20 protein-coding genes and 5 pseudogenes (2 of these 25 only partly in view) are annotated in these 57,671 nt (G+C 69.6%); 5 read left to right on the top strand and 20 right to left on the bottom strand.

The genetic code is table 11. From position 1 onward, the window contains the following. The 3 genes and pseudogenes from QEG98_RS41980 to QEG98_RS19865 all read right to left on the bottom strand — a co-directional run. Positions 1–20,636: pseudogene (locus tag QEG98_RS41980) on the bottom strand (non-ribosomal peptide synthase/polyketide synthase); its annotated part reaches 9,999 nt to the left of the window's first position; the annotation flags it as partial. Between the two features lie 70 nt (positions 20,637–20,706). Next, positions 20,707–30,332 (bottom strand): annotated as a pseudogene (locus QEG98_RS41975) (amino acid adenylation domain-containing protein); the annotation flags it as partial. A gap of 142 nt (positions 30,333–30,474) precedes the next feature. Then, positions 30,475–32,790 carry a TIGR02266 family protein gene (locus tag QEG98_RS19865; RefSeq protein ID WP_316567719.1) on the bottom strand — a complete coding sequence of 772 codons (2,316 nt, stop codon included), beginning with the start codon at positions 32,788–32,790 and terminating at the stop codon, positions 30,475–30,477. Positions 32,791–32,964: 174 nt separating this feature from the next. Here QEG98_RS19865 and guaB point away from each other — a divergent pair, with 174 nt between their 5' ends. Further along, entirely contained in the window at positions 32,965–34,422 is a 1,458-nt protein-coding gene (gene guaB, locus QEG98_RS19860) for an IMP dehydrogenase (RefSeq protein ID WP_141618079.1), read from the top strand. Positions 34,423–34,542: 120 nt separating this feature from the next. Here guaB and QEG98_RS19855 read toward each other — a convergent pair whose 3' ends face one another. Continuing rightward, the gene (locus tag QEG98_RS19855) at positions 34,543–35,190 is read right to left on the bottom strand and encodes a hypothetical protein (protein WP_141589745.1); all 648 of its coding nucleotides are present in this window, start codon (positions 35,188–35,190) and stop codon (positions 34,543–34,545) included. Positions 35,191–35,276: 86 nt separating this feature from the next. Between QEG98_RS19855 and guaA the strand changes: the two genes are divergently transcribed. After that, the gene (gene guaA, locus QEG98_RS19850; RefSeq protein ID WP_090492628.1) at positions 35,277–36,830 is read left to right on the top strand and encodes a glutamine-hydrolyzing GMP synthase; all 1,554 of its coding nucleotides are present in this window, start codon (positions 35,277–35,279) and stop codon (positions 36,828–36,830) included. A 122-nt stretch (positions 36,831–36,952) separates the two neighbouring features. Here guaA and QEG98_RS19845 read toward each other — a convergent pair whose 3' ends face one another. Together QEG98_RS19845 and QEG98_RS19840 are read right to left on the bottom strand one after the other, a co-directional pair. After that, positions 36,953–39,046, bottom strand: coding sequence for a S46 family peptidase (locus QEG98_RS19845; RefSeq protein ID WP_090492626.1), 2,094 nt, complete (start codon positions 39,044–39,046; stop codon positions 36,953–36,955). A gap of 304 nt (positions 39,047–39,350) precedes the next feature. Then, positions 39,351–41,771, bottom strand: coding sequence for an ABC transporter permease (locus QEG98_RS19840; RefSeq protein WP_316567718.1), 2,421 nt, complete (start codon positions 41,769–41,771; stop codon positions 39,351–39,353). A gap of 283 nt (positions 41,772–42,054) precedes the next feature. On the opposite strand from QEG98_RS19840, the gene QEG98_RS19835 reads away from it, so the two are divergent. Next, the gene (locus QEG98_RS19835) at positions 42,055–42,660 is read left to right on the top strand and encodes a hypothetical protein (protein ID WP_316567717.1); all 606 of its coding nucleotides are present in this window, start codon (positions 42,055–42,057) and stop codon (positions 42,658–42,660) included. 28 nt (positions 42,661–42,688) lie between these two features. Here the strand turns inward: QEG98_RS19835 and QEG98_RS19830 are convergent, their stop codons facing one another. From QEG98_RS19830 to QEG98_RS19770, 13 genes and pseudogenes are all read right to left on the bottom strand, one after another. Continuing rightward, positions 42,689–43,501 (bottom strand): DUF3014 domain-containing protein, encoded by an 813-nt coding sequence (locus tag QEG98_RS19830; RefSeq protein WP_316567716.1) that lies wholly within the window; start codon positions 43,499–43,501, stop codon positions 42,689–42,691. A gap of 156 nt (positions 43,502–43,657) precedes the next feature. Beyond that, positions 43,658–44,539, bottom strand: a complete 882-nt coding sequence (locus QEG98_RS19825) for a ribonuclease H-like domain-containing protein (RefSeq protein WP_090492618.1) — start codon at positions 44,537–44,539, stop codon at positions 43,658–43,660. Further along, positions 44,539–44,967, bottom strand: a complete 429-nt coding sequence (locus tag QEG98_RS19820; protein WP_316567715.1) for a (deoxy)nucleoside triphosphate pyrophosphohydrolase — start codon at positions 44,965–44,967, stop codon at positions 44,539–44,541. Before QEG98_RS19820 ends, QEG98_RS19825 begins: the two co-directional genes overlap by 1 nt. Further along, positions 44,964–46,126, bottom strand: a pseudogene (locus tag QEG98_RS19815) (PQQ-binding-like beta-propeller repeat protein). Before QEG98_RS19815 ends, QEG98_RS19820 begins: the two are co-directional and overlap by 4 nt. 11 nt (positions 46,127–46,137) lie before the next feature. Continuing rightward, complete coding sequence (locus QEG98_RS19810; protein ID WP_316567714.1) at positions 46,138–46,941, bottom strand: tetratricopeptide repeat protein; 804 nt, start codon at positions 46,939–46,941, stop codon at positions 46,138–46,140. 71 nt (positions 46,942–47,012) lie between these two features. Then, the gene (gene der, locus QEG98_RS19805; protein ID WP_011553779.1) at positions 47,013–48,392 is read right to left on the bottom strand and encodes a ribosome biogenesis GTPase Der; all 1,380 of its coding nucleotides are present in this window, start codon (positions 48,390–48,392) and stop codon (positions 47,013–47,015) included. A gap of 1 nt (position 48,393) precedes the next feature. Continuing rightward, positions 48,394–49,338: a GTPase Era gene (era, locus tag QEG98_RS19800; RefSeq protein WP_316567713.1), complete on the bottom strand. Its 945-nt coding sequence runs from the start codon at positions 49,336–49,338 to the stop codon at positions 48,394–48,396. Between the two features lie 121 nt (positions 49,339–49,459). Continuing rightward, complete coding sequence (locus QEG98_RS19795) at positions 49,460–50,056, bottom strand: peptidylprolyl isomerase (RefSeq protein ID WP_141589737.1); 597 nt, start codon at positions 50,054–50,056, stop codon at positions 49,460–49,462. A gap of 3 nt (positions 50,057–50,059) precedes the next feature. Beyond that, positions 50,060–50,767: a peptidylprolyl isomerase gene (locus QEG98_RS19790; RefSeq protein ID WP_316567712.1), complete on the bottom strand. Its 708-nt coding sequence runs from the start codon at positions 50,765–50,767 to the stop codon at positions 50,060–50,062. Positions 50,768–50,814: 47 nt separating this feature from the next. Beyond that, positions 50,815–51,597 (bottom strand): ribonuclease III, encoded by a 783-nt coding sequence (rnc, locus tag QEG98_RS19785; RefSeq protein ID WP_090492604.1) that lies wholly within the window; start codon positions 51,595–51,597, stop codon positions 50,815–50,817. Next, positions 51,594–52,455 (bottom strand): annotated as a pseudogene (locus QEG98_RS19780) (hypothetical protein). The gene rnc and the pseudogene QEG98_RS19780 overlap by 4 nt, the downstream one beginning before the upstream one ends. Continuing rightward, positions 52,455–53,600: an acyl-CoA dehydrogenase family protein gene (locus tag QEG98_RS19775; protein ID WP_090492602.1), complete on the bottom strand. Its 1,146-nt coding sequence runs from the start codon at positions 53,598–53,600 to the stop codon at positions 52,455–52,457. Before QEG98_RS19775 ends, QEG98_RS19780 begins: the two are co-directional and overlap by 1 nt. A gap of 71 nt (positions 53,601–53,671) precedes the next feature. Beyond that, a complete protein-coding gene (locus QEG98_RS19770; RefSeq protein ID WP_090492600.1) occupies positions 53,672–55,201 on the bottom strand; it encodes an acyl-CoA carboxylase subunit beta in 1,530 nt (509 codons plus the stop codon). A 203-nt stretch (positions 55,202–55,404) separates the two neighbouring features. Here QEG98_RS19770 and QEG98_RS19765 point away from each other — a divergent pair, with 203 nt between their 5' ends. Further along, positions 55,405–55,764: a YtxH domain-containing protein gene (locus QEG98_RS19765; protein WP_316567711.1), complete on the top strand. Its 360-nt coding sequence runs from the start codon at positions 55,405–55,407 to the stop codon at positions 55,762–55,764. Positions 55,765–55,864: 100 nt separating this feature from the next. Here the strand turns inward: QEG98_RS19765 and QEG98_RS19760 are convergent. Continuing rightward, positions 55,865–56,640, bottom strand: a pseudogene (locus tag QEG98_RS19760) (enoyl-CoA hydratase-related protein). Between the two features lie 104 nt (positions 56,641–56,744). On the opposite strand from QEG98_RS19760, the gene QEG98_RS19755 reads away from it, so the two are divergent. After that, on the top strand, positions 56,745–57,671 hold the 5' portion of the coding sequence (locus QEG98_RS19755; protein ID WP_316567710.1) for a TIM44-like domain-containing protein. Its footprint extends 699 nt past the window's final position; the window shows 927 of its 1,626 coding nt (coding positions 1–927); the start codon lies at positions 56,745–56,747; its stop codon lies beyond the right edge, outside the window.

Here is a 57,671-nt window from a genome sequence, read left to right as displayed (position 1 = left end):
TCACGAAGCAGCCCAGCAGCCCCTCCACCTCCGGACGGGAGCGGCCGGCCGTGGGAATGCCCACCGCGAAGTCCTCCTGCCCCGAAGTGCGTCCCAGCAGTGCCTGGAACAGCGCCATGAGCGCCATGAACGAAGTAGCGCCCTCGCGCCGCCCCAAGGCGAGCAGCGGTTGGGTGACCTCGGGGGGCAGCTCGAAACGGTAGCTGCCACCCGCGTAGGACTGCACCGCGGGCCGAGGCCGGTCCGTGGGCAGCTCGAGCGCCGGGACACCCGTCAGCTGCTCCTTCCACCACCGGACCTGCCCCTCCATCACCGCGCCTTCCAGCCACTTGCGCTGCCACACCGCGTAGTCCGCGTACTGCACCTCCAGCGGCGGAAGCGGAGAGGGGATTCCCGCGCTGAAGCAGGAGTAGAGCACCGACAGCTCGCGCCCCAGCACCAGGGTGCACCACGCGTCGGAGATGACGTGGTGCTGCATCAGGCTCAGGACGTGGTCTTCCGGTCCCATCCGGAGCAGCAACGCGCGCGCCACCGGGCCCTTCTCGAGATCGAAGGGAAGCGCCGCGAGCGCCGCGCACCGCCGCAGCATCTCCGCTTCGCGCGCTTCCGCCGAGTCGCCGGGGACGTCCTCCACCAGCGCCGGCAGCGAGCCCTCCGCGTGGATGATCTGCACCGCGCCGTCTTCGGTCAGTTGGTACGTGGTGCGGAGGACCTCGTGCCGCTTCACCACTTCATTGAGCGCGGCCTGGAGCGCCTCGACGTTCAGCGGGCCGGTGAGACGGAAGTTGGAGCCGTTGTTGTACGCCGTGCTGCCCGGGTCGAGCTGCTGGAGATACCAGAGCCGCTGCTGCGCGAAGGACAGGGGCAGTGGCCGCGTCCGGGGCACGCGGGGAATCGTTGAGGGCTCGGGCTGCTGCATCGGAGCGGGCGCGGGCGCCTTCGGCTGGGGCTTCGGCGCGGGGGCCTGCGCCTTGGGCGCGGCGGGGAGGGTGACGTGCTCCACGTGGCCGTCCACGCGGAGCCGCGCGTGCCGCCCGGTCCGGAAGAGACGGGCCTCACTGCTCGACGGGTGCTGCACGAAACGGCGGCGCTCCTGCTCATTGGCGCGCCACAGGTCCCAGGGAAGACCCGCGCCCTCCAGCGCCAGCTCACCGACGACACCGGGGGCACCGGCAATCCGGCCGGGTCCAGCACCCAGGACTGGAGCCCTTCGGGGACACGTTCCGTCGGAGGCCGTGGCAGCAGGCCTCCCTCGCCAGCGGCACCCGCGAGCAGGACCTCCGTTCCCAGGTTCCGGTGCAGCGACAGGGCCAGCTCCGTGGAGGCACCGTCCAGGACGAGCGCACCCACGGGCTCCAGTGCTTCGCGGGCCTGCGGCAGTTCCACCAGCGTGCGCGCCAGCCGCGCCGAGGCATGCAGGAGGACGGCGCCCGACTGCCGGGCCAGCGCCAGCAGCTCATCCACCGCCAACGTGCCCTCCGCCTGCCGCTGGACCTTCCGCTGCGAGGCGTCCTGCTCCAGGCGCTCGCGAATCACGGTCAACCGGCGCAGGCCCTCCAGCACCACCGGCGTGTCCAGGCCGAAGTCGATGAGGCAGGCCACCTCGTCCACGTCGGCTTCCCGGACGTGGAGCAGGCGCTGCACGCCGCTCTCCACCGTGCCGATGAGGCCGGTGCCCTTCGCGTGGTGCTCGAAGGTGTGTTCGAGCAGGGCATTCACGTCCTCTTCGGACACCTTGTCGATTTCGCCCTGGTACCCCTGCGCGGCCAGCAGCGTGGCGGTGATCTCCGCCGAGCTCCGGAAGTAGCTCAGCAGCGGCTTGCGGACCGTGCGCAGCACCTCCTGTTCGTCATCGCCGATGAACGCGTGCAGCATCAACGCGACGTGGCCACGGCCCGGATGCCCGTTGCGGCGCCAGGCTTCGCGGTAGAGCCCCACCTTCTGCTTCAGCTCCTCCAGTGACTGCGTGAGCAGACCGGTGAGCACGCCTGCGCCCACTTCGCCGGCCAGGCGGAACGTCTCCGGACTGCCAGCGGCCGTGAGCCACACGGGCAGGTCCTTCTGGACGGGCTTGGGCCGCAGGCCGACTTCCACCGTGACGCCGCCGCCACCCGGACGGCGGAGCTTCTCGCCTCGCCAGAGGGCGCGCACCGTCTCCAGGTTCCGCAGCAGCACGTTGCGGCGATCCTCGAAGTTCTGCGGGGCGAAGGTGAAGTCCGCCACGTGCCAGCCCGTCGCAATCGACAGACCCGCGCGGCCTCCGGAGAGGTTGTCCACCACGGACCACTGCTCGGCGACCAGCAGCGGGTCATGCAGCGGAAGGACGACGCTGCCCGAGCGCAGGCTCAGGTTGCGGGTGATGGTGGCCAGCGCGCCCGCCACCACCGCGGGCTGGGGATAGAGGCCGCCGAACGAGTGGAAGTGCCGCTCCGGCGTCCACACCGCGGAAAAGCCGTTGGCGTCCGCGTACTTCGCGCCCTCGACCAACAGCTCGTACTTCGGACCCACGAGCGAGTCTTCATCGTTGGCGAAGTAGATGAGGCTCAGGTCCATCGCGCCCTGGCGAGGACCGCCGCCCTGGAGGACTTCCCACTGGGCCGTCACCTGCTCGGAGGGGAACGTCACGGTCAGCCCGCGTGACAGGGCCCACAGGGCCTCCAGCTCCGGGCGCTCCGCCGAGGACTCCGCGGCGGCCACCCACGTGGTGCCTTCCGCGGGCCGCAGCCGCTTGTCGAGCGCGTCGAAGAGCTCGGTGAGCCCCTGATGCACCAGGGCCCACGGCGACTGGTTGGCGCCCACGGGCAGCAGCCACGCCAGCGCCTCCGGGGCCGGAGCCGGGTGCTCCGCCAGCGCACCGGAAGACTCCAGCGCGTCCTCCACATGGAGCACCCGCGCCGCATCCAGCCGCGCGGCGGTCATGATGCCTCGCCACGTGACGAGCACCGGCACCCGGGCTCCGGGTGCCGCGAAGTCCGACAGGCGCCCCAGGTCCGTGGGGCCCACGGCCACGACGGCGCCACCGGCCTCCAGGACACCCCAGAGGACGGCGAGCTTCGCGGGGGACGGCTTCAGGCAGACCGCGACCGGCTCACCGGGTTGCACGCCGAGCGATCGCAGCCGAGCGGCGACGTTGCGCGCACGCTGAGCGAGGTCGCTCCAGGTCCACGACGTCGAGCCTGAATGATGGCAGTGGCTCCCGGCTGACGGGCCGCGCGCTGGGACAGCCGCGAGGGAATCGGCGTGGAGACGGGCCGGGGAAGGGGGCGGGCCGGCGCGCCGGTCCTCCTCCGTGGCCAGGGGCAACCGGGAGATGCGCTCCGAGGGCCGGGCCAGCGCCGAGCCCAACAGCACCTGGAGGTGCTCCACGATGCGCCGGGCCGTGGCTTCGTCGAACAGCTCGGTGGCGTACTCCAGCGCGCCGCTGATGCGGCCGGCGTCATCGCCGAGCACGAGGGACAGGTCGGACAGCGTCGCGCCCCACTGCACCGGGGCGTCCGGCACTTCCACCATGGTTCCGCGGACACCGGTCAGCTCCAGCGCGGCGGCCGTGCCTCCCACGGTGGTGTGGAAGACGAAGATGGTGTCCGTCAGCCGTCCCCGGCCAATGTCCTTGCCGGGAACGAGGGCTTCCACGAGGTGCTCGAAGGGCACGTCCGGACGCAACTGGACGTCGTTGACCTCCTGCCGCACGCGGGCCAGGAGCTCGAGGAACGTCGGGTCATCCGCGAAGCTGGTGCGGAACGCGGCCGAGTGCGCCACGTACCCGATGAGCGGAAGCAGCTCCGGCCGGGTGCGGTTGCCAATGGGCGTGCCGACGATGATGTCCGTCTGCCCGCTGTAGCGGTGCAGCAGCGCCTGCCAGGCGGCGAGCACCATCATGTACGGGGTGTAGCTCTCACGCTTTCCGAACTCCGCCACCTCCCGGGACAGCGCGGCCGAGAAGGACACCGGCATGCGCACTGACGTCAGCGGACTCGTCTTGGGGCGCGGCCGGTCCGTGGCGATGTTCAGCTGCCGAGGCATGGCGGCCAGTTGATTGCGCCACCACTGATCCTGTTCGGGCAGACGCCCTTCGGCGATGACCTGCCGCTGCCATGCGCCGAAGTCCGCGTACTGCACGGGAAGCGGCGGCAGGGGCGCTGGACGGCCCTGCTGGAAGGCCGCGTAGCACTGGAACAGCTCGTGGATGAAGATGTTGACGGACAGCGTGTCGCTGACGATGTGGTGGATGTTGCCCAGCAGGATGTGCACGTGCTCGTCGAGTTGGAGCAGCGTGGTCCGGACGACGGGGCCCTTCACCAGATCGAACGGCTTCGCGGCGTCCTCGCGGGCCAGCTGCATCGCCTCGGCCTCGCGCTGTTCTGGGGTGCCGGTGAGCGTCAGGCGCACCAGCGGGACGTGCATCCGCGCGTGGAAGCGCTGGACCGGGCGGCCATCCACCACGTCGTAGGTCGTCCGCAGGGATTCGTGGCGCTGGATGATCGCCTGGACGGCGCGCTCCAGGATGACCGCGTCCACGACGCCTTCCAGCCGGAAGACGAACGGAATGTTGTACGCGGACAGGCCCGGCAGGTGCTGCTCCAGGCGCCAGACGCGCTCCTGGACGAAGGACAGCGGCAGGGGCCGGTCGCGAGGCAGCGGGACGATGGGCAGCTCGCGGGTGGCCTCCACGACCGGGGCCTGACGCAGCAGGGGCTCGATGCGCTGGGCGATGCCCGCCACGGTGGGGGCCTCGAACAGCGCGGCCAGGGGAGCTGGACCCCGAACGTGGACCGCACCTGGTTGAGGAGCTGGGCGGCCATCAGCGAGTTGCCGCCGATCTCCAGGAAGTTGTCGTCGCGGCCCACGAACGTCAGGCCGAGCCGCTCACGCCAGAGCGCCGCCAGCCGTTCCTCGATGTCGCCTCGCGGCGCGTCTTCACGTTCTGGGGTGGGAGCAGGCGCGGGCGTCCCCTGGGCCTGATGCGGCGACGTGGCCTGAGGGGCCGCGAGGCTGCCGTGGGTCTGGACTGGAGCCGAGGACCCATTCTGTCCTCCAGGCACATGGGCAGAGAGCTGCGGGGTGCCGGGCGTCGCGAAGCTCCCAGGTGCCGGGAACGCGGCCGCGGAACCGACCTGTACCCCTGACGCTGGCGCCGGGGACGCGTGGAGCCCCCATTCGCAGGGGATGACGGCGCCGCGACCGAGGCGAGCGCAGCCACGTGCCCCGCGCCATGGGTCGGCGCGGGAATGACCGCATGCGCCGGCCGCGCCGGAGCCTCCACCCAGCAGCGTTTCTCCTGGAACGGGTACGTGGGCAGGTGCAGGCGCAGCCGCTGTTCGTGGCCGTAGAAGACGTTCCAGTCCACCGAGACGCCCAGGGTCCACAGCTCGCCCACCGCGGTCATCAGGCTCGCGTGCTCCGGGGTCGTGCCGCCACGGCGCAGCGTCGCCACCGCCTTGACCCGCTCCTTGTCGCGTCCCAGGCACGCGCGCACCAGCGGCGTCAGGTCCTGCCCTGGGCCGACCTCCAGCAACAGGCTGCATCCCTCTTCGAGCAATGCCCCGACGGCATTCGTGAAGCGCACCGGCTGGCGCATCTGCGCCGCCCAGTAGTCCGGCTGGGCCAGCTCGTTCGCCTGTGCCCACCGTCCCGTGACGCTGGAGGCGTAACGGAGCGTCGGCGCATGCCGCTGGAGCGAGTTCACCACGTCTGCCAGCGCCGGCATCAGCGGCTCCACGTCCGCCGAATGGAACGCGTGCGGCGCGGGCATCCGCACGGTGCCCACTTCACGGCGGCGCAGCTCATCCTGAAGCCGCTCCACCTCCGCGATGGGTCCGGCGACGACGCAGCGATCCGGTGCGTTGATGGCCGCCAGCGACAGCCGGCCCGTCAGCAGCGGCAGCACCTGCGACTCCGGCATCGCCACCGCGAGCATCGCGCCCGGGGGCATGCGGTGCATCAGCTCGCCACGTGCCACGGCGAGCCGCATCGCGTCTTCGAGCGACAGCACGCCCGACAGGCACGCGGCGGCATACTCACCGAAGCTGTGCCCCAGCACGGCGTACGGCCGCAGGCCCCAGTCCATCCACATCCGGGCCAGCGAATACTCCACCGTGAACAGCGCGGGCAGGGCGGCACGGGTATCAGCCACCGCCGCCGCGTCCATTCCCGGCCCGGCGAACAGCACCTCGCGGACCCGCTCCCGGAGCGCGGGCTCCAGCAGCGCCAGGCACGCATCCGCGTGAGCGCGGAAGGCCGGCTCCGCTTCGTACAGCTCGCGGCCCATGCCCGCCTGCTGCGCGCCCTGGCCCGGGAAGATGAAGGCCACCCGGCGGCGGTTCACGTCGGCATCGGCCACCTTCACCGGCGTGTACGGCTTGCGCAGCCGCGCCGTCAGGTCCGCGGCGTCCCGGGCCACCACGGTGCGCCGGAACTCGAAGGCCTTGCGTCCCACGGCATGCGTGAAGGCCACGTCCGCCAGGGACAGGTCCGCGGCGTGGGCCTCGGCATGCCCGGCGAGTTGCCGCGCCGCCGCGTCCAGCGCTTCGGCGGAGCGAGCGGACAGCGTGACGACCTGATGTGAGCGCGTGGTGGAGCCACTGTGCGCCATGGGGGACTCCTCGAGCACTGCGTGGGCGTTGGTGCCGCCAATGCCGAAAGAGCTGACGGCCGCGCGTCGCGGCGTCTCGGTCCTCGGCCACGGCCGCAGGGTGGTGTTGACGAAGAAGGGGCTGGCGTCGAAGTCGATCTGCGGATTGGGCCGCTCGAAGTGCAGGCTGGGCGGCACCTCGCCATGGTGCAGGGACAGCGCGACCTTCATGAGGCCCGCCAGTCCGGCCACCGTGTCCATGTGCCCCATGTTGCTCTTGAGCGAGGCCAGGGCGATGGTGCCCCGGTGCTCGGCGCCCAGGCCGTAGGCGCGCTGGAGCGCGGCCACTTCAATGGGGTCGCCCAGCGGCGTCGCCGTGCCGTGGGCCTCCACGTAGCCGATGTCCTGGGCCCGCACGCCAGAGCGCGCGAGCGCCTGGGAGATGACCGCGGCCTGACCCTGGACGCTGGGGGCGGTGTAGCCGGACTTGTAGCGCCCGTCGTTGTTGGTCGCCGTGGCCCGGATGACGGCGTAGATGGAGTCGCCATCCCGCTGCGCGTCCTCCAGCCGCTTGAGGACCACGCACGCGACGCCGTTCCCGGACACCGTGCCCTGCGCGTTCGCGTCGAAGCTCCGGCAGTGTCCGTCCGGAGAGAGAATCATGCCCTCCTGGTAGACGTAGCCGGTGCGCTGCGGGACAGCGATGCGCGTGGCCCCCGCCAGCGCCACACCCGAACGACCCGCCAGCAGGGTCTGGCAGGCGAGGTGGACAGCGACGAGCCCCGTGGAGCACGCCGTGTAGACGAGGACGCTCTCACCGGTGAGCCCCAGCTTGAAAGACGCCTTGGTGGCGAGGCTCTCATGGGTGGCGGTGCCGTAGAGTTCGAACAGGGCCGCGCCATCCAGCGGCAGCGTGGCCCGGACCGCGTCCTTGTAGCCGGAGTCGACAGCGCCCGCGTACAGCGAGATGGCCTCGGGCGTGCGCTCCGGGTCGATGCCCGCGTCCTCCAGCGCGGACCATGCCGTCTGGAGGAAGAGCCGCTGCTGTGGGTCCATCCACTGCGCTTCGCGCAGCGACAGGTCGAAGAAGCCCGGGTCGAATCCGTCGATGCCGTCCAGGACACCGCCGGCCGGGACGAAGGCCGGGTGTTGTGACAGCTCCAAGCCTTCGGGCAGGCCGGGCATCCGCTCCAACTGCTCGGGCGTGAAGCGGGAGATGGACTCCACACCGTCGCGCAGGTTCCGCCAGAAGTCCTGGACGGAGCTGGCGCCCGGGAAGCGCCCCGACATGCCCACGATGGCGACCAGGCCGGAGCCCGTGGCGGGTTTCGCCTCGGCGCTCGGCTCGGAGACAGGCTCGGGCCGCGCGGGGGCGGCGGGGACCTCGTCCACCTTCGCGTCGCGCTCCAGGACAGCGGCCAGCGCGTCCACGGTGGGGTGCTCGAACAGCCACACCACTGGCACCTCCCGGTTCAACGTCTCCCGCATGCGCTTGGCGATGCGCACGACCGACAGGGATGTTCCGCCCAGGTCATCGAAGAGGTGGTCATGGAGGCCGATGCGCTCCGTGCCCAGCTCCTTCGCCCACAGCGCGGCGAGCTGCTGCGCCAGCGGGCTCGATGGCTCCAAGAACTGGCCATCACGGCCCGTGGACGCGCTGTCCGGCGCGGGGAGTGCCTTCCGGTCCACCTTGCCACTGGTGCTCAGCGGCAACGTGGGGAGGACCACGAAGACGGACGGCACCATGTACTCGGGGAGCTGTTGACGCATGCCCGCGCGGAGCGCCGCGACATCCAGCGGCGCGTCATCGCGTCCCATGGCGTAGGCCACCAGTCGCTTGTCACCGGGGATGTCCTCGCGGACCACGGCGGCGGCTTCCAGCACGCCGGGCTGGGTGCGCAGCGCGGCCTCGACGTCCGCCAGCTCGATGCGGAACCCGCGCACCTTCACCTGGTTGTCGATGCGGCCAATGAACTCCAGCGTGCCGTCCGGGCGCCACCGGACCAGGTCTCCCGTCCGGTAGAGGCGCGCACCGGGCTGGGTGGCGAAGGGGGCGGGGATGAAGCGCTCCGCCGTGAGGTCCGGTCGCGATACGTATCCGCGCCCGAGCCCTTCACCGCCCACGTACAGCTCGCCCGGCACCCCCACGGGGACCAGCTGGAGCTGCGAATCCAGCACGTAGGCCTGCGTGTTCGAGACAGGCCGGCCAATGGGCACGGAGGCCCCGACCTGCGAGGCCTCATAGGCCGTGTAACTGGTGGAGATGATGGAGTTCTCCGTCGGGCCATAGCCATTGGAGACGGGGACTCCGGTGGTGGTCAGCGTGCGGCGCGTGTGGGGGGCGGACAGGATGTCACCCACCACGTGAATGGCCCGCAGCTTCTTCAGCAGGTCGGTCCGGTGCTCCACGACCTGCGAGAACAGGCCCGCGGGGAAGTGGATGAGCGTGACGCCGTGGCGCTCCACCACGCGGGACAGCGTGTCCAGGTCGCTGGCTTGCGCCTCCGGCGGATACAGGACGACGCCGCTTCCGTTGAGCAGCGGAAGCCACAGCTCCATCACCGAGCCGTCGAACGAGGCGGGCGCCATGACGAGCCCTGTCTCCCGGACGCCGAAGCGGATGAAGGGCTCACTGCGCGTGAGGCGGAGCACGCCCCGGTGCGGGATGGCCACGCCCTTCGGGCGCCCCGTGCTCCCGGACGTGAACATCACGTAGGCCAGGTGATTCGGCCCCACGTCGGACACCGGGGACGTGGTGGGCCACTCCGACAGGTCCAGCTCCTCCAGGAGCAGGGTGGGAAGCCCGCCGTCGGGGAGCGGCAGCCTGGCGTGGTTGGCCCGCGACGTGAGCAGCAGGTGCGGTGGCGCGTCCTCCAGCATGATGGCCAGCCGCTGCGCGGGGTACGACGCGTCCAGCGGCACGAAGGCGCCTCCGGCCTTGAGCACCGCCAGCATCGCGATGACCCACGCCGTGCCCCGGTCCAGGCTCACGGCCACGAGCACTTCCGTGCTCACCCCGCGCGAACGGAGCAGGTTCGCGAGCTGGTTGGCCCGCGTGTCCAACTGCTCGAAGGTCAGCGTCTCGTCACCACACTCCAGCGCGACGGCGAAGGGGCGCAGGGAGGCGTGCCGCGCGATGACCTCCGCGATGGTGCCGCCAGCGCCGTCGTACCGGGCCGCGTTGTCATTCCACTCCCGGAGGAGCTGCTGACGCTCGCCCGGGGTGAGCATGTCCAGCGTGCCCAGCGGCTGGTCCGGCGCGGCGGTCACGGACGCCATGAGGACGCGCAGGTGCCCGGCGAGGCGGGCCACGGTGGCGGTCTCGAAGAGGTCGGTGCTGTGCTCGATGGCGCCGCGCAGGCCGTCGGCGTCATCCGTGAGGGCGAGCCCCAGGTCGAAGCGCGAGGTCCCGATGTCCACGTCCGCCGGCCTCAGCGTGAGGCCCGTGGCCCGCACCGGGCCCGTGGGGGTGTTCAGCAGAGAGAAGTAGGTCTGCACCAGCGGATTGCGGCCCAGGTCCCTGCGTGGCTGGAGCTCCTCGACCAGCTTCTCGAAGGGCAGGTCCTGGTGCTCGTACGCGGCCAGGGTGGTGTCACGGACCTGCGCGAGCAGGGCGCGGAACGAGTCGCGCGGACGCACCCGAGCCCGCAGCACCAGCGTGTTGACGAAGAACCCGACCAGGCCCTCGACCTCGCCGTGGCGGCGGCCCGCGATGGGCGAGCCCACCAGCAAGTCCTCCTGCCGGCTGTAACGCGAGAGCAGCACCTGCCACACGGCCAGCAGCGCCATGTACGGAGTGGCCCCCGCCTGCGCGCCAGCGCGAGGAACGGCGCCACCACGTCCTGGGGCAGGTGAATGGGGAAGAGCTCGCCGAACTGCGAGCGATGGGTGGGCCTCGGCTTGTCGGTGGGCAGGTCCAGCACCTGGGGCGCACCGGCGAGCTGATCCTTCCACCAATCGACCTGCGCGGTGAGCACCTCGCCCTGGAGCCACTGCCGCTGCCAGGAAGCGAAGTCCGCGTACTGGATGGGCAGCGGCGGCAGCGCCGGGCTTCGACCCTGAGCGAACGCATCGTAGGCGGCGGCGACCTCGCGCACGATGACGCCGAGCGACCAGCCGTCCGACACGATGTGGTGCATGGTCAGCACCAGCACGTGCAGCTCCGCGTCCAGCTTCAACAGCAGGGTGCGCAGGAGGGGACCCGCGCTCAAATCGAACGGCTGGCCCGCATCCGTGGCGGCCAACCGGCGCGCCTCGGCATCCCGGTCGCCTTCCGGCAGGCTCGTGAGGTCCGTCAGGGGGAGCGCCCAGTCCGCCGCGGGGTGGATGACCTGGATGGGGTCACCGTCACGCATCACGAAGCTGGTGCGCAGCGGCTCATGGCGTTTGACGAGGTACTCCAGCGCACGGCGCAGGGCCTCGGTGTCCAGCGCGCCTTCCAGCCTGAGCGCTCCCGGCAGGTTGTACTGGCTGCCACCGGGCTGGAGCTGATCGATGAGCCACAGTCGCTGCTGCGCGAAGGACGGCGGCAGGTTCCCATCGCGTGGCACGGGCCGGAGCGCCGGAATCTGGGGCGCGCTGACGCGCAGGAGCATGCCTTCCTCGACGAGCTCGGTGACTCGGGCCACGGAGGGCGCGTCAAAGAGCGCGTTGAGGGAGAGCTCCACGCCGAACGTCGTCCGCAGCCGAGAGATGAGCTGGGTGGCCAGGAGCGAGTGGCCTCCCAGTGCGAAGAAGTCGTCGTGCAGGCCCACTTGCTCCACGCGAAGGAGTTCACGGAAGAGGGCGGCGACGCGCTGTTGGAACGGAGTCATGCGCTCTTGCACGGGCGGGGCGGAGGCCCCGGGGACAGGGGTGGCAACGGGCAGAGGTAGAGCCTTGCGGTCCACCTTTCCGTTGGGAGACAGAGGTAGGGACGGCAGCGTCACGATGGCCGTGGGCACCATGTGGGCCGGCAGGTGCTCAGCCAGCCGTGCCCGCAGCGCCGACACGTCCGGCGCCGGATCTCCCGTGACGTAGGCCACGAGGCGCTGATCGCCCGGGGCGTCTTCACGGACCACGGCGACGGCGTCACGCACGCCGGGATGCGTGCGCAGCGCGGTCTCGATTTCACCCAGCTCGATGCGGAAGCCGCGCAGCTTCACCTGGAAGTCGGCCCGGCCCAGGTACTCCAGCGTGCCGTCCGCCAGCCACCGCGCCACGTCTCCGGTGCGGTACAGGCGCGCGCCCGGAATGCCGCTGAAGGCATCCGGAATGAATCGCTCCGCCGTCAACTGCGGTCGCTGCCAGTACCCGCGTCCCACCTGCACGCCGCCAATGTGCAGCTCGCCCGGAATGCCCACCGGCGCCGGCTGTCCGTGCGTGTCCAGTACGTACAGCACCGTATTGGCCACCGGCCGGCCAATGGGGACGCGGTGGAAGTCCTCGCCACGAGGGCAGGGCCAGTACGTGACGTCTACCGCTGCTTCCGTCGGGCCGTAGAGGTTGTGCACCCCCACCGATGCGGGCAGCCGCGCGTACGCCTTCTTCGCCAGCTCCGCGCTCAACGCCTCGCCGCTGCACACCACCCGCCGCAGGCTCCCCAGTCCCTCCAGCCCGGGCTCCTCCACGAAGGCGCGCAACATTGACGGCACGAAGTGCACCGTCGTCACGCCCTCCGCCTTCATCAGCTTCACCAGGTACGCCGGCTCCTGGTGCCCTCCAGGCCGCGCCACCACCAGCTTCGCCCCCGCCAGCAGCGGCCAGAAGAACTCCCACACCGACACGTCGAAGCTGAAGGGCGTCTTCTGCAGCACCACGTCCGTGCCGCCAAGCCCGTACTCCTCCTGCATCCACTTCAGCCGGTTGACGACGCCACCGTGCGCATTCATCGCCCCCTTCGGGCGCCCCGTGCTTCCTGAGGTGAAGATGACGTACGCCAGTGACTCCGGGCCCACCTGCACCGACGGCTTCGTCACCGGCTGCTTCGCCACTTCCCCCGCCGCACTGTCCAGGCACACGACTCGCGCGGCGCTGGGCGGTAGCACCGTCTTCCACTTCTCGTGCGTCAGCAGCACCGACGCACCGGTGTCCTCCAGCATCCACCCCAGTCGCTCCTTCGGATACGCCGGGTCCACCGGCACGTAGGCCGCGCCCGCCTTCAGCACGCCCAGCAGCGCCACCACCATGTCCACCGAGCGCTCCAGGCACACGCCCACCAGCGACTCCGAGGCCACCCCCAGGCTACGGAGGTGGTGCGCCAACTGGTTCGCCTTCGCGTCCAGCTCCCGGTACGTCAGCCGCTCCGACTCGAACGACACCGCCACCGCGTCCGGCGTGCGCGCCACCTGCGCCTCCACCAGCGCGTGGATGGTCGCCTCGGAAGCGGGCTCCATCTCACGTCCCTGGAAGCCCTTCAGCACCTGTTGCTGTTCATCGTCGGGCAGCATCGGCAGCGCTTGAATGCGCGTCTGCGGATCGCGCACGACCGCCTCCAGCAGCGTCTGGAAGTGCTGTGTCAGTCGAATCGCCGCTTCGGGCGTGAAGAGGTCCAGGCTGAACTCCAGCCCTCCCTCCAGACTCCCGTCGCCCAGCTCCATCAGCGACAGGGTGAGGTCGAGCCGGGCCGTGTCCGTGCTGGACCGCAGTTGCTCGACCGTCACGCCCGGCAGCGACGGCGGCTGCATGGGCGCGTTCTGCAGGGCGAACATCACCTGGATGAGCGGCGTTCTGCCGCCACCGCGCTCGCCGCCAACGGCCTCGACCAGCCGGTCGAACGGCACGTCCTGGCGCACGTAGGCCGCCAGGGACTCCTCGCGGACGCGCGCCACCAGCTCCGCGAAGGTCGGCGTCCCATCCAACCGGGCCCGCAGGGCCAACGTGTTGACGAAGAAGCCGATCAGGGGCTCCAGCTCGGACTGGGTGCGGTGGGCAATGGGGCTGCCCACGCAGAAGTCCTTCTGTCCCGAGTAGCGGGAGAGCAGGATTTCATAAGCCGCCAGAAGCACCATGAAGAGCGTGGCACCCTGGTCACGAGCCACCTTCTTCAGGGCTTCCGCCAGCTCCGCCGACACCGCGAAGAAGTGGCTCGAGCCACGCACGGTGCGGGTCGCGGGCCGGCCCAGGTCGCCGTGCAACTCCAGCGCGGGAACCCCCATGAGGTGGCTCCGTAGCTCGGCCAGCTGCGTCTGGATGCCCTGCGACTGCACCCACTGCCGCTGCCACGCGGCGAAGTCCGCGTACTGCACAGGCAGGGGCGGCAGGGAAGACGGCTGGTTCTCACTGAGCGCGGCGTAGAGTGCGGCGACCTCACGCACCAGCACGCCCATGGACCAGCCGTCCGATGCGATGTGGTGCAAGCACAGCAGCAGCACGTGTTCGTCCGCGTCCAGACGGAGCAGCACGGTGCGGAGCAGGGGCGCAACGGACAGGTTGAACGGGAAGCGGGCTTCCTCCGTCATCCGCTGCCGCACGCGCGCGTCGCGAGCCGGCCCCTTGAGCGAGGACAGGTCCTCCACGGGAAGGTCCCAGACCTCTGGCGCCGGCTGGACGTGCTGCGTGGGCAGTCCCTCCGTCGCGGAGAAGGAGGTACGCAACACCTCGTGCCGAGCCACGACTTCGGCGAAGGTGCGCCGCAGCACGTCCACGTCCAGCGCCCCGGACAGCTTCAGGGCGAAGGGCACGTTGTAGACGGCATGTCCCTTCTGGAGCTGCGCCAGGAACCACAGGCGCTGCTGCGAGAAGGACAAGGGCAGCGCCGAATCCCGGGGCACGGGCAGCAACGGAGGCATCGCCGCGCGCGACGCCTGCATCATCAGCGCCTCGATGCGCTCCGCCAGGCCCGCGAGCGTGGGCGCCTCGAACAGCGTCCTCAGCGGGACCTCCACGCCGAGCGCCGCGCGGATGCGCGTCACCAACTGCGTGGCCAGCAGCGAGTGGCCTCCCAGTTCGAAGAAATCGTCATGTGGCCGCACGCGCTCGACGTGCAGCACTTCCCTGAACAGCGCCGCCAACTGCTGCTGGAGCAGGGGCAGGTCCGCCGCCTGGGTGTCTTCGGAGGGCGACAGGTCCGGAGCCGGAAGGGCCTTACGGTCCACCTTGCCGTTCGGCGACAGGGGCAGGGTGCCCAGCGCCACCACGGCGTTGGGCACCATGTACTCGGGGAGCCGCTGGCGCAGATGCTCTCGGAGGGACGCGGTGTCCACATTCTCCGGTGTCACATAGGCCACCAGACGCCGGTCCCCCGGGATGTCCTCGCGCACCACGGCAATCGCCGTCTCCACCGCGGAGTGATTGCGCAGCGCGGCCTCGACTTCACCCAACTCGATGCGGAAGCCGCGCAGCTTCACCTGGAAGTCCACGCGGCCCAGGAACTGGAGCGTGCCGTTCGCCTGCCAACGCGCACGGTCTCCCGAGCGGTACAGCCGGGCCCCGGAGGCCCGAAGGGATTGGGTACGAAGCGCTCGGCCGTCAGCGCGGGCTGGCCCAGGTAACCCCGGGCCAGTCCGTCACCGCCGATGAGCACCTCACCCGGGACGCCCACGGGCACCGCTTGCATCGCCGAGTCCAACACGTACACCTGGGTGTTCGCGATGGGCCGTCCAATGGAGACGGAGTCACCCACCGCGTCGCCCGGCGCCATCCAGTGGCACGCGGTGAAGGTGGTGCCCTCCGTGGGGCCGTAGCCGTTTACCAGCCCCACGCCCCGGGCCAGCCGCTCCCGGACGCGAGGCGCGGGGAGCACGTCACCACCGGCGAGCAGCTGACGCACCGTGCCCAAAGCCGCCGGCTGGTGCTGCTGCATCTGCTCGAAGAGCGCCGCCGTCAGCCAGAGCACCGACACCTGGTGCCGCACCAATGCCTGCCCCAGCTCCGCCAGGTCCGGCGTCCGCTGCGGGTAGAGCACCAGGCGCGCTCCGTGCAGCAGCGCGCCCCAAATCTCCAGGGTGGACGCGTCGAAGGCCAGGGGCGCCAGTTGCAGCACCACCTCCGACGGCCCCAAGTCCACGAAGCGAGAGCCGATGAGCAGGCGCACCACGCCCCGGTGCGGAATGGCCACGCCCTTGGGCATCCCCGTCGAGCCGGAGGTGTAGGTGATGTACGCGAGCTGCTCCGCGCCCACCAACCCGCCCGTCACAGGCGTCGACGGCTGGCGCTCAATCCGCGCCCATTCCTCATCCAGCACCACGATGAGCTGCGAACCGGCGGGCAGCTCATCCTCCAACGCCGACTCGGTGAGGATGGCGGCGACACCCGAGTCCTCGGCCATGAAGGCCAGCCGCTGCGCGGGGTACGACGCGTCCAGCGGCACGTAGGCGCCGCCCGCCTTGAGGATGCCCAGCAGGCCCACCAGCAAGTCCAGGCCCCGGTGCAGGAAGACGCCCACGCGCGATTCGGCGCCCAGGCCCAACGAGCGCAGGTGATGCGCGAGCTGGTTGGAACGCGCATCCAGCTCCGCATACGTGAGCGTGCGGCCCTCATGCTCGACAGCGATGGCCTGCGGAGTCCTCAGCGCCTGCTCCGTGAAGAGCGAAGGCACGGTCGCGTCCACTGGATAGGCGGCCTGGGTGGCATTCCAGGTCGAGAGCACCTGCTGGCGCTCCTGGGCCTCCATCATGGGCAGCGCACTGAGCCGCTGCGAACCGGCCCCATCCGCCACCGCCGACAGAAGCACTCGCAGGTGCTCCACCATTCGCCTGGCGGTATCCGCGGTGAAGAGGTCTTGGCTGTATTCCAACTGGCCTTCCAACTCGCCGCCGCGCGCCCTCATCGCGAGCGTCAAGTCATACCGGGCCGTGTCCGTCGCGCTCGGCAACACGTCGACGTGGAGCCCCGGAAGCGACGGCGCTTGGATGAGGTCCGAGTTCAGGAGCACGAAGAGCGTCTGGAACAGCGGCGTCCGGGACAGGTCGCGCTCACCGCCCACGGCATCCACGAGCTGCTCGAACGGCACGTCCTGATGGGCGAAGGCGCCCAGGGCCTCGTCGCGGACACGGACCACGAGCTCGGCGAAGGTCGGATTGCCGTTCAACCGGCAGCGCAGCGCCAGGGTGTTGACGAAGAAGCCAATGAGCCCGTCGAGTTCCGGCCGCGTGCGATGGGCCACGGACGTGCCCACGCAGAAGTCCGTCTGCCCGGAGTAGCGCGCGAGCAGCGCCTGCCACCCCGCCATCAGCACCATGTACAGCGTGGCGTTGTGGGCCGAGCCCACGCGTTCCAGACCAGCCACCAGCTCCGCGGACAGCGAGAAGAAGTACGAAGTGCCCTTGGCGCTACTGACCGCGGGACGCACGTGGTCGGTGGGCAGTTCCAACGTGGGAACACCTTCGAGCCGCGAGCGCCACCAGGCCAGTTGCGGCGCCAGCGCCGGGCCCTCCAGTACGCGCCGCTGCCACACGGCGTAGTCCGCGTACTGCACCGTCAGCGCTGGCAACGGGGACTCACGCCCCTGCGACAGCGCCTCATAGAGCGCGGCCACTTCCCGAACCAGCACGCCCATGGACCAGCCGTCCGAGATGATGTGGTGCATGCACAACAGCAGCACATGTGCGTCCGGCCCCGTGCGCAGCAGCACCGTGCGCAGCAGCGGGCCCTGCTTCAAATCGAAGGCGTGGTGAGCCTCTTCGGCGATGCGGACCTGCACGGCCGCATCACGAGCGTCGGGCTCCAAGCCGCTCAAGTCCTCGACGGACAGTGGCCATTCGGCGGGCGCCGGGTGGATGCGCTGGACCGGTTGACCTTCGCGCGTCACGAAGGTGGTGCGCACCGCTTCGTGACGGCGGACCACTTCCAGGAAGGTGCGCCGCAGGGCCTCCTCGTCCAACCGTCCCGTCAGCCGCAAGGCCGCGGGCATGTTGTAGGTGACCTGTCCGGGATGCAGTTGCTCAATGAACCACAAGCGGCGCTGAGCGAACGAGACATCGAAGGTCGCCTCGCCCTGGGCCGGCCGGGGCAGGGACTCCAAGGGAAGCAAGGTGCCGGTCCGCGGCGCCGACTCCAGGCGCGCGGCGAGGCGCGCCACGGTGGGGGCCTCGAAGAAGGTGCGCAGCGGCAGGTCCACGCCGAGCTGCGCGCGCAGCCGCGTCACGACCTGGGTGGCCAGCAGCGAGTGGCCCCCCATGAGGAAGAAGTCGTCGTTCAGGCCCACGCGTTCCAGGCCAAGCGCCTCGCGGAACAGGGCCGCCAGTTGCTGCTCCAGCTCCGTTCGAGGCTCCACGTAGTCCGCCGCTCCCAGACCGAGGTCCGGGGCCGGCAGGGCCTTGCGGTCCACCTTGCCATTCGGCGTCAACGGGAAGGCGTCCAGTCCGACGAACGCGGACGGGACCATGTAGTCCGGCAGATGCTGGTGCAGGTACTCGCGCAGCGGCGCCACATCCGCCTGCGGGGGAACGACATACGCCACCACGCGATTGCTGCCGGAGGCGTCCTCGCGCACGACGGCCGTGGCCTCGACGACAGAAGGATGCGCGCGCAGCACGGCTTCGATTTCACCCAACTCGATGCGGAAGCCGCGCACCTTCACCTGGTGATCCAACCGGCCCAGGAACTCCAGCACGCCGTCCGGGCTCCAGCGGACGCGGTCACCCGTGCGGTAGAGCCGAGCTCCGGGGGCGGCACTGAACGGGTGAGGCACGAAGCGCTCGGCGGTGAGGTCCGGGCGGTTCAGGTAGCCGCGCGCGAGGCCCGGTCCTCCCAGGCACAGCTCACCCGGCACGCCCACGGGCACGGGACGCAGCGCCGGGTCGAGGACATAGACCTCGGTGTTGTCGATGGGCCGGCCAATGGGGACGGAGCGGCCCACGGAGTCCCCAGGCGACAGTGTATGCCGGGTAGCCATGGTGCTGCATTCGGTGGGCCCGTAGCCGTTGGTCAGGGCACCACCCCGCGCCAACCGCTCCCGCGCACGGGGGGCTGGCATCGCTTCGCCGCCCATCAGCAGGTTGGGCACTCGCGCCAGGACCTCGGGCTGGTGCTGCTGCAACAGGTCGAAGAGTGACGTCGCCAAGACGAGCCACGACACCTTGTGCTCGACGATGAGCCGGGCCACCGCGTCCGGCTCGGGCGTCCCGGGCGGGTACACGACGAGCTTGCCGCCGTGCAGCAGCGTGCCCCACAGCTCGATGCTGGAGACGTCGAAGGCCACAGGCGCGAGCTGAAGGGTGACTTCCTCGGGCGCCTGGGTCAGGAAGCGGGAGCCCTCGCTCAGCCGCAGCAAGCCCCGATGCGGCACGGCCACGCCCTTGGGCGTTCCCGTGGACCCCGAGGTGAAGGTGGCGAACGCCAGTCCCTCTGGGAACACGGGAACCTGCACGGCCTCCGGGGATTGACGGGCGATGTCCGCCGCATCCGCGTCCAGCGCCACGACGCGCCACGGACCGTCCTCGAGGGAGGGCAACAGCGACTGCCACGTCAACACCGCGGACAGGCGCGCCGTCGAGGACGCGTGCTCCAGACGCTTGACGGGCCAGGACGGGTCCAACGGCACGTAGCAGCCACCGGCCTTGAGTGCACCCAGCACCCCGATGACCAACTCCAACCCGCGCGACGCGCACACGCCAATGCGGGCCTCCGGCGCCAGTCCCAGGGAAACGAGGTGCCGGGCCAACTGGTTGGAACGAGCGTCCAGCTCCGCGTAGGTGAGCGAACGGCCCTCGAAGGTCACCGCGACACGCTCCGGCGTGCGCCGGGCCTGCTCCATGAAGCGCTGATGAACGGTGGTGTCGGCGGGGTAGGGCGCAGCCGTGTCGTTCCAGGCCACGAGCACTTCGTGGCGCTCGGCCTCGCTCCACAGCGGCACCGCGCTGATGCGGCGTGAAGCGTCCTCCACGACACCTTCGAGCAGCCGCTGGAAATGCTCCACGATGCGGCGCGCGGTCTCCGGAGTGAACAGGTCGAGGCTGTACTCGAGCTCACCTTCCAGTCGCCCGCCGCGCTCGACCAGCAACGCAGACACATCGAACCGGGCCGTGTCCGTGCCCGTGCGCAGCACGTCGACGACCATGCCCGGCAGCGTGGGCGGCTGCATGGGCGCGTTCTGGAGGACGAAGGCGGCCTGGAACAAGGGGGTACGCGACAGGTCGCGCTGGCCACCCATCACCTCCACCAGCCGGTCGAAAGGAACGTCCTGGTTCGCGAAGGCCGCCAGGGACTCCTCGCGGACTCGCGCCACCAGCTCATCGAAACGGGGATCGCCGTCCACGTTCGCGCGCAGCGCCAGGGTGTTGACGAAGAAGCCGATGAGCCCTTCGAGCTCGGGCCGGGTGCGATGGGCCACCGGCGTGCCCACGCAGAAGTCCGTCTGCCCGGAGTAGCGAGCGAGCAGCGCCTGCCAGCCCGCCATCAGCACCATGTACAACGTGGCGTTGTGGGCCGAGGCCACACGCTCCAGCCCAGCCACCAGGGCAGGCGGCAGCGTGAACGTATGCGTGGCCCCGCGCAACGTGCGCACCGCCGGGCGCGGGTGGTCGGTGGGCAACTCCAACGTGGGAGCGCCTTCGAGCCGCGAGCGCCACCAGTCCAACTGCGGAGTCAGCGCTGGGCCCTCCAGCACACGTCGCTGCCATGCGGCGTAGTCCGCATACTGCACGGTCAGCGCTGGCAGCACGGCCTCACGGCCCTGCGACAGCGATTCATAGAGCGCGGCCACTTCCCGCACCAGCACGCCCATGGACCAGCCGTCCGAGATGATGTGGTGCATGCTCAGCAGCAGCACATGCACGTCCGGCCCCGTGCGCAGCAGCACCGTGCGCAGTAGCGGCCCCTTCTCCAAGTCAAAGGCGCGGTGGGCCTCTTCGACCATGCGGGCCTGCGCGGCCGCGTCGCGGGCCTCAGGCTCCAAGCCGCTCAAGTCCTCGACGGGCAGTGGCCACTCGGCGGGCGCCGGGTGGATGCGCTGGGCCGGTTGACCCTCGCGCATGACGAAGGTAGTGCGCACCGCTTCGTGACGGCGGACCACTTCCAGGAAGGTGCGCCGCAGGGCCTCCTCGTCCAACCGCCCCTTCAGCTGCAATGCCGCTGGCACGTTGTAGGTGAACTGTCCGGGATGCAGTTGCTCGATGAACCAGAGCCGCTGCTGCGCGAACGAGACGCCGAAGGTCGCCTCGCCCTGGGCCGGCCGGGGCAGGGGCTCCAAGGAAGCAAAGTGCTGGTTCGCGGCGCCGACTCCAGGCGCGCGGCGAGGCGCGCCACGGTGGGGGCCTCGAAGAAGGTGCGCAGCGGCAGGTCCACGCCAAGCTGGGCGCGCAGCCGGGTCACGACCTGCGTGGCCAGCAGCGAGTGGCCTCCCAGTTCGAAGAAGTCGTCGTTCAGGCCCGTGCGTTCCAGTCCGAGCACCTCGCTGAACAGGACCGCCAGTTGCTGCTCCAGCTCCGTTCGGGGCGCCACGAAGTCCTCAGCCCCCAGACCGACGAGGTCCGGAGCCGGAAGGGCCTTTCGGTCCACCTTGCCGTTCGGCGACAGGGGCAGGGTGCCCAGCGCCACCACGGCGTTTGGCACCATGTACTCGGGGAGCCGCTGGCGCAGATGTTCCCGGACGGACGCCGTGTCCACGGCCTCCGGTGTCACGTAGGCCACCAGCCGCCGGTCCCCGGGGATGTCCTCACGCACCACGGCAATCGCCGTCTCCACCGCGGAGTGGTTGCGCAGCGCGGCCTCGACTTCACCCAGCTCGATGCGGAAGCCGCGCAGCTTCACCTGGAAGTCCACGCGGCCCAGGAACTGGAGCGTGCCGTCCGCCTGCCAACGCGCACGGTCTCCCGAGCGGTACAGCCGGGCCCCCGGAGGCCCGAAGGGATTGGGCACGAAGCGCTCGGCCGTCAGCGCGGGCTGGCCCAGGTAACCCCGGGCCAGTCCGTCACCGCCGATGAGCACCTCACCCGGGACACCCACGGGCACCGCCTGCATCGCCGAGTCCAACACGTACACCTGGGTGTTCGCGATGGGCCGTCCAATGGAGACGGAGTCACCCACCGCGTCGCCCGGCGCCATCCGGTGGCACGCGGTGAAGGTGGTGCCCTCCGTGGGGCCATAGCCGTTTACCAGCCCCACGCCCTGCGCCAGCCGCTCCCGGACGCGAGGCGCGGGGAGCACGTCACCACCGGCGAGCAGTTGACGCACCGTGCCCAAAGCCGCCGGCTGGTGCTGCTGCATCTGCTCGAAGAGCGCCGCCGTCAGCCAGAGCACCGACACCTGGTGCCGCACCAGCGCCTGTCCCAGCTCCGCCAGGTCCGGCGTGCGCTGCGGGTAGAGCACCAGGCGCGCTCCGTGCAGCAGCGCGCCCCAAATCTCCAGGGTGGACGCGTCGAAGGCCAGGGGCGCCAGTTGCAGCACCACCTCCGACGGCCCCAAGTCCACGAAGCGAGAGCCGATGAGCAGGCGCACCACGCCCCGGTGCGGAATGGCCACGCCCTTGGGCATCCCCGTCGAGCCGGAGGTGTAGGTGATGTACGCGAGCTGCTCGGGACTCGCGAGCCCGCCCGCCACGGGCGTCGACGGCTGGCGCTCAATCCGCGCCCATTCCTCATCCAGCACCACGATGAGCTGCGAACCGGCGGGCAGCTCATCCTCCAACGCCGACTCGGTGAGGATGGCGGCGACACCCGAGTCCTCGGCCATGAAGGCCAGCCGCTGCGCGGGGTACGACGCGTCTAGCGGCACGTAGGCGCCGCCCGCCTTGAGGATGCCCAGCAGGCCCACCAGCAAGTCCAGGCCCCGGTGCAGGAAGACGCCCACGCGCGATTCGGCGCCCAGGCCTAGCGAGCGCAGGTGATGCGCGAGCTGGTTGGAACGCGCGTCCAGCTCCGCATACGTGAGCGTGCGGCCCTCATGCTCGACGGCGATGGCCTGCGGAGTCCTCAGCGCCTGCTCCGTGAAGCACTGATGGACGGTGGTGTCAGCGGGGTAGGGCGCAGCTGTGTCGTTCCAGGCCACGAGCACTTCGTGGCGTTCGGCCTCGCTCCACAGTGGCACCGCGCTGATGCGGCGTGAGGCGTCCTCCACGACGCCGCGGAGCAGCCGCTGGAAGTGCTCCACCATGCGGCGCGCGGTCTCCGGAGTGAACAGGTCGAGGCTGTACTCGAGCTCTCCCTCCAGCCGCCCGCCACGCTCCACCAGCAGGGCGGTCACATCGAACCGGGCCGTGTCCGTGCCGGTGTGCAGCACGTCGACGACCATGCCCGGCAGCGTGGGCGGCTGCATGGGGGCGTTCTGGAGAACGAATGCGGCCTGGAACAGTGGAGTGCGCGACAGGTCGCGTTGGCCGCCCAGCACCTCCACCAGCCGGTCGAAGGGAACGTCCTGGTTCGCGAAGGCCGCCAGGGACTCCTCACGGACTCGCGCCAGCAGGTCCTCGAAACGCGGATCGCCATCCACGTTCGCGCGCAGCGCCAGGGTGTTGACGAAGAAGCCGATGAGCCCTTCGAGCTCAGGCCGGGTGCGATGGGCCACCGACGTGCCCACGCAAAAGTCCGTCTGCCCGGAGTAGCGCGCGAGCAGCGCCTGCCAGCCCGCCATCAACACCATGTACAGCGTGGCGTTGTGGGCCGAGGCCACGCGCTCCAGGCCCGCGACTTGCTCCGATGACAGCGTGAAGAAGTACGAGGCGCCCTTACCGCTACGGACCGCGGGGCGTGCATGGTCAGTGGGCAACTCCAGCGAAGGAGCGCCTTCGAGGCGTGAGCGCCACCAGTCCAGTTGCGGCGCCAGCGCCGGGCCTTCCAGTACGCGCCGCTGCCACGCGGCGTAGTCCGCGTACTGCACCGACAACGCGGGCAGCGCGGCCTCTCGCCCCTGAGACAGCGCCCCGTAGAGCGCGGCCACTTCCCGCACCAGCACGCCAATGGACCAGCCGTCCGAGATGATGTGGTGCATGCACAGCAGCAGCACATGCGCGTCCGCGCCGGTGCGCAGCAGCACCGTGCGCAGCAACGGACCCTTCTCCAAGTCGAAGGCGTGGTGGGCCTCTTCGGCCATCCGGGCCTGCACGGCCGCGTCGCGGGCCTCGGGCTCCAGGCCGCGCAGGTCCTCCTCGGGCAGCGGCCATTCAGCCGGCGCCGGGTGGATGCGCTGGACCGGTTGTCCTTCGCGCGTGACGAAAGTGGTGCGCACCGCTTCGTGACGGCGGACCACTTCCAGGAAAGTGCGCCGCAGGGCCTCCACATCCAACGGTCCCGTCAGCCGCAGGGCCGCGGGGAGGTTGTAGGCGGCCTGCCCGGGGTGCAGCTGCTCCAGGAACCAGAGCCGTTGCTGCGCAAAGGATGCCGCCAGTCCTTCGTCAGCGGACGGACCGCGCTCCAGCGGGACCAGTGCCGGGACACCCGGTGCGTCGGCCAGTTGGGCTTGCGATTCGATGCGCTCCGCCAGACGGGCCACGGTGGGCGCGTCGAACAGGGTCCGCAGCGAGATCTCCGTGTTGAGCTGCGCGCGCACGCGCACGACCACCTGCGTGGCCAGCAGGGAGTGGCCCCCAGCGCGAAGAAGTCATCGTTCGCGCCGACTCGGGACTGGCCCAGAATCTCACCGAAGATGCGCGCCACCTTCTCCTCGGTGGGCGTCCGGGGCGCGATGAAGGCGTCCGCGGCGCCCAGGCGCTCGGCCTCCGGCGCGGGCAGTGCCTTGCGGTCGACCTTGCCATTGGGAGACAAGGGCAGGGCGGGCAGCACCACGAAGGCGGAGGGCACCATGTGCGGCGGCAGCTTGGCCGCCAGCGCGTCGCGGAGACGGCTCACCGCCTGTGCACTCCGAGCCCCGCGCAGCGGATCGCTGGCAAGGCCATCCCAGGAGGTGACCTGCTTGGGTTCGGGGGACAGGTCGAGCGTGCCCACCTCATCGGGGCGAGCGAACACCACGTCCAGCGCCCCATCCCGGTGCGCGGAGGCCCAGCTCACCCGGACCTCGTAGCCGAGCTCCGAGCCCAGAACGTACAGGTCCTCCGGCTCCACGCCACGGGGACCCGGCCAGTCATGCAGGGCCTCGCGAAGCCCCGCCACCGTGGGCGGAGGCGTGGCGGACAGCAGTTCAACGAGCCGGGTGGGTTCCAGGACTCGCGCGTTGGGGAGCCCCCGCACGGCCAGCAGTCCGGGCCGGGCGCTCAGTTGTTCGCGCAGTCCGTCCAGGGTGAGTCCGGCGCCGTCCACCCAGTCCGGCTTCGTGCGCCGTACGGGAGTCTTGGCCGCGTCGCCGACGTGGAGGATGACCTCGTAGCGGAAGCGGCTGAGCTCGTTGTCGTAGCGCCCGTGCTTCGGCAACACCTCCACGCGCTGGATGCCCGGGATGCGCTCTGGCAAGGCGGTGAAGAAGGCAGGGGAGAGGACCAGTTCCTTCTCCGCCAGGATGTCGCGCTGGACGCGGTAGGCGAACTGGGACGTGGCGACGGGGCCCGCGGTCCGGTGCAAGCGCACCGAGGCACGGAAGGCTTCGAGCAGCTCCAGGCTCCGCACGTCGCCCAGGAACACCCGGCCCCCTGGCTTCAGGACGCGCACGGCCCCGCGGAGCACGTCGAGCAGGAACTCAGGACTGGAGAAGTACTGGACGACTGAGTTGATGACGACTGTGTCGAACGAGCCCGGCTCCAGGCCAGAGAAGTCGTCCACGCTCCGGTGCAGCAGGTGCACGGAATCCAGAGCGCCGCCCATGCGCTCACGCTGGCGCTCGATGCGGTCCAGGGCGGGCCGGGCGAAATCGACGCCCCAGTAGGCCTCGCAGCGAGGCGCCAGCCGGTACAGGAGGAGGCCGGTGCCGCACCCCAGTTCCAGCACCCGCTTGGGCTGGAAGCCGAGGATCTGCGCCACGGTGGTGTCCACCCACTCACGCATCTGCGCGGGCGGCAGCGACTCGCCGGTGTAGCTGTCCTCCCAGCCGACGATGTTGAAGGTCGGGTCTTCGCTCTCCGTCGTCTCGCGTGCGTAGGCCTCGTCGTAGATGGCCTGCCACTGGGAGGACGCGTCGACCTCCTGCGCTGCCACCGCATCGTCCAGGACGACGTAGGCCACCAGTCGCTGGTCACCCGTCGAATCCTCACGAGCCAGCACCACGGAGTCGCGGACGGCCGGGTCCGCGGCAAGCGCGGTCTCGACTTCACCCAGCTCGATGCGGAAGCCGCGCAGCTTCACCTGGAAGTCGGCCCGGCCCAGGTACTCCAGCGTGCCGTCCGGCAACCATCGCGCCACGTCTCCGGTGCGGTACAGGCGCGCGCCCGGTATGCCGCTGAAGGCGTCGGGGATGAATCGCTCCGCCGTCAACTGCGGCCGCTGCCAGTACCCGCGTCCCACCTGCACGCCGCCAATGTGCAGCTCGCCCGGAATGCCCACTGGTGCCGGCTGTCCGTGCGTGTCCAGCACGTACAGCACCGTATTGGCTACGGGGCGGCCAATGGGCACTCGGTGGAAGTCCTCGCCACGAGGGCAGGGCCAGTACGTGACGTCCACCGCTGCTTCCGTCGGGCCGTAGAGGTTGTGCACCCCCACCGGTGCGGGTAGCCGCGCGTACGCCTTCTTCACCAGCTCCGCGCTCAACGCCTCGCCGCTGCACACCACCCGCCGCAGGCTCCCCAGTCCCTCCAGCCCGGGCTCCTCCACGAAGGCGCGCAGCATCGACGGCACGAAGTGCACCGTCGTCACGCCCTCCGCCTTCATCAGCTTCACCAGGTACGCCGGCTCCTGGTGCCCTCCAGGCCGCGCCACCACCAGCTTCGCCCCCGCCAGCAGCGGCCAGAAGAACTCCCACACCGACACGTCGAAGCTGAAGGGCGTCTTCTGCAGCACCACGTCCGTGCCGCCAAGCCCGTACTCCTCCTGCATCCACTTCAGCCGGTTGACGACGCCACCGTGCGCATTCATCGCCCCCTTCGGACGCCCCGTGCTTCCTGAGGTGAAGATGACGTACGCCAGTGACTCCGGGCCCACCTGCACCGACGGCTTCGTCACCGGCTGCTTCGCCACTTCCCCCGCCGCACTGTCCAGGCACACGACTCGCGCGGCGCTGGGCGGTAGCACCGTCTTCCACTTCTCGTGCGTCAGCAGCACCGACGCCCCGGTGTCCTCCAGCATCCACCCCAGCCGCTCCTTCGGGTATGCCGGGTCCACCGGCACGTAGGCTGCGCCTGCCTTCAGCACGCCCAGCAGCGCCACCACCATGTCCACCGAGCGCTCCAGGCACACGCCCACCAGCGACTCCGGGGCCACTCCCAGGCCACGCAGGTGGTGCGCCAACTGGTTGGCCCTCGCGTCCAGCTCCCGGTACGTCAGCCGCTCCGACTCGAACGCCACTGCCACCGCGTCCGGCGTCCGCTCGACTTGCGCTTCGATGAGCTCCGTCAGCGTGCCGGACGGAGGCGCTTCGACGCGGGGATTCCAGCCGTGGAGCGCGTGCTGCCGCTCGGCCTCGCTCATCAACGGCAGGGTGGTCAGCGGCGCATCCGGCGCCTCCACCATTCCGCGAATCACGTGCTCCAGATGGCTCAGGAGCCGGTCCGCCGTCTCCGCATCGAACAGGTCCGCGGAGTACTTGCAGCCAATCAGCAGTCCTTCAGGGCGGTGCGTCGCCTCGAAGGTCATGTCCAGCTCGGCCGTGTGGTTGTCCACCAGGGACACGTCGAGCGTCAGCCCGCCTCGAACGGACAACGCGCGCGGCAGCTCATAGTCGTCGAGGATGAACCCCACGTTGTACAGCTCGCGCCGCTCCGCCCCAGGCTGTTGCACGGCCGCGAGAATCTGCTCGAACGGCACGTACCCATGCGCGAGCGCCCCCAGCATCCGCGACTTCACCTCGGAGAGCATGTCCGCGGACGTCGCGGCTTCGGGCAGGCGGACCCGCAACGGGATGAAGTTGGTGCAGTCGCCCATCAGCTCGCGAGTGCCCGCCACGTCACGGCCGGAAATGACGGTGCCCACGACGAAGTCAGATTGGCCGCTCCAGCGGTGCAGCACCGTGGCCAGCGCGGACATCACGCTCATGAACGGCGTGGCGCCCTGGCGCCGTCCCAGCGCATGCAGCCGGGCCATGAGAGACGCGGGCAGCAGGCGCAGACGACGAGCACCGTGGACGGACAACCGCTGCGGCCGGGCCCGGTCGGTGGGCAGGGCCAGCAACTGGGGCGCGCCGGCCAGCATCTCCTTCCACCACATCAGCTCCGTGGTGAGCGCATCCGGCGTGAAGTACGCGCGCTGCCACGCGGCGAAGTCTCCATACTGGAACTCCGGCTCCGCCAACGGCGACGGCCGCCCCTCCACGAACGCGCCGTAGAGGGCCGCCAGCTCGCGCATGAACAGCGCGACGGACGTGCCGTCCACCACCAGGTGGTGAAGGACGGTCAGCAGGACGTGGTCCTCCGGCCCGAAGCGCAGCAGGGAGCAGCGCACCAGCGGGCCTGCCTCCAGGTCCATGGGCCGTTGCGCATCGAGCACTGCCTGGGCTTCGAGCGTCGCCTGCCGCGCGGCACCGCTCACGCTCGTGAAGTCCAGGCACGGCAAGGAGACAGGGCCTGCCGCCTGCACGCGCTGAAGCAGCGCGCCATCACGGGACGCGAAGCGGGTGCGCAGCACCTCGTGCCGGCGCAGCACCTCCGACAGGGCCCGTTCCAGCGCCGCCACGTCGAGCGTCCCGCGCAGCGTCAGCGCCACCGGAATCTGGTTCGACGTCCAGGATGGATCCAGTTGGAGGAGGTACCACAGCCGCTCCTGCGTGAAGGACGCGGGGGTGGGCGCGTCACCAGCGGGGCGGCGCTGGAGCGGGGGCAACCGGCGCCCCGTGCCCTCCGCGGACACGGACTCCGCCAGCGACCGCAGACTCAGGTCCTGCAACAGCGCGGCGATGGAGACGCGCACCCCCAGCCGCTTCTCCACGCGGCCCTGGAGGTCGGCGGCCCCCAGCGAGTCCAGGCCCAGCAACGTCAGCGGCGTGCTGGCGTCCTGTCCAACGGCCTCCGCGCCGAGCACCGCCACCAGTTCCTCACGCAGCGCCGTCTCCAGTGCCTCCTGGGAGAGCGCGGGCTGGATGGCCGGAGCGGGCGCGGGCAGAGGCGCGGGCCCCGAGATGACACCCGTCCCGCTGCGCCACACGATGGGCAGCTCGCCGGACACCAGGGCGGCACGGCAGGCGAAGCGCTGGATCTTCCCGCTCGACGTCTTCATCACCGAGCCCGGCGGCAGCAGCGCCAGCGTGTGCGGCTGGACCTGAAGCTCCGCGACAATGGCCTTCCGCAGCGTGTCCGCCACGGCGCCCAGCGCGGCCGGATCCGAGCCTCCGCCAGGTCTCGCGACACCTCCGCGACCACCGCCAGGGCCTCGCCCTCCGGAGTCTCGATGGCGAACGCCGCGATGCAGCCTGGACGCACCTTGCGGTGGGCCCGCTCCACGATGCTCTCCACGTCCTGCGGATACAGGTTCCGGCCCCGCAGGATGATGAGGTCCTTGCGCCGGCCGGTGACGATGAGCTGCCCGTCCTCCAGCAGCAGCCCCAGGTCGCCGGTGCGCAGGTACTTCGGACCGGCCTCCGCGCCCACCGGGACCGCCTGGAAGATGTCCACGCTGTCCTCGGGCTTGCGCCAGTAGCCCTGCGCGACGCTTCCACCGGAGACCCAGATTTCGCCCACGTGGCCCGGCGCACGCGGCACGCGCGACTCCGGGTCCACGATCAGCAGCCGCTGCTCGGCCAACGTGGAGCCGCAACCGATATGGGGCCTCGAACCCTCGGAGCCGGGCTCGACGCGGACCGCCTGCCCGCGGCCCAGGACGGCGTCCTGCAGGACGTGCACCCGCGGCACGCGGCCCTTCTCCTCACCCGTGACGATGAGCGTGCCTTCGGCCAGGCCGTAGCAGGGGTAGAAGGCCTCGCGGCGGAACCCGCTGGGTGCAAACACCTCCGCGAAGCGATCCAACGTGGCGGCGCGAATGGGCTCCGCGCCGCAGAAGGCCACCTCCCAGGCCCGCAGGTCGAGCGCCTGGATGTCCTCGGGCGTGGCCCGCCGCGCGCACAGCTCGAACGCGAAGTTGGGTCCACCGCTGATGGTGCCGCCATGCCGGGATACGGCCTCCAGCCAGCGCATGGGCCGCTGAAGGAAGGACATGGGCGACATGAGCGTCACGGGGAAGCCCGCGAACAGCGGCTGGAGGATGCCTCCGATGAGGCCCATGTCGTGGTACGGCGGCAGCCAGATGACGCCCGAGCTTTGCGGCCCCGTCTGGAAGGCGCCGGCAATCAGCCCCAGGTTGTGAATCAGGTTCGCGTGGCTGAGCATCACGCCCTTGGGCGTGCCCGTGGAGCCAGACGTGTACTGGAGGAACGCCAGCGTCTCCGGGCGCACCTGGGGCTCAATCCACGACGACTCACCGCCCGCGGGCAGCTCATCCGTTGCCAGCCACTTCAGCGCCCGGAAGTCCGGCGCCTGTTCGAAGACGAAGTCCGCGAGCGAGAGGATGCCGGACGTGGTGAGCACCACCGTGGCCTCGGCGTCCTGGATGATGGCGCGAAGGCGGGGCAGGGTGCGCTCCAGCCGCACCGGGTCCGGCGGATAGGCGGGCACCGCCACCGCACCCGCGTAGAGGCAGCCGAAGAAGCCCGCCACGTAGTCGAGCCCCGGCGGGTACAACAGCAACACACGCTGGCCCTGCGCGCCCTGAGCCTGCAACAGCGCGCCGATGCGCGCCGCCTGCGCGTGAAGCTCCCTCGCGCTCAGCGAGGCTTCCTCACCATCTGAATCGCCGAGAAAGGCGTACTGTTTCCGGTGCGCCGTCTCGCTGAAGGCGCGTTGGGTCAGGACTTCGAGGAGGGTTCGCGGAGTCTCGTGCATGGGAGCGCGCTCGTCTGTCCGGAAGGAAGCGAGGCGCTACATAGCAGGCAAATCCGACCTTCTAGGGGCTGGCCAGGTTCACCGGAAAATTCCCGGAACCACACATGACGCGGAGTGTGAGCAGGGCGCGCAGTGCGCGTTTTCAGGCTCTTCCGAACAACCCCTTGAGCCACCCCATGAAGCCCTTCTGCTTGGGTGCAACAGTCACACTGACAGCGGGAATCGAGGGCACGGGCGCCGACGAAGCGGGCCGAACGAGCACGGGCCGCGCGGCCGACGCGGCGGCGGCCGAGGCCATGGGCACCTTCACCGGAGCGGATGGCCCCGTGGCCGTGGCCCCCGCGTGGCCCGCGCTCCGTGCCGCGGCTGCCGGCCCCGGCGCCGGCGGCGTCTCCGACTCGAGCTGCGCCAGCCGCGCCTTCACGGCCTCCGGGGTATCGCGCGTGGTGAAGGTGCTCGTCACCTCGCGGCCCGACGAGGCCTCGCGCGCGGTGACCTTCAGCAGCGACTCGTTGCTGACCTCGAAGGTGACGTTCACCTGCACGGCGCCACGTGGGAGCTTCGGCAGGCCCTCCAGCTTCAGCGTGCCCAGGTACTCGTTGTCAGCGGCCTTGTCGGAGTCGCCCTGGAACACCGTGAGCTCCAGCTCCGTCTGGCCGTCGCGGTGCGAGGCCAGGGTGTAGCTCTTGGTGGACGGCAGCGACGTGTTGCGCTCCATCACCGCCTTGAAGCGGCCACCGGGCAGGCCCACGCCAATGGCCATGGGCAGCACGTCGATGAGCACCACGCCTTCCAACTGCCCCAGGCTGTGCGCCAGCAGCGCCGCGCCCAGCGCCACGGCCTCGTCCGGGTGCACGCCCTTGCTGGGCGGCTTGCCGAAGAACTTCGTGATCTTCTCGTGCACCAGCGGGAAGCGGCTCTGCCCACCGACGAGGATGACCTCGTCGATGTCCTGCGGCGTCACCTTCTTCGCGCGGAGGACCTCCTCACAAACCTGGAGGGTGCGATCCACCAACCCCTCCGTCAGCTCCACCAGCTTCTGCCGCGAGAGCATGACGTCCAGGTCGCACGGCTTGTTGTCGATCATCGTCACGAACGCGACGTGCACCCGCACCTCCGAGCGCTCCGACAGCGCGCACTTGGCGCGCTCGGCTGCGTCGTTGATGCGCTGCAGGGCCACCCGGTCCCCTTGGAAAGCGCGGCCCGTGGTCTTCTGGAACTCGTCCAGGAGGTACGTGACGAGGGAGGAGTCGAAGTCGATGCCGCCCAGGAACGTGTCGCCGCCGGTGGAGATGACCTCGTAGACGTTGTCGTTCAGCTCCAGCACCGACGCGTCGAAGGTGCCACCGCCCAGGTCATAGACGAGCACGCGCTGGTTCAGCTTGCGGCCGTAGCCATAGGCCAGCGCCGCCGAGGTGGGCTCGTTGAGGATGCGCTCGATGTACAGGCCCGCCAGCTTCCCGGCCTCGCGCACCGCCTGGCGCTGGTTGTCGTTGTAGTAGGCGGGGACGGTGACGACCGCGCGGGACACCGGGTGGCCCAGCTGGTTCTGCGCCACCTCCCGGACCTCCCGGAGGATGAGCGCGGAGATCTGCTGGAGCGTGTAGACGTGCTCGCCCAGCTTCACGCCCGCGTCGCCATTCTCACTGGCGGCGATCTCATAGTGGAAGCGGTCCTTGAGCTGCTCCACCACCGGGGACGCGAAGGGCCGGCCCATCAGCCGCTTGGCGCCGTACACCGTCTGGCGCGGATTGGTGAGCATCTGCCCCTTGGCGGGGTGACCCACCACCAGCTTGCCGCGCGTGTTGACGGCGATGATGGAGGGCACCGTGTTGTGGCCCTCGCGGCTGGGCAGCACGCCCGGCTTGCCGTTGCGGACGTAGGCCGCGCACGAGTTCGTCGTCCCCAGGTCGATGCCGATGACGACACCGGCGCGCTTCGGGTCCTCCGAGCTGAGGTTCAACGCCGCGTTGGAGATCATCCGCGGCGCTGCGGCTGCCTCGGCTGAAGCGCTGCCTGGCACGGGGGCCGGCGCGTAAAGCTCGGAGGCGAGGGCGACGGGCGCCTGCTCCGTGGGTGTGACGGTGTAGTCCGGCGGCCCTACATTGGGAGGAACCGGGGGAACATCCGACTGGGCGTGGGGCAGGGTGACGACCAGCGAATCCAGGAACCGGCGGGTGGGCGCATCCGCGTTCAGGAAGCGCAGGCCCATGCCGACGACGCCCTGGCCGCCCTGACCTGTGACGTAGTGAACGACAGCCGCCGCGTGGATGATGCGTTCCCCGCCCGCCAGCTTGAGATCCAGGGTGACGGCCGTCCCCGGTGGCTTCACCGCGCGTGCGCGCAGATAGATGCCGCCCCGGGTCACATTCGGCCCGTACTTCGCCAGGAACTCCTCGGGCGTCGCGAAGGGCAGCTTCACGACGAGCCCGACCGCCGCCTGATTCGATTCCGTCAATGCCCGGTTCCTGAGACGCGAGGGGATACTGGGTTGCGATTATCGCCCGAACTCCGAGGGAACGGGCGTCAAAATCAGCGCCCTTCTCCGTTGCGCCGGGGCAGCGTACCTCGTATGGAACCGCACCCGCGGGCTGTGGTGCCCCGCGGGCACCTGCCCACGGGAGCGCCGCTCATGCTCAACCCCGATATCCGGCTCGCCCTCACTTTCGACGACGTCCTGCTGGTCCCGGGCGAGAGCTCGGTCGTCCCCAAGGACGTCGACCTGACGACCCGGCTCACTCGCAATCTCCGTCTCAACATCCCCCTCCTGTCGGCGGCCATGGACACCGTCACGGAGTCCCGGACCGCCATCGCCATGGCCCAGGAGGGCGGCATTGGTGTCATCCACAAGAACATGACGCCCGAGCAGCAGGCGCTCGAGGTCCTCAAGGTCAAGAAGTTCGAAAGCGGCATGGTGGTGGACCCCGTCACCATCGAACCGGAGGCCCCGCTGGGCCGCGCGCTGGAGCTGATGCGCCTTCACGGCGTGTCCGGCATCCCGGTGGTGAAGGGCCAGCGGCTGGTGGGCATCGTCACCAGCCGCGACGTGCGCTTCGAGACCAACTTCACCCAGAAGGTGGAGTCGATGATGACGCGCAAGCTCGTCACCGGCCGCGAAGGCATCACGCAGGAAGATGCGCAGAAGCTGCTGCACGAGCACCGCATCGAGAAGCTCCTCGTCGTCAACGACGCCTTCGAGCTCAAGGGCCTCATCACCATCAAGGACATCGAGAAGCGCCGCACGCACCCCAACGCGGCCAAGGATGGCATGGGCCGCCTGCTGTGCGCCGCCGCCGTGGGTGTGTCCGCGGACCGCGAGGCCCGCGTGGAGGCGCTCATCAAGGCCGGCGTGGACGTCATCGTCGTGGACACCGCGCACGGCCACTCCACCGCGGTGCTGGATGGCGTGCGCGACACCCGGAAGAACTTCCAGGGCTTCGAGCTCATCGCAGGCAACGTCGCCACCGCCGAGGCCACCCGCGCGCTCATCCAGGCCGGCGTGGACGCGGTGAAGGTGGGCATCGGCCCCGGCTCCATCTGCACCACCCGCGTGGTGGCCGGCGTGGGCGTGCCCCAGGTGACGGCCGTGGATGACTGCGTCCGCGAGGCCCAGAAGCACGACGTGCCCATCATCTCCGACGGCGGCATCAAGTACTCGGGCGACATCGTCAAGGCCCTGGCCGCGGGCGCCAACACGGTGATGGTCGGCTCGCTCTTCGCGGGCACCGAGGAGTCCCCGGGCGACGTCATCCTGTACCAGGGCCGCAGCTACAAGAGCTACCGAGGCATGGGCAGCCTGGGCGCCATGAAGCAGGGCGCCAAGGACCGCTACTTCCAGGCGGACGTGGAGGCCGTGAAGCTGGTGCCCGAGGGCATCGAGGGCCGCGTGCCGTACAAGGGCACCCTGGCGATGAACGTCCACCAGATGCTGGGCGGCATCCGCAGCGGCATGGGCTACGTGGGCTGCCGCACCATCGACGAGCTGCGCACCCAGGCCACCTTCGTCCGCATCACCTCGGCCGGGCTCAAGGAGAGCCACGTGCACGACGTCATCATCACCGAGGAAGCGCCGAACTACCGCGTCGGGTAGTCCGGAGGGCGCCAGGGGCGCGGGGGCCTGTCTTCCCGCGCCGCGTCCCAATGCCATGAAAAAGGGCCCGCGCCTCTCGGCGGGGCCCTGGGTGTCCAGCCAGGAACGGCCGGAGCGTCCTTACCGGCCGCGCTTGCGGCCACCACCCGACGCGGGGGCGGACTCATCGGCCGCGGGGGTCGACGGGGCCACGCGCTTCTCCGCGGCGTTCACCTGGTTGAGCAGCGTGTCCTTGTCGTCCGGCTCCAGCGTCTCGATGGCCTGGCGCAGGGTGTTGAAGTCGAGCCGGGCGATGGTGACGGTGTTGCCGCCCTTGATTTCCTGGACGGTGGGCACGCCCACCAGCTCCCGCATGTAGGTCTCGAACTCCACCCGGACGTCGGCCGTCTGCTGGATGCAGTTGTCCTTGGCGTTGACCAGGTGCTGGGTGCCCTCGCGGTAGCTCAGGTCCGGGTTGCGGTTCATCGCATCCTCGAACGTGGCGGTCCGCTTGCGGAGGGAGGAGTACAGCTCGATGTAGTCCACCAGCCGGTCCGTCTCCGGCCGGTTCACATTGCGTGCCTTGATGAGCGCCTCGGTGGAGTCCTCACAGGTGAGCTTCTCCAGCTCGGCCGCACCCGGCATCTCCTTCGCGGAGAGATTCTGGGTTTCGCGGTCCAGCCGCTCATCCGAGGAGATCTCCTTCACGCATCCGGAGGCGGACAGCAGGAGTAGGGTCGCAGCAGCGGTAGGGGCGGACAGGCGGCGGAGCATCCAGGCCTCGAACAATTGAAGGTACTTGGGCGTTGTATTCCGGAAGTTTGTAGCGATAAGGGCCCCCAGCCGTCAACGACGCCCCTCTTGGAGACCCCCAGGTGGACCTGCACGCCGAAAAAATCCTGATCCTCGATTTCGGGAGCCAGTACACCCAGCTCATCGCCCGGCGCGTCCGCGAGCTGGGCGTCTATTGCGAAATCCACCGCCCGGACCTCCCGGCGGAGGACATCCGCAAGTACGCTCCCCGCGGCATCATCCTCTCTGGCGGTCCGGCGTCCGTGGAGGCCCCGGACTCCCCCCGGTGCGACCCGTTCGTCTTCGAGGCCGGCGTCCCCGTGCTGGGCATCTGCTACGGCCTCCAGCTCACCGCCAAGCTGCTGGGCGGCAAGATTGACCGGAGCGCCCACCGCGAGTTCGGCAACGCGGAGGTGGAGGTGCTGGCCCGCCGCGGCCCCTTCGCCGAGTTCAACCCCGGGGACAGGGTCCAGGTCTGGATGAGCCACGGCGACCGGGTGGAGGCGCTGCCCCCTGGCTTCGAGGCCATTGGCCGCAGCGGCAATTCGCCCTTCGCCGCCACCGCCCACACGACGAAGCCCTGGTTCGGCGTCCAGTTCCACCCGGAGGTGGTCCACACGCCGCAGGGCAAGGCCATGCTGCGCGCCTTCGTCTTCAACGAGTGCAAGGTCAGCGGCTCGTGGACGATGAAGGGCTTCATCGACGAGGCCGTGGGCACCATCCGCCGCCAGGTGGGTGAGCACGGCCGGGTCATCTGCGCGCTGTCAGGCGGCGTGGACAGCTCCGTGGCCGCGCTGCTGCTGCACCGGGCCATTGGCCCCCGGCTCCAGTGCATCTTCGTGGACAACGGGGTGCTGCGGCAGAACGAGCGCGCCCAGGTGGAGGCGCTCTTCGTGGACCGCTTCCACGTCCCGCTGAAGACGGTGGATGCCCGCCAGCGCTTCCTGGACAAGCTGGCCGGGGTGACGGACCCGGAGAAGAAGCGGAAGATCATCGGCCGGGAGTTCATCGCCGTGTTCGAGGAGGCCGCGCGCGACGTGCAGGACGCGGAGTTCCTGGCCCAGGGCACGCTGTACCCGGACGTCATCGAGTCCGTGTCGTACAAGGGCCCCTCCGTCACCATCAAGAGCCACCACAACGTGGGCGGCCTGCCGGAGACGATGAAGCTCAAGCTGGTGGAGCCGCTGCGCGAGCTCTTCAAGGACGAGGTCCGCGCCCTGGGCCGCGAGCTGGGGCTGCCGGATGAGATGGTGTCCCGCCAGCCATTCCCCGGCCCGGGTCTGGCCATCCGCGTCCTGGGGGAAGTCACCGAGCAGCGCCTGGAGCTGGTGCGGCGCGCGGACGCCATCGTCCAGGAGGAGATTCGCAGCGCCGGCCTCTACAAGGAGGTGTGGCAGGCCTTCGCGGTGCTGCTGCCGGTGCAGAGCGTGGGCGTCATGGGCGACGAGCGCACCTACGAGTCCACCTGCGTGCTGCGCGCCGTCACCAGCGTGGACGGCATGACGGCGGACTGGGCCCGGCTGCCGTTCCCCGTGCTGGAGCGAATCTCCACGCGCATCACCAACGAGGTGCGCGGCATCAACCGCGTCGCCTACGACATCTCGTCCAAGCCCCCCGCGACCATCGAATGGGAGTAGGGCGGTAGGGCGTTTGAGGCCCTGACGCTAAAGAGGCTGCCCGGGACATGTGCCGGGCAGCCTCTTCGTGCTTCAGGGGCCCTGGCCGACCGCGCCGGGGCCCCCATCTTCGCCCGAAGGCATTACTTCGCCGGGCTGGCCTTCACGGGGGGGAGCTTGGTGCTGCCGGGACGCAGCTCCTCGAGCAGCCGCGTGGCGCCGTAGATCTTCGTCAGCGACTCGATGATGGCCTGGCTGTGGACGCTGACCGAGCGGTTGACGCTCTCGTCGAAGCCGTACTCGCCGCCCAGGGACTGGATGTTGCCGTCGAACACGATGCCGACGATCTCCGCGTCCTTGTTGATGACCGGCGAGCCGGAGTTGCCACCGATGATGTCGTTGGTGGAGACGAAGTTCATCGGCGTGGTGCCGTCCAGCGCCTTCTCGTTCTTCAGCCAGGACTTCGGCAGCGCGAAGGGCTCCTCACCCGTGGCGTGCTCGAAGGTGCCCGCCATCTGGGTGATGGGGCTGACCTGCTTGCCGTTCTCCGAGTAGCCCTTCACCGCGCCGTAGGACAGGCGCAGGCTGAACGTCGCGTCCGGGTACTGGTTGGTGCCGTAGATTTCGAACTTGGACTTGGCCACCAGCTCGCTGTTCTTGCGGATGACGGACTCGACGTTCTCCTCGTACGTCTTGCGGATGGCGCGCATGTCCGGGTCCACCGCGACGGCCAGCTGAATCATCGGGTCCTTGGAGGCCGCGATGGCCGCCTTGCCGCCCTTGTAGAGCGCCTGGCGGACCTTCACGTCACGCAGCTTGGTGCCCTTCACCAGCCGGGCGGCCAGCTTCTCCGGGGACTCCTTGCCCAGCACCTTCTTCACGAAGGGGTGGTCGGAGCCCAGCTCCTCGCGCATCTTGGTGAGGCCGAACGTCAGGCGGGCAATCTCCAGCTCCGGGTAGACGGGAGCCGGGCTGAACAGCTGGGCCTCCAGCGCCGGGACGTTGGCCTGGTTGAACTCACGCAGGCGCTCGCCGTTCGCCTTCGGGAGCTCCTCGGCGCCGCGCACCAGCGTGCGGGCCACCTGGAAGAGCGTGGAGGACAGGCCGCCACCGTTCTCCATGTACGTCAGGTCCTGACGGATGTTGCGCAGCTGCGCCTGGGCCTTGGCGATCTCATCCCACGCCGCGGCGTACTTCTTCTTCATCTCCGGGTTGGCTTCGACCTTCTTGCGCAGGTCCTGCTCCGCGGCGACCTTCTGCGCGAAGAACGTCTTGTCCAGCAGGGCCTCGTGACGGCCCTTGAGCGCCTTCACCGAGTTCTCCACGCCGAACAGCAGGTTGGTGGAGATGCGGCGCTGCTCGGCGCCACGGCGGCCGAACTCCGTCAGCATGCCGCGCATCTCGGAGAGCGTCATCAGCGTCTTGGGCAGCACCACGTCACGCTGGAACTCCAGCTCCGCGATGGTGAGGCCACGCGAGGTGCGGCCCGGGTGACCGGAGATGAAGGTCAGCTCGCCTTCCTGCGCGCCCTTGTCGGACCACTTGAAGAAGTTGTTCGTCGTCGCCGGCTTGCCGTCCTCGTAGACGCGCAGGAACGTCACGTCGAGGTCGTAGCGGGGGAACTCGAAGTTGTCCGGGTCGCCACCGAAGAACGCGATGGCGTGCTCGGGCGCCATCACCAGGCGGACGTCCTGGAAGCGCTTGTACTCGTAGAGGTTGTACTGGCCGCCCTGGTACAGGGTGACCACGTCGCAGCGGGCCTTGGCGTTGCCGGCGGAGCAGGCCTGCTCCAGCTCGGACATCTTCGCCTTCAGCGTGTCGGCGTACTTCTTACCGGTCAGGCCCTGGGTGGCCTTGTTCAGCGTCTCCGTGACGTCGGTGATCTTGACCAGCTGGTTGATCTCCATCGCCGGACACTGGGTCTCCTCGCCCTGCGTCTTCGCGTAGAAGCCGTTGGCGATGTAGTCCTTCTTCGCCGTGGAGAGCTGGTCGATACAGCCGCGCGCGCAGTGATGATTCGTCATCACCAGGCCGTTGGCGGACACGAAGCTGGCCGAGCATCCACCCGCCAGACGCGCCGAGGACAGGCGCACGTTGTCCAGCCACTGCTGGGAAGGCTCGAAGCCGTACTTCTCCTTCACCTTCGCGGAGGGAAAGTTGTTGTAGGTCCACATGCCCTCGTCGGCCATCGCGGGAGCCGCGCCGAGGAGGGTGGCAATCACGAACAAACGCTTCATGAAACGGTCCTTTCCAGGGCCATGGGTGTCGCGGTTCTGCGGGAAGCTCCTGGCTGGGTCAAGCCAGTAAAAAACAGGGAAGATTTCCCGGGGAACCCAACATGCAAGCAGGCTGCTGATTCCCGCCGCCAGAGGTTGGATTCCGAGGAGAAACCGACCTTGAATCAGGCCCATTGAGGAACAACGTGACGCGGAGGAAAAAGTCGCATTCGCGTCTGGATTTCCCGTCAACGCGACGTGTCATCCGGCTGCGTTCCATGCCTGGGATTCCGCATCCCGCGCCTGGGACGCGGAAGTCCCGACGTCATTCCTTCCGGAGCGCCTGAAGCGGGTCCATCCGGATCGCCCGCCGGGCCGGAATCCAGCAGGCGAGCAACGCCACGGCCGCCAGCAGCGCGGCCACGGCCCCGAACGTCCACGGATCCCGCGCGCTGACGCCGTGAAGCTGGCTTGCGAGCACCTGGGACAGGACCCACGCCGCCCCAAGTCCTACCCCGAGGCCCACGGCCGTCATCCCCGCGCCCTGGCCCAGGACGAGCCGAAGCAGGTCCGCGGGCCGGGCACCGAGCGCCATCCGGACGCCCAGCTCCCGCGTGCGCTGGACGACCCGGAGCGAGATGACCCCGTAGAGGCCGTAGGCGGCGAGCAGGACGGCAAGGACCGCAAAACCGCCAAGCAGCCCCAGGACGAGCCTGCGCATCGCCAGGGATTGCGAGATGACCTGCTCCAGGGTGAGCGCCCGGTAGACGGGCACGGTGCCATCCACGCGGCGGATGGCCTCCCGGACGGCTGGCAGCAGCGTCTCCGGCTGCACCGAGGTGCGCGCGACCAGGACGAGCCCGTCATCGCCCCAGGGCCTGCCATGAGGGACGTGGAACTCGGCGAGCGGTTCGCGCTCCAGTCCCGCCTGGCGGACATCGCCCACGACGCCGACGATGGTGTACGGCGCCGCCCCGATGCGCAGCCGCTGGCCCAGGGCACCTCCTGCCGGAAAGTGCCGGCGGGCCAGGGTTTCGTTGACGATGACCACGCCGGGCTGGTCCGGCGCGGCGTCCAGGGACGTGAAATCGCGCCCCTGGCGCAGCGGGATGCCCATGGCGGCGAAGTAGCCCGGACTGGTGGCGCGGCGCTCGGCGCGAGGTTCGTCACCGGGCTCCGGCAGAGGAGCTCCTTCGACCTGATACCGAGCGTTGTTCCAGGCCCGTTGGATGGGGAGCACGGACGTCATGCCCGCCGCGGCGACGCCCGGGAGCGCGCGAACCGCCTCCAACACCGGCTCCAAGAGCCGTCCCGGCAGCTCAGCATCCAGGCCGCCGTCCTTGAAGAACCGGTCGTCTGGGATGGACAGGTGCAGCGTGAGGACCTGCCCGGGGGCAAATCCGGTGGAAGTCCCCAGCAGGTGCAGGAAGCCGCGTCCGAGCAGGCCCGCGCCGACGAGCAGCACCAGCGATAGGGCGATCTCCACAACCACCAGCGAGGCCCCCAGGCGACGGCCGAAGCCCGGCACCGTGCTGCCATCGCCCGCGGCGGCGAGCCCACCACGGACGTCCAGCCGGGAGACCTGGAGGGCTGGAAGCAGCCCGAAGGCCAGGCCGCTGACGCTGGTGATTCCGAGGAGGAACAGGAAGGCCGCGCCGTCCAACGCGATGTCCTGACGCCGGGGCAGGCTCTCCGGCGCCAGGGCCAGCAGCGCGTCCAGACCCCAGCGCGCCAGCAAGGCCGCCAGCATGCCGCCCAGGAACGCCAGCAGGAGGCTTTCGACCAGGAGCTGCTGGACGACCCGGGCCCGGCCAGCGCCCAGGGCCAGACGAACGGCCAGTTCGCGCCGCCGGGTGCCCGCGCGGGCCAGCAGCAGATTCGCGACGTTCGTACACGCAATGAGGAGCACCAGGGCGACGGCCCCCAGCAGAACCTGGAGCGGCGCCCGCCAGGACTGCGTCTGGCTTTCATCGAGCGGAATGACCCGGGCGCTCCGATCCCGGTGGGATTCCGCCTGGGCCGCCGCGGAGTTCGCGGCGACTTGCTTCAACTGGGCCTCGGCGGAGGCCAGCGAAACGCCTGGCGCCAGCCGGGCCCGGAGGGTCAGCACCGTGGACCGGGTCCGAGCGGCGGCGTCCGGCGGAGCCACCAGGGGCAGCCACACGTCGGTGGACGCATCGAAAGACGCGGGCATCACGCCAATGACGGTGTGGGCCAGGCCATCCAGGCTCACGGAACGGCCGAGGACGGCTGAATCGGCGCCAAAACGGGCGCGCCAGAGGCGCTCGCTGAGGACCGCGACCGGGGCCTGGCCGGGCAGGTCCTCATCGAGCGCGAAAGTCCGGCCCAGCAAGGGCGGCACGCCATGAACCGTGAAGAAGTCAGCCGTTCCGCGAAGAGCCTGGAGGCGTTCAGGCGCATCCTGGACCTGGAGGGTGACGCCGCCGCCTGTGAATGCCGCCATGTGTTCGAAGGCCGGGCTGTGCTGGCACCAGGCCCAGAAAGTGGGCCAGGACACCGGGCCGCCATAGCCCTGGGGGCGCAGCTCGACGAGGCTGACCAGCCGCTCGGGTTCCGCGTACGGCAGCGGCCGGAGGAGGACCCCGTGAACCACGCTGAAGATGACGGCGTTGGCGCCAATGCCCAGCGCCAGGCACAGCACGGCGGCGGCGACGAAGCCGGGTGAGCGGCGAAAGGTGCGGAGCGCGAAGCGAACATCCGCGGCGAGCGAATCGAAGAAGGTCATGGCGGGGCGTCGGGAGTGGAACTCCTGCCGGATTCGACTGCAATCGACGGACCCGAAACCGGCCCGGACCGCCCAGAAACCAGGGCGGGGAACGGCCTGAATCGACCCCAGGTTTCGCGCCCGCTTAGTTTACATAACGCATGTTATCGGACCTTCTTTCAGAGGGAGAGGTCACGTCCTGGACGGTCATCCGCGAACCCATTGCCGCCAACCCACGGCCCGGCTGGCTGCCCGGCACTCGGTGCTTTCCGGCGTCCATCCAGGCGCATACCGTGGCCGCCGCATGCGTCTTCTTCGATTCGGACTCGTCGCCGCCACCTGCTGTGGCGCTCTCGTCCTCTCGGGCTGCCCGGACAAGCCGGCCGCCACCCCGGACTCAGGGATCGCCGAGGCACCCCAGGTCCCCGCGACGCCGCCGCCGACCCGGTTCTCACTCAGCTACCAGGCGCCGCCCAGCGCCACCGCCGTGGCACCCGCCAACGACGCGGGCGTGGCCGAGGACGCTGGAATCGCCGCCGCGGGCCTCACGGAGGTCGCCCCGGCCCCCGATGACGCCGCCATCATCGAGCCCACGTCGCTCCTGGAGCTCCGGACGTCCAGCCCGCTCAAGAACTACCGGGTCCGGCTGTTCGACGAAGCCGACCGGGCCATGGTGTCCGATGACGACGTCGAGGAATCCGAAACCGGCCTCGTCTACCGAATCCAGCTGCCGCAGCCGCTCAAGTCCGGCTTCAAGTACACCCTGGTCGTGGATGCCCAGACCGGCACCGCGTTCACCGACGGCCTGGGCCGTGACGTCGACGAGTTCCGCCAGACCCTTCAAATCGCTGGCGAAAAGGAAAAGCCAGCCCCTCCGCCCAAGCCCGCCGGCAAGAAGAAACGCCGTTGAGGCTGGGCGACCCGGGGCTGGCTTTGAATCAGCGATCCGCGACCGGCGGCAGCCCCAGCGAGCTCTTCAGCTCCCGCAGCTTGGCCTGGATGAGCTGCATGTTCTGGGGCCCCATGCGCAGCAGATGCTTCTGCGCGGGGCTCAGGTCCTCGAACTCCGGCGCCGCATAGGCATACAGCGCGCCTTCGGAAACGACTTCCACCGGGCCTTCCTGCACGGACACCTTGAGCAGATGCTGGATGGCCGCGCTCAAGGCGATGCTGAATGTCTGCCCCGGCGGCGCAATCTCCGCGTGGGCCTGGTCAATCAGCGGCTTCAGCTCACGGTACACGCTGGCCGCGGACTGCGTGTCAATGGAGCCAATCACGCGGGCCACGGTGTCATAGCGTGCGTAGCTGGCCGGATCGATGACCGTGGTGCCGTCCACCTGGGTCACCTGGAACGCCCCCGTGGGCGCCAGGAACCCGAGCACCGTGCGCGGGCTCGAACCCTCCGCGATGTTGTTCACCGCGGCCGTGAAGCGACGAACCAGGTCTTTTTCGCCCATCCACCGCGCGAGCTCGGGGTCAGGCGAAAGCTGGCTCGCCAGGCTGCGGACCTCGGCGTCCCGTTCTGGCAGCGACGTTTCCGGCATCGTTGGGGGCGCCGCGGCCGTCTCGCCAGCGGGCTCCATCGGAATCGCGGGCACCTCCGCGGGCAGTGACTCCTGACGCCGCAGACCAAAATAGGACGCCACCAACGCCAGGCCGACCAGGCCCAGGACAACGGCCAACGTCTTGCCCTTGGAGCTCTGAGCGGATTCTGGAACCTCGGCCGGCGTTGGATTCGTCGGGTCGTTCATTCATTCCTCCGTAGGTAGACCCTTCAACCTACAAACGCCTCCCCAGGTCATTCCACCAGACGACTACACTTCACACGCGCAGGTGTTCACCGTCCGGTACTCGCGAACGCACGGCTGCTGCCAGGACGGTGAACCGGGCACAATCACCCTGCCCGCTCAGCCGCCCTGCTCCATGGCCCGGACGCGAGCAAGGGTCTGCAGATCGCGCTCGGTCGGCCCCAACTCCAGGATGATGCGGCTCACGTCGTAAAGCACGTCGCCACGCTCGAAGACTGGCAGCCGGGGAACATCCTGGTTCAAGTCGTCGGCGCCGCGGTTGTACGCCACGTCCATCAGCGTCCGGAGCTGGAAGGCGTCGTACAGGTTGTACTCGACGAGGAACCGGAGGGCCTCCACATCGCCGCGGCGCTGGTACGCGCGCCACAGCAGCACCGCGTCGTAGCCATTCACGCCCTTCATGTGCGGCGGACGCTCGGCGCCAATCTTCCCTTCGATTTCCTTCAGGCCGCCGCCCATGCCCAGGCGCCGTGTCACGAACCGCAAGTCGATGTGCGCATCCGGCACCGGAAATCGCGCGGGGCCGAAGTAGTCACGCAAGACGGGCACGTCGAAGCACGAGCCGTTGAACGTCACCCACAGCCGTCGGGCCGCCATGGCCTCCGGCAGCGCGTCCATGTTCCGGCCCTGGATGAAGACGTGAAGGCCCTTCGAATCGAACAGGCTCACCACCGTGGGCGCCTGGGCCTCCCGGCCGTCCGTCTCGATATCGAAATAGACGGCGTCGTCCTGGAACTCCGGGTACAGCCGCCAGTGCTCCCGGCTCGGCAGCAGCTCGGCGAGCTTGCGCAAGTCCCGGCGGGCCAGCGCATCCTTCGCCTCGGCGATGCGCGCCCGGGCCACGTCGTCGGACTTCCGGTTGAGCGCCACCCCCTGGCCGGCTTCCGGAAAGTCATCCCAGGTGCGGATGCCGCGGGACCACAGGTCCTTCTCCCGCCAGGGACCCACACTGGGGATGTGCTGGAACGTCCGCTGCAGCATCAATCGAGCGAGCCCAGCCTTCCCGCCACCAGGTCGTCCAGGAGCGGGATGTCCGCCTCGCAGAACGGCAGTGACTGCATCTGCGCCGGCGTGTGGAACGCCAGCGCGTGGGCGCCCAGGGGCCGGGGCTCGCCCGAGACAATCCGGGCCAGGAACAACACCAACTCCACCGTCAGGTCCGGATAGGAATGCTGGCCCTCCCAGAGCCGCCGCCCCACGGCGAGCTCCACGTCCAGCTCCTCGCGGCACTCACGGGCCAGCGCGGCCTCGTCCGTCTCCCCGGCCTCCACCTTGCCGCCGGGGAACTCCCACAGCAAGGCGCGGCTCCCACCAGGGAGCCGCTGCTGCACCAGGAACTGGCGTCCATCCTCCGGCCGCGGAATCAGCGCCGCCACCACGCGGACCGTCCTGCGAGCCGGAGCCGTCACCCGTCAATCCCGTTCATGTTCAGGGAGTACAGGTAGCCGTTGTTCGACAGCACGAACAGCTGCCTGCCCGCCGCGAAAGGCGGCGCGGTGATGCCGCTCCCGGGGTTCCACGACACGCGCGAGCGCCCCGTCTTGGGCTCCAGGAACAGCAGCGAACTGGACGTGGGCACGAGCAGCATTCCCTGGGCGAACACCGGAGCGAAGGCTGCCCGTTCCCCCAGGGGATGCGACCAGAGGAGCCGCCCTGTCTCCGCCAGGTAGGCATCCACGCGGCCGTCCCCCGCGGCGAAGAGCACCTGGCCGCTGACCAGCAGCGACGTCATGCCGGCCACGGCGGTGTTCCACACCAGGTCTCCCGACTCCGCCTCGAGCGCGAAGATGCCGCTCTTGTACGAAGCGACGTAGAGCTGCCCGTTGGCGTCCATCACCGGGCTGCTGTCCACGTCCAGGAACTCGGAGCCGGCGCCGGACAGCGAGCGCTCCCAGGTGATGCCGCCGTCGTCGACGCTGAGCGCCACCACGAAGCCGTCAGAGAAGCCGATGTAGGCCACGCCTTCGCGCACCAGGGGCCGCGAAGCGCCGCGGACGGTGAATCCGGTGGGCGGATCCCGGCGGTACTGCCAGGCCCACTGCCCATCCGCGATCTTCACCGCGAAGAGCGTGTCGCTCTCCGAGGCCACGAGCACCAGGCCATTCGCGACCACGGGCACCGTGGCCAGGGCCTCACCCGCGACGTACTTCCACTTCTCCTCGCCCGAGGCCGCGTCCAGCGCGTACAGCACGCCGTCCCCGCCCGGAACATAGGCCACGCCGTCCACCACCCGGGCCCCGGCGTTGAAGCGGCTGCCCGCCTTGTACTTCCACTTCACCGGCCGTCGGGACCCACGCCGCGGGCGAACCCGTCCCGCGTGAGCGCGACGGTCGTCCGGCTGACGGCGTCATAGGCAGGCGTCGCCGTCTCACGCGGCCCGTACTCCAGCGTCTGCGGGGGCGCGAGCGCCGCCCACCAGTTGACGGAGAAGTACTCCAGCGGCGTGTTCGACGGCGGCCGGGGCAGCTCCGGATTGCCGTAGTACTGCACGCCACTGCAGCCGCCCAGAAGCCCTGCCGCCACAGCGCCACCCAGCCAACGCTTCCAGCTCACGAGCCGCATCGTCATGGCGTGTGTTTCTACCCCGCGTCCGGAACGGGTGCAGCCGCCGGAGCCTCCGGGGCAGGAACCTTCACACCTTCGGACGCCAGCACCGCCAGGCGCTCACCGGCCTGACGCGCCGCCGCCGTGTTCGGCTGCGCCGTGGTCAGCTTCGACAGCACCTGGGCCGCCTCTTCCTTCTTGCCCAGGAGGATGAGCATCCGGGCCTTGTGGTAGTCGCCCATGCCCACCAGGAACGGGCCACCCGCGGCGCCCATCTGCTCGAAGGCCTTGATGGCGTCCTCGTACTTGCCGTCCGCCTCGAGCGCGTAGCCCTGGCCCTCGAAGGCCTCCGCGCGGAGCGGATCGTTCTGGGCCGCGCCCTTGAGGTACTCGCCGAAGGCCGTCTGCGCCGCGGCGTAGTTGCCCAGCCGGAACTGCGCCTTGCCCTCGGCCAGGGCGGCCGTCACCGCGGCCGGGGTGCCGCCGTGCTGCTGGCGGAACTCGCCCAGCGACTTCACCACCGCCTCGTCGCGCTCCTTCACCGACTCGAAGGGAGGCTCCGTGTCACCGGGCTGCGCGGGCTCCACGCCCTCCACGGGCCGGTCGAGCACGGTCAGCGCCTGACCCAGCGCCTGGGAGGCCTTCTCCTCGCCGCGCTTGGAGACTTCGCTGGCGATGGCCACGCCCACGCCGCCCAGGATGAGCACGCCCGCGGCGAGTCCGATGATCTTCTGGCGCTGCGCAAGCCAGTCGCTCGCCTCGGTGCCCACCTTCTGGAAGGAGTCCGGCTGGCTGAGCTCTTTCTGGCGAATCTTCTCGGTCTTGGTGGTTCCGGCCACGTCTGGAAACCTCTTTTAAAGAGCGGCGCACTGTATGGAGCGCGCGCCGCGAGTGTCAACGCACTGACGCCTCAGCGCTTCCCCTGGCGTTGAGGCCGCTTGCGGGCCTCGCGCTTGGCCTGCCCGGGCCGGCCCTTGAAGATGAGCCGGATGGGCACGCGCAGGTCGAACGTCTTGCGCAGCTGGTTGGTGATGTACCGCTTGTACATGTCCGGAACGCCGTCCGGATGGTTCACGGTGATGGTGAAGGTCGGCGGCGCCGCCGCCACCTGGGCGATGTAGTACATGCGCAGCGGCTTGCCCCGGACGATGGGCGCCGGGTGGTTGTCCACCATGTGGTCCAGCAGCCGGTTGAGCTGCGGGGTGGGCGCCCGGAAGCGGAACTGGTCGGCGAGCTCCGTCGCCACGTCCACGACCTTCTCCACCTTGGAGCCCGTCAGCGCGGAGGTGAAGAGGATGGGCGCGTAGCCCACGAACTTGAGCGAGTGCTTGAGGGACTCGCGGTAGGTCTCCTGCCGGCGCTGGTCCGCGCCCACCAGGTCCCACTTGTTCACCACGATGACCAGGGCGCGGCCCCGCTCCTCGGCCAGGCCCGCCAGCTTGGCGTCCTGGTCCACCGCCGGCTCCGTGGCGTCCATCAGCAGCACCGCCACGTCGCTGCGCTCCATCACCTTGAGCGCGGCCACGACGGAGAACTGCTCCACGCGCTGGGCAATGGACTTCTTGCGCCGGATGCCCGCCGTGTCGGTGAGCAGCAGCTTGCGGTCCTTGTACGTGAGCTCGGAGTCCACCGGATCCCGCGTGGTCCCCGCCACGTCACTGGCCACCACCCGCTTCTCCTTCAGGATGGCGTTGACCAGGGTGCTCTTGCCCACGTTGGGCCGGCCGATGATGGCCAGGCGGATGATGCCGTCGTCGGGCGGCGCCTCCGCGTCCTCGCCCTCTTCCTTGGGCGGCAGCCTGGCGACGACCGAGTCGAACAGCTCCTGCATGCCCAGGCCGTGCTCGGCGGACAGGGCCTGCACGTCGCCCAGGCCCAGGCGGTAGAACTCACCGGCCAGCGCCTGCATCTGCCCGGACGTGTTGTCCAGCTTGTTGGCGGCCAGCACCACCGGCTTGCCGCTCTTGCGCAGGTAGTTGGCCACGGCCTCGTCCGCGGCGGTGAGGCCCGCCCGGGCGTCGGTGACGAAGACGATGACGTCACATTCGTCCACGGCCAGCTGCGCCTGCTCCCGCACCTGCTGGAGGAGCTGGTCCTCGTCACCGGGCACGAAGCCGCCGGTGTCGATGAAGGTGAACTGGCGGCCTTCCCACTCCGCGTCCGCGTAGTGGCGATCCCGCGTCACGCCGGGCTCGTCCTGCACCAGCGCGATGCGCCGGCCCACGAGCCGATTGAACAGCGTGCTCTTGCCCACGTTGGGGCGTCCGACAATTGCGACCAGGGGCTTCATTTCAGTCGTATCCCAGCTTCTTGAGGCCTTCGGGGCGCTCGCTCCAACGCGGTTCCACGCGGACGCGCAGGTCCAGGTACACATGCGCGCCCAGCAACCGCTGCACGGACTTGCGCGCGTCGGTGCCAATGGTCTTCAGCATCTGCCCCTGCTTGCCGATGATGATGGCCTTCTGGCTGTCGCGCTCCACGAAGATGGACGCGGCGATGCGGATGAGCCCGCCCAGTTGGTTCGGCGGCGTGCCCGGCCGGGGCTCGCGCTCGGATTCGTCGAAGATGTCCACCACCACGGCCGTGGAGTACGGAATCTCCTGGCGGCAGTGCCGCAGCACCTGCTCGCGGATGTACTCGGCCACCAGCGCGCGCTCCTGCTGGTCGGTGAGCATGTCCTCGTCGAAGACGTTCTCGCCTTCCGGCAGGTGTCCCAGGACGGTGTGGAACAGCCGCTCCACGCCGTCCTTCTCCCGGGCGGAGATGGGGACCACCTCCGCGAAGGGGAACTCCTGGCGGTACAGGTCGATGAGCGGCAGGAGCTGCGCCTTGGAGACGCTGTCGATCTTGTTGATGACCAGGAAGGTCGGCTTGCCGATCTTCTGCAGCCGGTCGAGGATGGCGCGGTTGCCCGGGCTCACCTCGGGCTTCTCGCTCGCCGGCGGCTCGATGAGGAAGAGGACCAGGTCCACCTCCTCCGCCGCCTGGAGCGCCACCTCGACCATGTAGCGGTTCAGCTCGCCCTTGGCCTGGTGGATGCCCGGCGTGTCGATGAACGCCACCTGCCCTTCCGGACGGGTGACGACGCCGAGGATGCGGTTGCGCGTCGTCTGCGGCTTGGGGGAGACGATGGCGATCTTTTCGCCCGTCAGTGCATTGAGCAGCGTGCTCTTGCCCACGTTGGGGCGCCCGATGAGGGCGGCGAAGCCGCTGCGGTGTGTCTTGGGGGGGGCCATTGCTTCGGAGGTGATCTGGGACGCCGCGTACCGCGGAGGCCCGAAAAGGGAACGTCTGGACAGCGCCTATAACAACCCACCGCCCGCCCGGTCATGCCAGGACGGGCGGCGAGCGGACAGGCTACGGCTGGGTCGTCGAAATGGTCAGCTTGTTGATGACCACGGGCTGGCGGGGGCGGTCATCCCCGTCGCGCGGCACGCCGGCGATCTTCTCCACCACGTCGTAGCCGCTGAGCACCTCACCGAAGATGGTGTGCTTGTTGTTGAGGTAGGTCGGCTTGGACGTGGTGATGAAGAACTGGCTTCCGTTGGTGTTGGGGCGGCCGATGTTCGCCGTGGCCAGCAGACCCACTTTGTCGAAGGTCCGCCCGCTCTGGTACTCGTCGTCCACGTTGAAGCCCGGGCCGCCGCGGCCGGTGCCCGTGGGGTCACCGCCCTGAATCATGAAACCCGGAATCACGCGGTGGAAGATGATGCCGTCGTAGTACGGGCGCTGCGTCTTCTCACCCGTCTTCGGGTCCTGGAAGGGCAGCTCGCCCGTCGCCAGCCCCACGAAGCTGCTCACCGTCTTCGGCGCGTCCTTCGCGAACAGCTTCACCACGATCTGCCCCTGCGTGGTGTCGAAGGTGGCGTAAAGGTCATTGCCCGCGCGGGCCTCGTCCAACATTCCCATGCTACCCTCCCGTGTGGGGGTCCGTCCGAGGACGAACCCGGTCATGTGTCACGGCCTTGGTGAAACCGTCTTCGCGCCCGCGTCCTTCTGGGGCGCCGCTTCCTTGCTCGCCGCGGGGGCCGTCACGCCCGCGGGAGCCTTGTCACCCAGCACCACGCGGGTGAGCACCACCGCGGTGCGCGGGCGGTCCCGGTTGTCCCGAGGCAGGTTGCTGATCTTCTCCACCACGTCATAGCCGCGGAGCACCTCACCGAAGATGGTGTGCCTGCCGGCGAGGTGTCCTGGCGTGGAGGTGGTGATGAAGAACTGGCTGCCGTTGGTGTTGGGCCCCGCGTTGGCCATGGCCAGCAGGCCCACCTTGTCGAAGGTCCGGCCGCTCTGGAACTCGTCCGCGAAGCGGTAGCCCGGATCGCCGAAGCCGGTGCCCGTGGGGTCACCGCCCTGAATCATGAAGCCCGGAATCACGCGGTGGAACACCGTGCCGTCATACAGCGGCTTCTTCGACATCTTCTCCGTCTTCGGGTCCCGCCATGCCTTCTCACCGGCGGCCAGGCCCACGAAGTTGGCCACCGTCTTGGGCGCGTCCTTGGCGAAGAGCCGGACGACGATGGTGCCCTCGCTCGTCTGGAGCGTGGCGTACAGGTCCTTGCCGGCCGCGGCCTTCCGGGTCCACTTGCCGGAGTCAGCGGCGAGGACGGAGCCCGCCAGCAGGCAGGTCACCAGCGCGAGCGTCTTTCGGAGGGAGGCGGGGGGCATGTCGGCGCGGCACCTTACGCGCCGCCCCCTGCCCCATCCAAGGGGTTTCACGCCGGGGTGTCGTGTCGCGGCGTTCCGGGCGGGGGGGAGGTGGGACACGCGGCGTCTTCCCGCAGCTTCTCCAGCGTCGCCTGCGCGGCGGACTGCTCCGCCTCCTTCTTGCTCCGGCCGGTGGCCCGGGCGAAGGCCGTTTCCCCCAGCATCAGCTCCACCTCGAACACCTTGGAGTGTTCCGGACCGGACTCCGAGACGACGCGGTAGCGAGGCTGGAGCTTGAGCCGCTCGTGGGCCATCTCCTGGAGCAGCGTCTTGTAGTCGAGCCGCCCCTGGCCGCTGGAGACCTCGTCCAGCAGGTCCGCGAAATACCGGTCCACCAGCGCCACCGCGGCGTCCAGGCCGCTGGTGAGGAACACCGCGGCGAAGACGGCCTCCAGCGCGTCCGCCAGGACGGAGTTCTTCTCCCGGCCGCCGGACATGAGCTCGCCCCGCCCCAGCAGCAGCAGGTCGCCCAGCGGGATGGTCCGGGCCACGCGGGCCAGACCGTCCTCGTTGACGACGCGGGCGCGCATCTTCGTCAGGTCGCCTTCGGGGAGTCCCGGGCAGCGCGCCATCAACCGGTGGCTGACGGCCAGGTTGACCACCGAGTCGCCCAGGAACTCCAGGCGCTGGTTGTCCTTCAGCTCCTTGTCCCGCGTCTCGTTGACGTACGTCTTGTGCGTCAGGGCCTCCAGCGCCGTCTCCATCCGGGAGAAGCTCAACCCCAACCGCGACTCCAACAACTGCACCCGCTCGGACGGGCTCATCTTGTCCGCACCACTCAAACGCATCACTCCTGAGGTGCGTCCGGGCCCACCAGCCTCACGGCTGCGGGAGGGACCTTCAACAGGTCCGCCACCATCCGCACGATGCCTGGGAACTCATCCAGCTCGAACCGTCCCGCCCATTCCTTGCCCTGCGGACCCGCCAGCAGCCCCCGGAAGGTGCGGCCCGCCACCCTGGCGGCGGCGAAGCGGTACGGGCGGCCCTCCACCTGCAACTGCGCCAGCAGCTCCAGGCTGCTGCGGGGAGGCAATAGCGCCTCCGCGCCGAACTTCTCCACGATGTCGGAGAAGCGCACCAGCCCGGCGCCCACCGGCGCGGCCTGCGGACGGGCCGCCGGCTCGCCAAAGAGCGCGACCAGGTAGCCCGTCAGCGCCGCCCGCTCGCGGAACTCCGACAGCTCCAGCGTGTGGCCGCCGCCGGTGGCCGGTCTTCCTTCCCCGGGCCACGCGGGCCACGCGGAAGTTGCCCAGCCGGTCCGACACCAGCGTGACGGCCAGCTCACCGTCCACCACCTCCGTGGACAGCTCCAGCGTCTCCGGCTCCACGCGCGGCGTCAGCCCCAGCACCTGGAGCTCCGCGGAGCGGCGCTGGACGTGGAAGATGTGCTCGTTGAATGCGTCCGCGAGCAGCGCCTCGATGTCGGCGACGTCGCTGAGCGCGCCCACCAGGATGGGGGCCAGCCCCACCACGGCAGGCGGCGCGATGGGGATGAGACGGTCCCCCATCACCTGGAAGGTCACCTCGGGGATGAAGGCCCGGGTGACGGGATTGACCAGCGGGGACGACTCAAGGTCCAGCACCGCCTCGGTGCCGGCCGCGTCCTCCCGCAACTGCAGCCCGAGACCTTCCAGCCGCGCGGTGTCCATCAAGCCCCTTTGAAGGTTTCCCGGGCGATGATTGTACGCTGGATCTCGCTGGTTCCCTCGCCGATCTCACACAGCTTGGCGTCGCGCAGGTAGCGCTCGACCGGGAACTCGCGGGTGTAACCGTACCCACCGTGGATCTGCACGGCCTTGTTGCAAGCCCGCATGGCGGCCTCGGAGGCGAACAGCTTCCCCATGGAGGCCTCGCGCGAGTACGGCTTGCCTTCGTCGGCCAGCTTCGCGGCGCGGTGGACCAGGAGCCGGGCGGCGTCCAGCTCCGTCTTCATGTCCGCCATCATCCAGCGCAGTCCCTGGAACTCGCTGATGGGCTGGCCGAACGCGGTGCGCTCGCGCGAGTAGCCAATGGACTCCTCCAGGGCGCCCCGGCCCAGGCCCACCGCCAGCGCGCCGATGGTGATGCGGCCGCGGTCCAGGATCTTCATCGTGTCGATGAAGCCGTGGTCCAGCTCCCCCACGCGCGCCGAGTCCGGCACCTCCACGTTCTCCAGGACGAGCTCGGCCGTGTCCGACGAACGCATGCCCAGCTTCCCGTGGATGGCGCGCTGGCTGAAGCCCGGCAGGCCCTTCTCCAGCAGGAAGGCGGTGATGCCCTTCTGCCGCTTCTGCGGCGAGGTGACGGCCAGCACCACGAACACGTCACCCACCGTGCCCTGGGTGATGAACATCTTGGCGCCGTTGAGCACCCAGCCGTCGCCCTTGCGGACTGCCGTGGTCTTCATGCTCGACGCGTCCGATCCGGACCCCGGCTCCGTCAGGCCCCACGCGCCCAGGTACTCACCCGTGGCCAGCTTGGGCAGGTACTTCTGGCGCTGCGCGTCCGAACCGAAGACGCGCAGGTGGCTGGTGCCCAGGCCGTTGTGGCTGGCCACCGTCAGCGCCAGCGAGCCGTCGTAGCGGGCGATCTCCTCCACCGCCACCGCCACGGCGAGCGAGTCCATGGCCGCTCCGCCGAACTCCTCGGCGACGAGCATGCCCATGACCCCGAGCTGCCCCAGCTCCCGAACGACTTCCATGGGGAACTTCTCGTCCTTGTCCCACTCACGGGCATACGGCTTCACCCGCCGTTCGCAGAAGTCACGGATGGAGGACTGGAGGGCGCGATGGCTTTCTGGAAGGTCAAAATCCATGGTGTCAGCAGGATCTATAGCAGACGGCCCAAGCGCAGCCCGGGCCTTGGAGGTGGGGTAACGCTACCTACTCAAACCGGATAGACACCGTGTTTCTTTTCCGCACGGGGCTGATGCCGCTGGGAGTAGACGCCGTAGCGCTGGGTGAGTTCTTGACGCAGCCGGTCACCCGGGACGATGTCGTCGATGACCAGCTCGCTGGCCAGCTTGTAGATGTCCACGTCCTGCTTGTACTCGTCGCGCAGCTTCTGGACGTAGGCGGGCCGCTCGGCCTCCGGCAGCTCCTGGATCTTGTTGTAGTAGACGGCGTTCACCGCCGCCTCCGGGCCCATGACGGCGATCATCGCTCCGGGCAGCGCGATGGTGGCGTCCGGGGCGAAGCCGGGGCCGCTCATGGCGTAGAGGCCGGCGCCGTAGGCCTTGCGGACCACCACGCAGATGCGCGGCACGCTGGCCTCGGACACGGCGGAGATCATCTTCGCGCCGGCGCGGATGATGCCCGCGCGCTCCACCTTGGTGCCGATCATGAAGCCCGGCACGTCCGCCAGATAGAGCAACGGGATGTTGAAGGCATCACACAGCCAGATGAAGCGGGCCGCCTTGTCCGCGCTGTCCACGAACAGCACGCCGCCCTTGTACTTGGGCTGGTTGGCGACGATGCCCACCGGGCGGCCGTCGATGCGGGCCAGGCCCGTGACGAGCTCCTGGGCGAAGAGCTTCTTCACCTCGAACCAGCTGCCCTCGTCGATGAGCTCGTTGATGAGCTCATGCATGTTGAAGGGCTTGTTCTGGTCGACGGGGACGATCTCCTCCACCTTCTTGCCGCCGGCCTTGGGGGCCTTGGGCTCGGCGCGCGGCGGCGCCTGGGAGAAGTTCTCCGGGAAGTAGCCGATGTACTTCTTCGCCGCCTCGATGGCCTCCTGCTCCGTCTTCACCAGCACGTCGCCGACGCCGGAGATGGAGCAGTGCATCTTCGCGCCCCCCATCTCCTCCAGGGTGACCTTCTCGCCAATGACCATCTCCGCCATGCGCGGGCTGCCCAGGTACATGGAGGCATTGCCTTCCACCATGATGACCAGGTCGCAGAACGCGGGGATGTACGCGCCACCGGCCGCGGACGGGCCGAAGAGCAGGCACACCTGCGGCACGAAGCCGGACATGTGCACCTCGTTGTAGAAGATGCGGCCGGCGCCGCGGCGCCCGGGGAACATCTCCACCTGGTCGGTGATGCGGGCACCGGCGGAGTCCACCAGGTAGAACAGCGGGCAGCGCAGGTCGCGGGCCGTCTCCTGGATGCGGAGGATCTTCTCCACCGTGCGGGCGCCCCAGCTCCCGGCCTTCACCGTGGAGTCGTTGGCCATGATGGCCACGGTGCGCCCGGCCACCTTGCCCACGCCGATGACGACACCATCCGAGGGCAGGTCCGGGTCCAGGTTGTTGGCGAGCTTCGCGTCCTCCACGAAGGAGCCTTCATCCACCAGCAGGCGGATGCGCTCGCGGGCGAAGAGCTTGCCCGCCTCCGCGTTCTTCGCGTGGTACTTCTGCGCGCCACCCTTCTCCACCTGGGCGATCTTCTCCAGCAGTCTCGAGTCTTGGGACATGGCCCGTGGCACATAGCAGAAAGGGCTACGGCTGGCTGCCTTCTCGCTGGGGAACCGGCGCGGCGTGACAGGCAGACGACGCACCGCGCAGAACAGTCCCCGCAGGGGATGCCGCTCCAGGCTCCCCTGCCTACCTTGGTGCTCAACGGGGGCGTGCTCGCGAGGGATGCGCACCCGGCAACCATTGGGCCCAGGAGGGACGCATGTTCGCAGCGAAGAAAGGCAAGTGGATGGCCAAGGGAATCGCCCGGAGCGACCTGTACCGCAAGTGGCTGGCCCATAAGCTCGTCAATGACCTGCCGCGCGTGGCGCGGAACCGCTGGGATGACTTCGAGCCGGATGACGTGCTGCGGCATGTCGGATTGACCACCTACAAGCCGGCGCGCGCGGGCCTGGGCGGCCTGGGCATCTTCCTCCTCGGCGTGGCCGCGGGTGGCGTGGTGGCCCTGCTGCTGGCCCCGAAGACGGGCACCGAGCTGCGGACCACCGTGAAGGACAAGGCCACGGCCTACATGAACAAACAGAACGTCAACCTGGGCCAGGAGCGCACCGCGAACGCCTGACCGGCGCGCGCGCGGCCTTCGCGCCATGTGACGTGAGGCACTTCGGGGACGGGGCACCGGTGAGTACCGGGCCTTCCGTCCCCGATTTCGTCCGTGCGGGCTAGCGGCCCTTGTAGACGGGCGCGCGCTTCTCCGCGAAGGCGCGCAGGCCCTCCAGGCGGTCCTCCGTCTTGAGAATCTCCTCGTACTTGCGCAGCTCCAGCGCCAGCGCATCGTCCAGCTCCAGGCCCGTGCCCTCGTCGATGGCGTGCTTGGCCGTGGCCACGGCGATGGGCGCGTTCTCCACCACCGACTCCGCCAGCCCGTACGCCACGGCCAGCAGGTGGCCCTCTGGCGCCAATCGGTTCGCCGGCCCACGCTGAAGGCCTCGGCGGCGTTGATGCGGCGGGCGGTGAGGATGAGGTCCTTCGCGCGGCCCGGGCCCACCAGGCGCGCCAGGCGCTGCGTGCCTCCGCCGCCGGGGATGATGCCCAGCTTCACCTCGGTGAGCCCCAGCTCCGCGGCCGGGGCGGCCACGCGCAAGTCACACGCGAGCGCCAGCTCCGTGCCACCGCCCAGGGCCGCGCCGTTGATGGCGGCGATGAAGACGCAATCGCTCTTCTCGATCGCGCGGAAGGTGCGGCGCAGCCCGTCCAGGAAGGCGCGGACCTCGTCCTCGGCCATGGTGGCGCGCTCCTTCAGGTCGGCGCCGGCGCAGAAGGCCTTGTCGCCCGCGCCGGTGATGATGACGGCGCGCACGTCACGGCTGGAAGACACGCGGGTCACCAGCTCGCCCAGCTCCTTCAACATGGCGCGGCTGATGGCATTGCGGCGGCTCTCGCCGTCGATGGTCCAGATTTCGATGGGACCGCGTGCGTCGACCTTGAATTCCGGCATGTTCGCTCCCCTTTTCCCGGCCTGGCAGGCGGGCTGCTCTGGGCGGCGGCAGAGTGCGGCCATAAGCCGGGTCTGGCAAGGCGGAAACGGTTAGCATGGGGGACATGGCCACGCCTCTGCGCTCCATCTCGCACCGACTCTCCCGGTGGGCCCCCTGGCTGCCCGCCATCGCCTACGTGGCGCTCCTGCTTCCGCTCGAAGCCTTGGGACGCGGAGGTGGCGGCGAGCACTACTCCCGCCCCTCGTCCGGCAACGGCGGTGGCCGCGGCGGCGGCGACGGGGACGGCGTCGCGCTCTGGGTCGTCTACCAGCTCTTCAGCCTGGTCTTCCGCTACCCCAAGGTCATGCTGCCGCTGCTCTGCATTGGCGGCATCGTGTACTGGCTGTACCGCCGCAACCTGCACCCGGACGCCACCACCCGGAAGGCCCTGGAGCAGCGCGAGGCGTATCAGCGCACCCAGGTGTCCCAGCGCGACGTGCAGGGCTGGGTGAACGCGCTGAAGCTGAAGGACCCCGCCTTCGAGCTGGAGCCGATACTCGACAAGACAAAGTGGCTGTTCGTGGAGCTGCAGCAGGCGTGGTTCCTCCGGGACATGACGCCGGTGCGGCCCTTCCTGTCGGACGCCACCTTCCAGCGCTTCGGCGTGCAACTGGAGCTCATGCGCGCGCAGGGCGTGCGGGACGCCATCACCGACTTCGAGGTGCTGGACCTCCAGCTCATCGGCCTGGACCAGAGCCAGTGGTTCGACAGCATCCACGTCCGTGTCCACGCGCGGATGCGGGACACCGACGTGCCCGTGTCCTTCAGCGACGCGCAGGCCACCGAGGCCGCGCGCAAGGTCCCCAGCGAGGCCTTCACGGAGGTCTGGACCTTCGTGCGCAAGCCGGGGGCGCAGACGCGCATCGGCGCGGACCTGTTCCAGGGCAAGTGCCCCAACTGCGGCGCGCCGTTCAACGGTGGCGCGGCCAACAGCTGCGAGTTCTGCGGCGCGGTGGTGAACTCGGGTAACTACGACTGGACGCTGTCCGAA

Origin of the sequence: Myxococcus sp. MxC21-1 (assembly GCF_032612255.1) — a bacterium.
Taxonomy (GTDB): Bacteria; Myxococcota; Myxococcia; order Myxococcales; family Myxococcaceae; genus Myxococcus; species Myxococcus virescens.
Note: the sequence above shows the minus strand (reverse complement) of the source record. Positions and strands in the feature narration are given on the sequence as shown.

Bases quoted from the DNA above. Each gene is read 5' to 3' on its own strand.
- guaB (WP_141618079.1), top strand. From the start codon at position 32,965: ATGCTCAACCCCGATATCCGGCTCGCCCTCACTTTCGACGACGTCCTG.
- QEG98_RS19845 (WP_090492626.1), bottom strand. From the start codon at position 39,046: ATGAAGCGTTTGTTCGTGATTGCCACCCTCCTCGGCGCGGCTCCCGCG.
- QEG98_RS19840 (WP_316567718.1), bottom strand. From the start codon at position 41,771: ATGACCTTCTTCGATTCGCTCGCCGCGGATGTTCGCTTCGCGCTCCGC.
- QEG98_RS19835 (WP_316567717.1), top strand. From the start codon at position 42,055: ATGCGTCTTCTTCGATTCGGACTCGTCGCCGCCACCTGCTGTGGCGCT.
- QEG98_RS19830 (WP_316567716.1), bottom strand. From the start codon at position 43,501: ATGAACGACCCGACGAATCCAACGCCGGCCGAGGTTCCAGAATCCGCT.
- QEG98_RS19825 (WP_090492618.1), bottom strand. From the start codon at position 44,539: ATGCTGCAGCGGACGTTCCAGCACATCCCCAGTGTGGGTCCCTGGCGG.
- der (WP_011553779.1), bottom strand. From the start codon at position 48,392: ATGAAGCCCCTGGTCGCAATTGTCGGACGCCCCAACGTGGGCAAGAGC.
- era (WP_316567713.1), bottom strand. From the start codon at position 49,338: ATGGCCCCCCCCAAGACACACCGCAGCGGCTTCGCCGCCCTCATCGGG.
- QEG98_RS19795 (WP_141589737.1), bottom strand. From the start codon at position 50,056: ATGACCGGGTTCGTCCTCGGACGGACCCCCACACGGGAGGGTAGCATG.
- QEG98_RS19790 (WP_316567712.1), bottom strand. From the start codon at position 50,767: ATGCCCCCCGCCTCCCTCCGAAAGACGCTCGCGCTGGTGACCTGCCTG.
- QEG98_RS19775 (WP_090492602.1), bottom strand. From the start codon at position 53,600: ATGGATTTTGACCTTCCAGAAAGCCATCGCGCCCTCCAGTCCTCCATC.
- QEG98_RS19770 (WP_090492600.1), bottom strand. From the start codon at position 55,201: ATGTCCCAAGACTCGAGACTGCTGGAGAAGATCGCCCAGGTGGAGAAG.
- QEG98_RS19765 (WP_316567711.1), top strand. From the start codon at position 55,405: ATGTTCGCAGCGAAGAAAGGCAAGTGGATGGCCAAGGGAATCGCCCGG.